Raw genomic sequence first — 57,348 nt, forward strand, 5'->3', positions numbered from 1 at the left:
TGGATGGAATCGGATTGGTCATGACCTCGTCCTGATTTAGGAGTTCAATCTTATGCTCCGTTAGCCGAACAATTGTCTTCTTAAGTCTTTTGCACCAGGTGAAAAGGGTGCAGATCGAATACCGCTTAAGATGGATGGGTTTTTTTTAAGGCATTTTTAAGGGAGCTTGTTCTCTTAGAAACTTTTTATCTCTGTCTTGTGTTTTTTTTGTTTATTAATTTTTTGGTTTTTTTATTAGTCTGTTATTTCTAATTCTATTTAAAATAAGATTGTTTGTAAATGCGGTTGTTTTGCTTAGAGGCTATCTCTGAATTAAACCCTCTGGCTGATTCTCTTGCACATAATCCTTACCATTACCAAGTACATCATCGATAAACTGGTTAACCTCACGAGTTCATCATCCTTGCCTAGCCGCCTGAATTTATCAAACCAGGCAAATGTTCTCTCGACCACCCATCTTTTGCCTCTAGTACAAATCCCTTGGATTCACGACGTTTTATCGTTTCCAAATCAACCCCATATTTCTTCGCTCGGATCGCCATATCCTCACCACAATCTCCTTGATCAGCATATACTTTCTCAGGCAGTTTTTGCCCTTTGGGTCGAAGGTGAAAAAGAGCTCCCAGTCCGGAGGAGGTAGAAAATTGCATAGAGCATTTCCCGTCTAGCGTATTTGCACCTGGTTCCGGCATTTCGATAGGTGTTTGCCTTTAATATGGGTTCAATTTGCTCCCATTCTTTGTCGGATAAATCTTCTGGATGGCTTTTCGAGTCAGAGTTTCTGCTTCGAGAGAGGAGAAAGCTATATGCTAAAAATTTAATTCAGAGACGGTCTCTTAGAACTCGATCACCATCAGGCTGATATCGTCCATGGGCGGGCTGCCCAAAGTGAATTCACTCAGCTCGACGGAGATCCTGTGGACGAAGTTGTCAGGCTCTTCGCTCTTGATCTTTTCGAGTAAAGTGTAAAAACGATCTTGGCCGTACATCTCATCGAGGCTGTTCCTGCACTCCAAGATTCCGTCGGTGTAGAGAACAATTTTATCCTTTTTCTGAAGTTTTTTTCGATGCAGCGGGTAGCGGGCGTCGGCAATTCCGATCGCGAATTCATTGCCTTCCATCACTTCAAACAAATGCTCAGGGCGTAAGATGACAGGTGGAGGATGTCCTCCATTGCAATAGCTCACCTCTGCTGTCTCTGTGTTGATGACCATAAAAAAGAGGGTGAAGAACTCGTTGAAACGCTCGTAGGGGAATTCCTTATTCATCTGTTCCGTGATGACCTGCGGAAGATTCATGATCGAGCCTTGATTCTTGGGAAAGCTACGGATGAATTGCTGGATGAACTGCGAGATGGCGACCGTCACCATCGCCGAGGCTACGCCATGTCCGCTCACATCCAGGATGTAGACTGCCGCATGGGACTCATCTACCGGAACGCTGTTGAAAATATCCCCTCCGATCATCTCACAGGGAAGGCATTTCCAGGCGAATGTCATATGCGCCGATTGGAACTTTTTGTCGGGAAGCAAGCTGCGCTGTATGGAGGCTGCCATTTTAAGATCGTTGTCCAAAAGCCGCTGCTTCTGGATGAGTTCGGCATTTTGTTCCTTGACGGCATTTGTCAGGGCGGCAAGCTTTAGATGTGTTTGAACACGGGCTAAGAGCTCCCCCTTGTCTTCTACTCGGGTCACAAAGTCCACCCCTCCCGACTCAAGCCCGGTGATCTTATCCTTCGGATCATTCAAAGAAGAGAGGAAGATCACAGGGATTTCTTTTGTGGCCGGATTTTTTTTCAGCTCCCTGCAGACCTGGTAGCCGTCGATGCCCGGCATCATCACATCAAGCAAAATGAGATCGGGGGCGTTCAGGGCAGCTTTCTCGATTCCTTGATATCCGTCCGATGCTTCCAGCACTTCAAATGCTCTCGATTTAAGGAAGAGCGAAATCACGTCGCGGACATCGTCGTCATCGTTGATAACCAGCAACTTTTCTTTCATCGGGATGCACCTTGAAAAATTGTCTTTTCCATATTGGATATAAAAAGATTGATTTACACCAATAAAAGCCTTTATTGGTAGGAAAAGATGCCGCAAATCTGAGCTCAGAAATGGATATTTTAGTCTTTGTGATTGACTCGCAGCAATTTGCCCTTGAGTTAGCGGCTGTGCGCAAAGTCATTTCGATGGTTAAGGTCACGCATCAACCTCATCCTAAGAATCATATGATGGGGATAATCAATTTTCACGGCGAAGTTGTCCCCGTGTTTAACTGCCGGTCTCTTCTGGGGTTGAGACAGAAAGAAATAGAATTGACCGACCAGCTCATTATTTGCGTTATTGCCGATCAGTTGAGTGCTTTTTGGGTGGACAGGGTCGAAGAGATCGCTCAAATTCCGAATCAGGAGCTCTCGTCTCTGCAGGAGTCGAAAAGTAAAGAGGATGCGTGGCGTTGGATAGTGAATGATTTGCATCAGGTCACTTTGCTCTTCAATCTGAGCAAATTGCTTGAATCGGATGCTCATAGGTTACCAGCGCGGGAGCAGCTGATGGATGCAAGGATTGCCAAAAGGTGAAAGATTCCATGAGGACAGAGAAAAAGAGCACAATCGTTTCAGAGGATCTTTTGGCGGAGCTCAGTTGCCGTTTATCCAGCCAGATTGGGATTTTTTTTCCTCCCGACCAGCTGCATGTCCTTGAGAAGAAACTGGGGTTGGCTCTTCATGATCTTGGATTTAAAGATCTGCATGAACTGGCGGAGTCGTTTTTTCAGAGAGAGCTCAGCCCCCGGCAAATCGAGGTATTGGCGAAGCATTTGACGATTGGCGAGACCTATTTTTTCCGGGATAAGCAGCTCTTTTCGATGCTGCGGGAGGAGATTTTTCCTGAAATTATCCGCCGGCGGCGGCTTGGCGAAAAAAGGATCCGGGTCTGGAGCGCAGCCTGCGCGACAGGCGAAGAGCCCTACTCGATTGCGATCCTTTTAAATGAGATGGTGCCAAGACATGAGGGGTGGGCGATTGAAATCATCGCTTCGGATATCAATCCTGCTTTTTTAAAAAAAGCGAAGGAGGCCCGCTACAAGTCGTGGTCTTTCCGCTCGATGAGCAAAGAAGTAGTTGAGAGATACTTTCACCAGGAGGGAAACGGCGAGTTTGCTCTCGCTCCTTCGATTGCTTCCTTGGTTGAGTTCCATCAAGTTAACTTGATCGGAGGAGCTTATGGCCCTCTCAATCCTTTTTTCAGCGGCTTCGATCTCATTTTGTGCAATAACGTACTCATCTATTTTTCCAAAGAACAGGTGGATGCAACGATCAAAAGACTGGTCGGTTCTTTGGCCGATGAAGGATGGTTTTCTGTTTCCGCTGTCGAAGTGCCCTTTGTTTCCCATACCCACCTTGCCAGTGTCTCCAGCCATCAGATCACTGTATTTAGAAAGACAGATGGAAAACGGTCGGCATTGCCTCCGGTTCCGCTGAAAAATAAAAAAGGTGCTGAAGTCAAGCGCGAAGTGCCCCTCGGCAAAAGCCGTCCGTCAAGAGAGCCGGCAGCTCTTCCGTGCAAGTGTGAGGCGAATGATCCCAAAGAGTTTTATGAAAGCTGCCGGTCCCTCTACAACCAAGGCCTTTATACGGAAGTGGCACTGCAGCTGGCTAATGCGCTGAAAGTTCATCTTAAAGCAATCAATTCGCTGAAGAGTCATCTAAAAGAGCTGCGTCTTCTCATCCATGCGTTAGCTAATCAAGGAAAGTTGAGGGAGGCGCTTGAGTGGTGTCAGATAGCTCTCCAGGCAGAGAAGATGGATCCTGAGATTCACTACCTGCATGCCACCTTGCTGCAGGAAATGAAAGAAGAGGAAAAAGCGATGCTGGCGCTTCGCAGCGCCCTCTATCTCAACCCGAATATGATCGCAGCGCATTTTTCCATCGGACTGATTCAATTGAAAAATAAAGAGATAAGCTCCGGAAAAAGGCAGCTGAAAAATGCGATACGATTGCTCCAAAAGATGAGCGGCGATGAGCTCGTGCCAGGGATGGAGAATGTGATGGCCAAGGAGTTGATAGCTACGATAGACCGCCTGGAGAAAGAGATAGCGCATCTGTATGAGTCAAGATAAACGAAGCTTAATCTTGGAGGAGCGAGCTGAAAAGCTGGCTAAAAGCCTGGAGGAAAAGAAGCCAGAGAACGTCGCTGACGTTTTGAAGTTTCAACTCCACCAAGAAATTTTTGCCATCGAAATTCGGTATGTCGCTGAAGTGTGCTTTTTAAAAGAGTTCACCCCTCTTCCCTGCACTCCCGCGTTTGTCTATGGTTTGATGAATGTCAGAAGGCAGGTGTTTGCCATCATCGACTTGGCGATCCTGTTCGGCTCTCAAAAGAGCACCTCCCATAAACCGGAGCGGGTCATCATTCTAAAGGGTGGAAACCACTCCTTTGCGGTCTGCACCACGGCAATTTTGGGTGTGGAGTCCATCCCGTTTTCTCTCATCCAGCCTCCGCCTCCGACGATAGCCGAGTCGCAGTCCGTCTACCTCAAAGGAATAACGACTGAAGGCGTAGCCCTTTTGGATGGGGCCAGTCTGATCGACTCAAGACAGCTTATTGTGGATGAGGAAATCGATGGATAAAAAGGAAGCTGAGTTTCAGGCGGCCCTTCTTTCGACTTTTAAAATCGAGGCTGAAGAGCATCTCAAAGCAATATCCGACGGTTTGCTGGAGTTGGAAAGAAACCCGCATGAAGGAGAGGCGAAGGCGTGTGTGGAATCAATTTTTAGGGAAGCGCATAGCCTGAAAGGGGCCGCCCGCTCCGTGAACTTCTCAAGTGTGCAGAGCCTTTGCCAGTCCATGGAGAATGTATTAGCGGCCTGGAAACAGTCTAGGATCGCGGCCACCCAGGAGTTTTTCGACACCCTTCACAAGACTTTGGATCTGATCGGAAAGCTTGTCAAGCTGCCGCAGGGAAGCGGAGGCGAGGCGGAGGACCTTGTCGACTTGCTGCAGCGGCTCGATCAGCTGATCATGGTAAAAAAGGAGATGGCGGCAGCGATCAGACAAGAGCGGAAAGAGGGCATCTCACCTCATAATGAGCCGGAACCTGTCAAAGAGACGGCGCCATTGCGGCAAGTTAAAGAGCCTAGTGCTGTTACCTCAGGCGAGATGGAACAAGAGGCGGTAAGAAAAGCTCAGGCAGAGGAGGCTTTTGTCAAAAATCATAACGGAGCGACAATCCGTGTCTCGTTGGAAAAATTGGATTCCCTTTTTCAACAGGTGGAGGAAATGTTGATGGTCAAGCTGACGTTTAAGCAGCAGCTTGGAAATTTGAAAAATGTAGATCAAGCATTCAGAGCCTGGGAGAAGAAGTGGGGTAAAGCCCAGCATGGAATTTTTTCACTGCGCAAGAGTGCAGAAGACAGCGTTTTTGTAAAAGATCATCAGCATAGCTCTTTAGCCGGCACGATTGAATATATCGATTGGACACATGACTTTATCTCTTCGCTCAAAGACAATCTCAACGCCTTGATCAAAGAGACCTCACAATATCAACAGGTAGCGACGAGCTCTGTCGACTCACTTCTTGATGAGGCGAGGAAAATGCTGATGCAGCCCATATCCACGGTGCTCGATTCATTTCCCCGAATGATCCGCGACATTTCCCTGTCTCAGGGTAAAACCGTCCGATTTGAGACTGCTGGCGCTGATATCGAGGTAGACAGGCGCATTTTGGAAGAGATGAAAGATCCCCTGATCCATCTGATCCGTAACAGCATCGATCATGGTATTGAATTGCCCGCCGTTCGCGAGAGTGCAGGAAAAAAAGCGAGTGGGACCATCTTCGTCAGGGCTACAGAAACGGGCGGCAACTCCATGGAGCTTGTCATCACAGACGACGGACAGGGAATTGACATTGCCAAGGTTAAGGAGTCGGCGATCAGGCAGGGAGTTTTGACCGAAGAGGAAGCGGTCACATTGATTGATCAGGAATGCTTGAAGTTGATTTTTGGATCGGGCGTCTCGACTGCTCCCATCATCACCGACTTGTCGGGCCGGGGGGTGGGTCTGGGAATTGTCGCAGATAAAGTCGATAAGCTCGGCGGTCAGCTGTTTGTGGAGACGAAAAAAAATGAGGGTACAACGTTTAGAATAGTCCTTCCCTTGACATTGGCAACTTTCCGGGGGGTGCATTTCAAGCTTGGCGAGGCGAGTTTTATCGTTCCATCGCACAATGTGAAGCAGGTCATCCGCATCAACCCCAAAGATCTTAAAACAGTAGAGAACAGGCAGATCATCAGTTATGAAGGCAAGGCGATAGCTGTCATCTCCCTTGCTGCGCTCCTTGGCCTCGAGACTAAGCGCTCCTCCACCGGTCACCGCATGCTGAACGCCATCATTGTGAAAGCGATGGACAAGATGATTGCCTTTACGGTCGACGAGATCGTCAGTGAACAGGATGTGCTCGTGAAGGGATTGGGCAAGAACTTGAAGAGAGTACGCAATGTGATGGCGGTGTCCCTGACAGATTCTGGACAGGTGATTCCTATTTTGAACCCGCAGGACTTAATCAAATCAAGTACTTCTGCCACTCATGAGATCGGAGTGGAGGCAAAAGATCAGAGAGAGTCCGCCCGAACGATTCTGATCGCGGAGGACTCGATAACATCAAGGATGTTACTGAAGAATATCTTAGAGTCGGCCGGTTACGTTGTTAAAGTGGCAGTTGACGGACTCGAGGCTCTATCGGCATTTAAAATCCAGGACGTCGATTTAATCATCAGCGATGTGGAAATGCCCAGGATGGATGGATTTACTTTAACCACCAAAGTGAGAAGCTTGGAGAAGGGCCGCCAGATACCCATTATTCTTTGCACTTCGCTAGACAGCCCCAAAGACCGGGAACATGGAATGGAAGTGGGGGCGAGTGCCTATTTGGAAAAGAGCCAGTTTACGCAGGGTAACTTGCTCGATATTATCAGGAATTTGATTTAGAAATCTTCTCTCGCTGCCCTGTAAGTGCCATGCTACAGTGGGCCAGATAAGAAATGACGAACATCAGAAGGTTTTGAAAAGAGGGTTAAACGATGATCACAATCAAGGCGCGACTTATTATTCTGGCCGGTTTCATGTCGGCTACGATCCTTGCTCTCGGTTTTTACGGGTGGTTCAGCCTGCAGCATGCGCTTGCGGGGCAAGAGAGAATTTACCATGGGGGGGTCGATGCCACCGGAGAGCTCTACCAGATTGGCAGCAAGATAAATCACGCACTCTTCGATGCCGTCAAAGTTTATACCAAAACGATGAGCTGGGAAGAGGGAGAGAAATCTCTGAAAAATGTCGATGAGAGCATAAGCTCCTCTGTGGATGCGTATCACAAGCTCAATCTTACGCAAGAGCAAAATAGCGCCTGGGGTCGACTTGCGGCAGGGATTCAGCAGGTTCGGGGAGAGCTTAAGAACCTGCAGGTAATTTACGCCAAGAAAGACTATGAAACCTTGGAAAAATTCCTTCAACAGGCCCCTAGCGTTTTCGATCCCGTGCAAGATCAAAGGATTTTGCTCATCCAGATGCATTTGAATGAGACGGCCAAAGACTTCAAAGAAGAAGTCGATGAGGCCTCCCAAGCTGTTAGGGTCTCATTTTTTTTGATGGCTTTCGGAACGATAGCAGGTCTTCTGTCCGCCGGTTTGTTAATTAAAAATATCACCGATTCGTTGAATTACACAATTAACGCCGTGAACCAGCTTGCCAAGGGAGATACAACGGTCCAAATTGAGACAAAGTCCAAAGATGAGATAGAGAAGCTTTTACTCGCGATGCAGAGGATGATTGCGACGACAAACCTTATCATTGAAGCCCTGAAGGCAGTCTCGTCAGGAGATTTGACAGCGACGGTAGTTCCCCGTTCAGAGAAAGATACCCTGGCCATTGCCGTCAAAGATCTGATTAATAAGCTAAGGCAGATGATCAGCAAGGTTCAGTCGGAAGTTAAAACCGTGGTCGGCTCAAGCCATGAGATCGTGACTTCAGTGACTCAAGTCTCCTCCAACACAGCTGAGACGGCGGCTGCCGTCACGGAAACGACAACCACAACAGAGGAGTTGAAGCAAACAGCTCACGTCGCCTCAGAAAAGGCTCAGGGAGTTTTAGACAATGCAGAAGAGACGCTCAAGATTGTCAGGACAAGCGAGCAGTCCCTAGGGTCGACCATCGCAGACATGCTGCAAATCCAAGAAAAGATGCGCACCATTTCTGAGAGCATAATCAAGCTCAGTGAAAACAGTCAGGCAATCGGAGCTATCATCGACACTGTCAACGATCTTGCCGAACAGTCCAATTTGCTGGCTGGGAAAGCCCTGGCTGTCAATGCCGCCATTGAAGCGGCGAGAGCAGGGGAGCAGGGAAAGAGCTTTGGCGTGGTGGCGCAGGAGATCAGAAATTTAGCCGAGCAATCCAAATCGGCGACAATTCAGGTTAGATCGATTCTTAACGACATCCAGAACGCCACAAGCGCCGCCGTCATGGCCACAGAACAGGGGTCGAAGGCTGTTTCGAAAGGTGTCGAACAGTCGTCTGAGACAGCCGCGGCAATCAAAAACCTCTGTTTCAGCATAGAGACGGTGGCACAGGCGGCAAAGCAAATCGCCCTTTCTAGCCAACAACAGCTTATCGGTATTGATCAGGTGACGGTAGCGATGGCAAATATCAATGAAGCGAGCGGACAGCACGTGGAACATATGCGTCAGATCGAAAGCTCTGTACTTTCATTAAATAGCGTGGGAAGCACTTTGAAAGAGATCGTTGAACAATACAAGATGGTAGTATAGGAATGCAGGAAAACAAATTGATCAAAGTCCTCATTGTAGACGACTCTACGGTCGCGAGCCGCTTTCTTGCGCATGTCATCGAAAGCGATCCAAAGATCAAGGTGATCGGGTTTGCCGCTGACGGGGAAAAGGCTCTGGATATGCTTGCCTATCTCACTCCCGATGTTATCACGATGGATATTTCGATGCCCCGCTTAGACGGTTTTGACACCACTGAGAGGATCATGAGAATCAAGCCCATACCCATCGTGATGGTGAGCGGCCTTTATGCTTCAAATGATCTGGAGGCGGCATTCAAAGCGATGGAGGCGGGAGCTCTCGCGATCTTGTCGAGGCCGGTCAGCATAGAGGATCCCAACTACGAAAAGATGGCCAAGTCGCTGATTGGAACAATAAAGACCGTGGCGGAAGTTAAAGTGGTTACAAGGAATCACGGTAGAGGCTCTTCATCGGCAGGGAAAGCTCCCTTGAAGGCAAAGGAAGAAACAAGCATACAGGCTATCGGTATTGGAGCTTCTCTCGGAGGGCCTCTGGCTCTTGAGAAGATACTCTCAACACTTCCCGCCAACTTTCCTGTGCCCCTCTTCATCGTGCAGCATATCTCGTCCGGCTTTGCCGAAGGATTTGCCAAGTGGCTCCAAAAGAACAGTGCCCTCAAAATCCGCCTGCCGCAAAATGAGGAGACGGCAAAGCCGGGATTTGTCTACGTCGCGCCGGATAATAAACATATGGTGGTAGGCGAGAAAGGCAAGATATTTTTAAAAGAGGGCAAGGAGAAGGAGATCTGTCCCTCTGTGGATAGGCTTTTTCAGTCTCTGTCGACTACCTATAAAAGGGATGTTATGGGAGTGATCCTTACGGGAATGGGACGCGATGGGGCGCAGGGGCTGCTTGAAATGCGTAAAAGCGGCGCTTTAACTGTAAGTCAAAGCGAAGATGACTGTGTTATGTACAGTATGCCGAAGGCTGCAGTGGAGATAGGAGCTTCGCAGTCGAGCATGAATCTCGACGAAATTGCAGCGCTGATACTGAAAGCTGCTCTCGGCAAAGGAAATGGGTAAGAGGAGCCATCATGACTTCACTAAAGGGTACCGTTGACTGTCTGCAAACGAACGCTTGCTATGAGATTTTAGTTGTTGAAGATAGCTCAACGCAAGCAATGCTGCTTAAGAAGACGCTCGAGAAGCACTCTTTTGCTGTGTCTTTGGCAAAAGATGGCCTGGATGCAATGGATAAGATTGCCGAGAGAAGGCCAAATCTGATTATCAGTGATATCGAGATGCCAAAATTGAACGGTTTTGACTTCTGCCGCCGAGTCAAAGAGACGCCTGTTTATGCCGCCATACCGGTTATCATCTTGACAAACCTGTCAGATTCGAGCGACGTCATCGAAGGGATTAAGTCAGGTGCGGACAGTTTTTTGACAAAACCCTATACCGAAGAAATTTTGATCTCCACCATCGAGGATGTGCTTCAAAATAGTCAGGTTAAGTCGGAGGGTTCCGCAAATCATTCTCTTAAGTTCGTGTTCAGAGGAGAGTCCCATCGTTTCAACGCTAATTTGAACCAGATCACCAACTTGCTCCTTTCCACTTATTCAAGCGCTCTTGAAAAGAACAAAGAGCTGGAGCAGGCCTATCAGAAGCTCAACATAGTGCATTCGGAAGTGGAGACGGCGAACAGACAGCTTCAGCACCTTAACGAGCAGAAGAACTTTTTCCTTGGAATGGCCGCTCACGATCTTAGATCGCCGCTGGTTGCCATTCAGGGCTACAGCGAACTGCTGCTTGAGAAGGAGTTGATCAATTCCGATCCCGACATCAATAAGATGCTGAGTCGAATCCAGAGGTCGAGCGAATTCATGCTGCATCTGGTCAATGATCTGCTGGATTTTTCAGCAATCGAGTCTGGCAAGGTCAAACTTCACTTGCAGGATACGGATCTACACACTCTCATCGAGGATTGCATCGCCCTGAGCAGCGGGCAAGCATCTAAAAAAGTAATCAGTATTTATTTCAAATCGGTTCCAAACCTTCCACCCATACGCTCCGATCAGGAGAAACTTGAACAGGTGGTCAATAACTTGATCAGCAACGCCATCAAATATTCCGCGCCGCACACGGAAATTTCAGTCACTCTCTCGAGGACGAGCGATGATGTCCTCATCGCAGTGAAAGATCAGGGTGTGGGCATTGCTCCCGAGGATATCGACAAACTCTTTAATCCCTTCACAAAAACCGATTCTAAGGCGACTCAGGGGGAAAAGAGCACAGGGCTAGGCCTGGCCATCTCAAAAAAGATTATTCTGGAACTGGGCGGAGATATCTGGGCGGAGAGTCAGGCAGGCAAAGGGGCATCATTCTTTGTCCGGCTTCCGCTGACAGGGAATAGGGCTTAAATTGCCTGCTATATTTCTGATGACAGCGATAGCGCGCCTATCTTGGAATTTTCCAAATTGGAAGTTCAAAGGCGCACATCACCTAATGAAGAAATAGGAAGAGACTCGCGCTCTTTCGCATTCCGAGGCCCTCATAAAAGCCCCTATGCTAAATTTTGATTTGTGCCCATGAGCTTTTGAGCTTCCGCAAAATGTCCCTTTTCCATGTACCCTCTGATGAGGGTTGATGAGACGGGCTGCCCGTTGAAGAGGACAGGAGGAAAGAATTCCACCTCAAAACCTTTCAGTTTTGCACTTCTTAAAATATTTTCCCGGTTTTGCTTTTGATCTGATCCGATGGTGGCGTCATGACCAAAAATAAACTTCGCGATTCTGAAGTGCCGCTTAAGTTTGGCGAAAAACTCGTCCACCGTGAGGGTCGCCACCTCTTCTGTAAATTCAAGAATGAAAATATAGTCCGGGTGCAGGGAGTTAAGTTTTTGAATTCTCTCCTCGAAAGAGATAAGAAGGGGCTTTTTTTTCTCGGGGAAAAGAAGCCAGGCTGGGGGAGTGCGAAATGTCAGGATGGCAAGTTTTCCTCTCAGTCGCTTAGCTTCTTCGGAAGCCCGTTGTATCAGGGCTTGATGCCCTAAATGGACTCCGTCGAACGTTCCAATCGTGAAGACAAGAGGGGTATTGATGGGCTCTTTTAGCGACTGATCCAAGTCGAGCTCTGCTATGGGCATTCGCTGATCACCATTTTAAGGACTTTAACGATAGCAAGCCCCACCACACACGATGAAGCTGGCAACACTATAGCCCGGAAGCAGGATAAGAAAAAAGGGGGCGGGGGATGTGCTGCAATTGTCTCAAGATTTTACTTTGGAAAAGCTCCCCATGCCAAATTTTGAGACACTTTCTTTATAAGACATGTCAAATGGAGGGCCAGCCAGTCACTCGCTATGGCGCGGATGAAAGGATTTGAAGTCTGCCGGCGAGATGAGGTGTTGTTCGATGGGGGTGCTGTCCTCTTCTTGGTACAAAAGCCCTCCGTCGATGCAATCACCAATGACAAACTGCCCCGATCTAAGGCGCGTGAGCTCTGTCAAATGCGCCCAGCAGCCCATGAAAGCCCCAATATCGTGGGCAAGGGAGCGTATATACGTTCCTTTACTGCACGCCACTTTGAGGGTAAGCACCGGATAACTATAGGAGACAAATTCGATTGCAACCTTCACAAGACAGGGCTTGCGCTCTATCTCAATGCCCTTCCTGGCCAGATCATATAGCTTCTGGCCACCGATTTTTTTCGCAGAAAACATCGGAGGTGTTTGCAAGATTTCACCTTGGAATTGAGTGAGCGCCCCGAACACCTCTTCCGTGGTTGGAACTTTGTCCGAGGTGTTGACTATGGCACCTTCATGGTCGAAGCTGTCAGTAGAGACTCCCAGCAGCATTTGGGCGAGATATTCCTTATCTTCTGTCAGCAGCTGATCGGAAAGCTTTGTGCAGCTTCTGCCAACCAGCATGACCATCACCCCTGTCGCAAAAGGGTCAAGCGTTCCCGCGTGGCCGATTTTCTTCACACCAAGGCGCTTTCTTAGCTGCCTGACAAGGCTGAATGAGGTTTTGCCTTTCGGCTTATTGACAAGGAGTATGCCCTCGACATTGCCCTGGGGTCTATTCTTTGCTTCCACGCTTTCTTTCGTCTTCATGGATTTGATTCAAAATGTTTTCGATGCGCATATGCTTCTCGACGGAGTCATCAAGGATGAACGTCAGAGAAGGGAAAAAGCGCATTACAACTTCTTTGGAGGCTTGGACGGCGATGAAGCCTTTGGCTTTATCGAGAGCGTCCATAGTTTCCGCTTTTACTTTTTCGTCTCCGATGATGCTGATATAGACTTTCGCGTGATGAAGATCTTTTGTGATCTTGACTTGTGTGACGGTGATCAGCTCGGAAACCACAGGGTTTTTAACTCTGCGGCGAATGATGTCGGAGATGACTTCCTTCAAAAGGGAATTGAGTCTGTCTACTCTATTGATGGGCATGGGTTTTTAGTTCCTGAATATGATGATGATGTAAAAAGGGAAGATATAAAATCTTCCCTTTGGCGTTATCTACTTTTGATGGAGCAGTTGGTGTAAGACCGGCTTTTAGTTTAGCCGCTCCTTATAGCTCCTGCTTCTGATAGGTGACCTCGTAGATTTCAAGTTTATCACCCTCTTTGATGTCGTTTGTCGGCAGCAGTACACCGCACTCGAAGCCTTTGGAAACTTCCTTGACATCGTCTTTGTGTCTCTTAAGAGAGGTGATAGGTCCTCTCCAGATCTCTTTGCCCTCACGCATCAGGCGCACGTGCCAATTACGGTGGACGGAGCCATCGATAACCTGGCAGCCTGCAATCTGGCCATGCTGCGAGGATTTGAAGACAGCTTTCACTTCCACAACGCCTCTGTCAGTTTCAATAGCCAGCTTGTCGAGCAGACCTTCCATCATCAATTTCACCGAATCGATCGCGTGATAGATGATATCGTGCATTGCCACTTTGATGCCCCACTGCTTGATGAGCGGCTCGGCATGGCTCTCGATCAACGTATGGAAACCGATGATCACAGCGTTTGAGGCGTTTGCTAAAAGAACATCCGATTCTGAGATCTCGCCAACACCGGAGAATATGATATTGACGGAAACTTTGGTCGACTCGATCTTCATCAAAGCCGTTTTCAAAGCTTCCAAAGATCCTTGTACGTCCGCTCTTAAGATTACATTCAGTACCTTTTTCTGCATCTTGTTGGATGCGCCTTCAAGCAGCTTCTCTAGTGAAACGGCTTTACGCTGCATTGCGAGCAGTCGTTCATCTTTTGCCCTGATGTCTGCGATGCTCTTGGCTTCTTTCTCGTCTTTGACGACGATAAACTCTTCGCCGGCGTCGGGAAGGCCTGAGAGACCGGTGATTTCAGCGGGCGATGAAGGGCCTGCGGATTTCATATTGTGTCCGCGCTCGTCATGCATTGTCTTGACTCTGCCGAAGTTAGAGCCAAATACGATCGCATCGCCTGGCTTCAGTGTTCCGTTGAGCACTAAAACCGTGGCTTTTGCGCCGAGGCCTTTATGCATTTCAGACTCAAGTACGATGCCACGTGCACGGGCTGTTGGATCCGCTTTCAACTCGAGCACTTCCGATTGAAGTGCAAGCATTTCCAGAAGTTCCTCTACCCCTTGTCCGGTTACCGCAGAGCAGTTGACGGTGATCGTCTGGCCACCCCATGCTTCCGGCACAAGTTCATGCTCTGCAAGCTGGCGGTATACAGTCTCTGGGTTAAATGCGGGCTTGTCGCACTTGTTGATCGCAACTACGATCGTCACACCGGCTGATTTGGCGTGGTTCAGCGCTTCGACCGTCTGCTGCTTCATCCCTTCATCGCCAGCAACAACTAGCACGACGATATCGGTCACATCGGCACCTCGGGCTCTCATTGCTGAGAATGCCTCGTGGCCAGGTGTGTCGAGTACAGTGATGTCGCCAACCTTAGTTTTGCAGCGGAAAGCTCCGATGTGCTGGGTGATAGCTCCTGCTTCTCCGGCAACACGGTTGCTCTTGCGGATGGAGTCGATCAGTGAAGTCTTACCGTGGTCGACGTGGCCCATGAAGGCTACTATAGGCGCTCTGGACTCTAATTTATCAGGGTCTGCTCCCATTACCTCTTCCTTGATCGTTTTGTCGGTTATACGCACGCGCTCTTTTTCGGTATTGTCCAGCGCGATTTCGCAACCGAATTCGTGTCCGAGAAGCTGGATTGTGATCTCATCTTCCAAGACATCGTTCAAAGTGACCATCAGACCTTGCATGAAGAGTTTTTCAATGAGCTGGGAGGCTTTGAGCTTCATTTCGCCAGCCAGATCCTTGATGCTGATAGGGGTTCTGATTTTGATGGAGGTAGGTCTTGAGATGAGGACTTCTTCCTGTTTCTCCTTTCCGTGCCTCGGCCTTCTTTTACGATAGGAACCTTCATCATCATCCCTGAGGCCTTGACGCGCCCTGTAGTCAAATGAGCCGGCGTCGCCACGTTTTGCCGGTTTTATGTCTTTGTATTCTTTGAATTTACCGGGCTTGACGCCTTTTTTCTTACCGGATTTATCGTCGGCGTCTTCTTCGGAAGTTGCTGGAGTATCCGACGATTTTGGCTTAGGTTTAAACCGCTCGTCAGCTTCAGGTTTTCCTTTCTTGTCATCCCTGGCAGCTACCTGCTCTTTGGGTTTTTCACCCGCCTTTTTATCGGGAGAGGGTTTTGCCCAACGGTTAACCAGCAGGTCTTTGACATGGCGTCCAGTCGGTCCCAGTTTTACTGGCGGTGGCGTGACTGGTTTCGGCGGCTGAGCGACCGGTTCTTGTACCGGTGCTTTAACTTCAGGTTCCGCTGGCTTGGGTGCGGCCGTTTTGGCTTCTTCCTCTTTCGCGGTCTCCTCGACGATAGGCTCAGCTTCTATGGAGAGCTCTTCCACAACCGGTGGAGTGGGCTCTTTCTCTTCAGCAAAAGACTCTTCGCGAACCTCTTCGGCGTCTTTGAAAATCTTCGACTCTAAAGAAAGCTCTTCTTCCGGTTCCGCCGGTTCCTCGACTGGAGTCTCCTGCTCGACAGGCTCCTCTTTCTTTTCCGGCTCTGCAAAAACAGAGCGGGATCGCGCCTTGATTTTTGGCGCTTCTTCCTTTTCCGGAAGATCGACATGTTCTTCGGCGGCCCCCTTGCCGGCTTTAGCCTTGTCCGCTTTAGTCTTTGTCGACTTCGGAACGGGCTTTTGCTCGGCAGGTTCTTTTTCTTTTCCGCCCGCTTTTTTCTTGGCCAGCTTATCTTTCAGGCTGTCTAAGTTGAGAGCCTTAGCGATCTGGGTGTTTTTAATATTGAGTTTTAGGTTTTTAGCCAAGGATTACATCCTTTGTTTACGGATTTGGTCTAGTATTCTATCTGCCATTTCGATGCTGATGCCTGGAATCTTTGCCAGTTCTTCTGGAGTTGCCATCAGAAGGTTTCTGGCAGTGTTGTATCCTTCAGCCACAAGGTGCTCGAAAATCAGGCTGTTGATGCCTTCGATTTGCTTCAGCGGTTCATCAAGGGCAGGGTCCTCGGAATCGGCAAGTTCAGTTCTCTGGATTGCCAAGGTCTTCTTGTAGTCGGTCATTTTCTTGACTTCGATTTCGTAGCCAACCAGATCTCCGTTGAGCCTTGCGTTCATTCCCTTTTTGCCGATGACTGTTGCATAGTCATCGTCTTCGACAACGATTGAGATGATGTTATCATCTTCGCTCAAGCTGACTTTTCTGATCTCGATGGGCGACAGCGCGTTTTGTAAAAGCTCTACCGGGTCTTCCGCAGCAGGGATGATATCGATCTTCTCATTGTGTATTTCCCGGACAACGTTTTTAATACGCATTCCGCGCATGCCGACGCAGGCGCCTACAGGATCTACTTTTGGATTGGTTGACTTCACTACCAGCTTCGTGCGGTAGCCAGGCTCTCTCACGATTCTCTCGACAATGACCGTTCCGTCATTGATTTCAGGTACTTCCTGTACGAGCAGATGGCGAATAAACTCTGGGCTGCTTCTGGATAGAATAACCTCTGCGCCTCCACTTTCTGTGTCGACCACCTCTTTTAGAAGAGCGATGACTTTGTCCCCAATGTTATACTTTTCAATTTTGGGGTACTCTCTCATCGGCATGATCGCTTCGACTTTGCCCAAGTCGACAACAAGGTTGCTGCCTCTGATAAAACGTTTCACTGTGCCGGAAACGATGTCGTTGATTCTGTGCCTGTATTCTTCATAGATGACATCGCGCTCTGCACTTTTGAGTTTTCTCGAGATGATCTGCCTGGCTTTTTGCGCTGCGATGCGTCCAAAATCCCTGGGAGTAACGATGATGTCGATAAACTGTCCAATCTGGCAATCAGCATCGATCTTTCTCGCTTCCTCAAGAGAGATTTCCTGAGCAGGAACTTCTACGTGGTCTACGATCTCTTTTTCGCAAAGTACATCGATATTTCCCGATTTAGAATTGATCGAGACCGTAACGTTGGATGCGCCGGAAACGCTTTTGCGCGCCGCTGCGCACAGCGACTCTTCAATGGCGCTGATCACCACTTCGCGCTGGATTCCCTTCTCTCTTTCTAGATATTCGAAGATAGCGATGAGATCTTTATTCATCGATTGCCCCTGTCTTAATTAATCAAAATCTTTCTGCCGCCGAGCTTTGCTCGTTTTCGGCGATTTACCCTTGTGGTCTGGTGTAGCTCTCTTCGCTGACGCATCACTTTTTACCAATAGGCATCCAAAAGGACAAAAAGTGTCTTACGTGCTGTTCAAGCAGCGAATTGTGCACGAACTGGCCGATTTACACAACGCGAATAAAAAAAGCGCCTTAAAAGGTTTGAAGTTGCTTTCTTTAAGAGCGAGTTTGTACACAGACAAAACACCGAGAACCATCTCTCGGGTATACAACGCGGCTTTCTTGCTTGAGTATCTTGAAACTTGTCTCATCCTCAGTTAGCTTCTCGAGGCAGCCTGCCTTCTGGGAAGCTATCCAGGCTATAGAGGAACATGGATTTCAAAAGAACTCATTTAAAAAGTTACTGCTGTGTTAAAAGACGCTTTCCTTTGGCTCGAGAGACACTTTATTGTCCCATTCACCGCAAAGAAGGCTCACGAAGTTTTAACTTAGCAGGAACTCTTTAAGGAAAGAGCGCTCTTCAAAATTGAAGAACTTCAGCGAAAGCGCTCCTTTGAGGAGCGCTTTCGCTGCCTAGTTTAGTCGCAGACCTTATTCGTCATTAGGCTTGCCGGAGCCGACTTCGATGTCGTCTTGGCTGCACTGGTTCTGATCGATCTGGTATTCTTTGATGGAAAGAGCGATCTTCTTGTGCTCGGGATCCAGCTTAATAACCTTTGCTGTTACCTCATCGCCTTTGGAAACCACATCTTCCACTTTGCCGAATGCCTGGTCGGAAAGCTCTGTCACGTGGATCAGCCCTTCGAGGCCGTTTTCGAGTTCAACGAAAGCGCCGAACGCTGTAATCTTTGTGACTTTGCCTTTAACCAGAGTGTTCACCGGCATTGTTTTTTCGATGTCTTCCCATGGGTTGGAAGTCAGCTGCTTAACACCCAGCGTGATTTTCTTGCTCTCTCTGTCGACGGAAAGTACGATGGCGTTGACCATGTCGCCTTTGCTGAGAACTTCGGACGGATGGGACACTTTTTTGATCCAGCTCAGATCGGAGATGTGGATCAGTCCTTCAACGCCCGGCTCAAGTTCAACAAATGCTCCGTAGTTAGTTAAGTTGCGAATTTCAACTTTTACATTCTTTCCAACGGGGTACTTTTGCTCGACATCATCCCAAGGGTTGTGCTCGGTTTGCTTGATGCCCAGGGAGATTTTGCCTTCTTCTTTCTGGATAGAAAGAACGATCGCTTCGATCTCTTCGCCTTTTTTGACCACTTCGGAAGGATCTGTGACATTTTTCACCCACGACATTTCGGAAACGTGGATCAAACCTTCGATGCCTTGCTCGATCTCGATGAACGCGCCGTAGGGCAGCAGGTTGACGATTTTTCCTCTAACGCGTGTTCCTGGAGGATATTTCTTCTCGATCTCGTCCCAGGGGTTCGGTCCTTTTTGCTTAAGGCCGAGGGCTACACGTCCTTTTTCCTTGTCGATGTTCAGGATCATGACATCGAGCTTCTGTCCGAGTAGCACCATTTCGGAAGGATGCTTAATTCTCTTCCATGTCATATCGGTGATGTGCAGCAAGCCGTCGATGCCGTCGAGGTCTAAGAAGACGCCGAAGTCGGTGATGTTTTTCACGATACCTTCACGGACATCGCCGATCTGGATCGTTTCAAGCAGTTCCGCCTTCTTCGAAATGCGCTCAGCTTCGAGGAGCTCTCTTCTGGAAACAACGACGTTTTTCCTTTCGATGTTGATTTTAAGGATTTTGAATTCGTAGGTTTTGCCGATGAACTCGTCAAGGTTCTTAATACGCTTGTTGTCGATCTGTGATCCGGGGAGGAATGCCTCCATGCCGATGTCGACCATCAAGCCGCCTTTGACTTTTCTCAATACTCTGCCTGTGACGATCGAGCCTTCTTCGCAATGCTCCAAGATGAATTCCCACTGGCGCTGCTTTTCGGCTTTCTCTCTGGAGAGAACAATCTGTCCGTGGCTGTCTTCTGCATGCTCCAGCATAACTTCGATTTCGCCGTCCAGCACGAGCGAAGAGGGGTCGGAAAATTCGGAAACGGGAACTAAGCCTTCCGATTTTAAGCCTACGTCAACGACGACATAGTCTTTTGAGATTTCAACAACGGTTCCCTTAAGGATGGCTCCAGGCGTATACTGGGGGGAATCGCTTTCTGCCGCAAGCTTTTCCTCTTTCAAGAGGTTTTCAAATTCTTTCAGGTCATCATCGCGAAACTGGATATCGTCGACGATGCTCTCTTTATCCCAGGTTGAGTGTTTATTTTTTGACATTTAAAGGTTTCTCCTACAGTTTACTTATTAATTCACACAGGTTAGCAGAAGGAAAAGAATAAAAGCAACATCTAAAGGGGTGGTTTTCCTCAGCTAAAATGGTGAGTTTTCAGCTTCGCGTTCCAAGGTTAGAAAAAAATTCAATTTTTTTAGAAAACAAAATTTCTTTTGCCGGAATGGAATCGATTTTTTCTTCTAAGGTTTTTTGCGTTCTCGTTTTTAATTCTGTTAGTGCGGCGTCGGATAGTGTTCGTTTGAGGGGTTTTGCGTTTATGCTCTTGCATGGGTAATGCCTGAGTGTCGTCTCTCCAACGATTTTTACACGAAAGTCTCTCAGGATTTGAGGGTTTTGGCTGACCTTTTTAATTAACGAAGTAGGTTACCTTGCAGCTTTCAGTCTCTTGCAGCGTGACAGAGTGGAGTCCGCGGATCTTCTCTTTGAGTTGGTTGAAGATCCAAAGCGCGATGTATTCAACTGTAGGTGAATCTGTTTCCAAACTGTCATTGAGCCAGCAGTGGTCTAGTTTTTCTTTAATAAGCGGTTTGACTGTAGAGGAGATGTCTTGAAAGTCGATCACCATGTTCCGTTTGGGGCCTTCGGTTTGCAGGTGCGGCGAGCGGACTCGAACTGTAAGAACGTAGGAGTGGCCATGGGGAATTTTACATTTTCCGTCGTGGTGTGCAAGGACGTGGCCGGCTTCAAAGCGGAATGTTTTTTCTAGCTCGAACATGGTATTCACTTGATGTTGACTCAATGTAAGTAATTTAGTAATATTGTATAAAAAACTTTAACCAAGTTTTTTTGGTTCTTTTATCATATAGTTGAATTAAAGAACTTCTTAGAGACTGTTAACGGATTCGGCTTCTGTTGATTTTGGGGTCTTTTGACCTGTTTTTCGATCCTTTTTTAAGGGTCAATATCAGCTCTTGCATATTGCCCCCCAAAAAGGGATCGAAATAATCCTACAAATCGACGGAATCCGGATCTGTTAATAGTCTCTTAAGCTTTTAAGCTCATGTTGCAAAGGCAAGCGATCTCATTAGCAAGGCTCGCTGCGGGCTTTTCTGAGACTTTAAAGTGTTTCGGTTGGGTAGATGGGTGCCTGAGGTGAATTTAAAAGCTGAAGAGAACCAAAACTCTTAGAGAAGATAGGATAGCATGTTAAGGAATTGTATCCAACATGTTATACCGAAAGTGCTTCAAAATCCTGAATTTTGGGCCACTTTCGGCATATTTTTGAGGCGCGGGTCGTTGGCACTCTTCATTCCAGAGGGAACTTATTTCTTTATCCAAAAGTAAATTTTAATTCCCCCTGCAGGCGACGCAGGTGAGCGAAGCAATACGAGAGTGCCTGCCAGATTGAATTATTTCAGTTTACACAGGCGCTACAACGAGAGGACCGCTAAATTGGGGATTTTAGCTTTGAGATAGCCTCGGTATACAATCTTTTAATCTGAGGGAGCTTTCTCTTTGCCAAAAACCTGGTTTTGAGACAGTTTCGGTGTAATGAGAAATGCGTTGTTAGCGAAGCCTTGCCAGCTGCGGCTTTAAATGTACGATTGAGCTGGAATGAGTATAAAAAGAAGCCTATGATCTGACGGTGAGCTGTTATCGGTTTTGGCTGAACGGTCTGCAGGCTCTGTTCTCCGGTGAGGGTATGGAAAAAGTTCTCGTGATGAAATTTGGAGGCGCTTCGGTGGCGGCCCCCGAAAGCTTTGAGCGTGTCGCTGAAATTATCATGGAGAGAAGGACGCAATATCACAATATCGCCGTCGTTGTGTCCGCTATGGGAGATACAACCGATGAGTTGATCTCGCTCGCGAGGAAAGTGAACCCGAATCCGCCCAAACGGGAAATGGATATGCTGATCACCGTCGGAGAGAGGATCAGTATCGCGCTCCTGGCAATGGCTCTTGCCAAAAATGGTGTGGTGGCCAAAAGCTTTACAGGCAGCCAGTCCGGGATTGTCACCAGCCATGAACACACCGGTGCTAAGATAGTGAATGTAAAGCCGCATCGCCTGCACAAAACGTTTGCCGACGGGCATCTGGCGATTGTCGCAGGATTCCAGGGTGTGAGTACTGAAGGAGAGATCACGACGCTGGGCAGAGGGGGCTCGGATACGACGGCTGTCGCTTTGGCTGCCGCGATCGGGGCCCCTTCAGTTGAATTTTATAAAGATGTTGCGGGGATATTTGACGCCGATCCCAAAAGGCATAGCCAGGCGGTTAAATTTTCCTCGATGACCTACGAAGATGCCTATAAACTGGTGAGTCGGGGAGCGGAAGTGCTGCACCCGCGCTGTATTAAGCTTGCTGAGAAAAACGGCGTTATTTTGCAGGTTAAGTCGTTTATTAACGGCGATGATCCCGGAACGGTTATTCAGGGCGACAACAGGGGAGTGCCGGCTGTCCCTGTTTATGAATTAGAGGAAGAGGCTTTGCTCGCCGGGCGTTGATTTCGAGGGGGGCCTCTTCTTCTGCAGGCCACGTTTATGCCAAAAATGTCTCAATATTTAGATTTGTCAGAGCGTTAAAACCAATGTTGAGTCACTTTCGGTATAACCAAATTCAGCGGCAAAGCATACTGATTTGAGTTTGTGGGCAGTTTATAAGGATCAGAAGCAGCAGTAAATATTGAAAAGGTGTATGGCTGACGATTTATTTCCAACAATAGCGACCGTATTTGATCCTCACTCGGAAAGGTCCATTTCCGCATCGTACGTTAACGCCATCAGGATGGGCCTCGAAAAACTGCTGCCGTCCAATTTTTTCAAATTTGAAAGCAGGGACGAAGAGTCTCTCGATGACTTGAAAGAGAAGTTTCATTCGCTCTTGCCGGTGTGCAAAGCCTATCAATCCGAAGAGCATCCGGAAAATTACTCCTTTTTCATGCTGGGAAAATATAGGGCGAATGCCTTTAAGTTTTTTTTCGAAATGGTCAGCATGTGGCTGGTGCCCGGCAAAAGGCTGGATGTAGCGATGATTTTTGCCGCCGACTTCAAAATTTTGGAGTTTGGCGATGCCATTTATACGCTTTGCGAAATTATCATTTCAGTCAAAGACGCCAAGGATTTGGTGGAGATCCAAAGTAATATTCCTATTATCGAGATGGAGGCAAAGCTTGGAGTTGACTCAGCATATCATGCTCGCCGTATTCTCGAAATCAAGGGCCTTTCGACGGAAGAGAAAATATCCAGCATCCAAGATGATATAACGACGTTGCTCAAAAAAGCTCCTCAGCATATCGGAGTTGATATTCTAACCGAAATGCAGCATGTGATGGTGATCACTCAGGACTCATTCCGCAAGCAAAGAAAGAGCAGGCATCTTTGCCGTATGATCGGTATCCATTACCTATTCAGAAAAGCCCTTCTTGAGTCCGTCAAGCAGGGGAGGGAAAAGCGCTTTTTAAAATTGAAGTTATTCAGAAGTGTCTTGAGAACTCCTGAAGGCGGCGATAAACCCGTCCTCTCGATCCTGATCGGTCTCAATTTCCTAAGCGACAATGAGATTTTTGAAAAACAGCACGTCATGACAGCCGTCAAAAGTTACCTCCCCGGAGTGAACCTTGTCGAGGATTCGTTCTACGCCAATAAGAGGGGGGATGAGAAGATCTGCACTGTGTACCTGGAGGTTGAAAAGGAGGATGGATCCGCGTTCACGACAAATGAGATGAAGTTTTTAAGGCAGGAACTCCTTGTGGATTTAAAAGACCGCATCGGACACTTGATGCACCCGGTCTTTATGCCCCGCAACGAAGAGGAAATCATGAGGAATGTCTTCTCTTTGAGCAGTCAGATCAAATACATCGGAGACCTGCCTCAGGTATTTATCTCTTTTGACGAACAGACCTACGATCATCTTTTCTTCACAGTGATTTTAGTGAGGATCTTAAAACCGGGCGACCGCCCCGTTCAGGAGCTTTTTGCGGATACCGAAACTTCTTTAGAGTTCATCCCGGATCGCTGCAAGATGGTGGGAATGATCAGAAAGAAGTATCCGAAAGAGGCAAATGTTTTCAGAGTACGCTTGCCGATGCGCGGTTTCCTGCGCCAGGACCACTCCATTGACCTGACGAAGGCGAGAAGCGGAGTCGTTGAAGAGCTGAACCGGGTCATTGGAGAATTCAGGGACTTCAATGGTGGAATGATATCGAAACAAAACGAGCTTCTCTGCAATTTTAGAGAACTCCTCCAGTCTTCGAACGTCAAATTCAACGATCTTCTTCTAGAGAATTTCTTCTACTCTCTGACGCCTGTCATCATGCGCACTGTTTTGGAGCCTGAATCGCTTAAAACTCTGTTCGTGATGATGATTGAATCGGCAGAGAAAGGGTTCTTTAAGGGATTCCCTTATACCCTTGCAACGATCCAGGATGACCATTTCGCCTACGCCATGATCACATCCCACGACCTTTATATTAAAGATTACCTTAATAAGTCCATCAGCGGATTTCCCCGCCAGGGAGGCACTCTAGCGACCTCGTTTACACAGATGTATGACGTCGCTTGCGTTGGCTATATTCTTCGCTCTGATAATCCGGTTGCAAGGGAGCAGTTCTTCTCTACTATCGAGAAGGTCTTAAAAGCGAAAGAAAAAGAACAGCAGCCCTTGCCCGCTGCGCAGCATTAGAGCCCTCTCCAGACAACGCCACTTCAAATGATTTTTTTACAAAAATACATGCCGCAAGTGTCTGATAGATTCATGGCTTTGTTTTTTTTATTTAGTAAATAATATTGTTGTAATGTATTACTATCTATTGTCATTAAATTGAGGTTAATCCATGAATTTTGTTGATAGTACTAAATTAGTTTCGTTGTTTGATTTTGAGAGGAGTCCAAATTGGAGTCAGAAAATTAGCGCAGACATCAAAATCGGCGTGGCCACTTCTGCCCTTCAAGTTGACGGGGGTGACAATCACACCAATTCTAATTGGCATTTGTTTGAAAAGGGATGTAAAGCGGACGGCAGCCCTAACATCGAACGTGGCGAAACATCAGGAATCGCGCTTGATTTTTGGAACCATCCTGAAGTGCTTATCGAGAAACTCAAGGAATTAGGCCTTAAAAATTACCGCTTCTCCGTCGAATGGAGCTCCATTTGCCCGCGACGAGGGGAATATAGCGAAGAGGCCTTAAAAAAATATGAAGACCTTTGCTCAATGCTCCTTAGAGAAGGTATTGAACCGCTCATTACCCTCCATCATTTTAGCGACCCGATCTGGTTCGAGCAAATGGGCGGATTTGAACACGATCAGAATATTGCGGACTTTGTTGACTTCTCTAAAGTGGTCTATCAGAGACTCTCTCCTTATGTGAAAAATTGGGTTACTTTTAACGAACCGTCCATCTATGCCTTCCAGGGCTGGATTCGAGGTGTTTTCCCTCCTGCCAAAAAAGATGCGGCGCTATGTGGAATCGTGCTTAGAAACTTAATGAAGGCGCACTGTGACGTTTACGATGCTTTGAAGGCGATGGATGGGTATAAAGACAGTAAAATCGGGATTGCGCACCAGGCGCTACGTTTTCGTCCCTACTCGTTTCTGGAAAGCGTTCCATGCGAACTTTTAACTAGAGTTACACACAACGCTGTGATGGATTTTTTCAAGACGGGTAATTTCTGTTTTGAACTTCCGGATTACTTGAATTATGTGGGCGGCATTCTCCAAATCCCCGGATCTGCACATGTAACCTATTCCAGGCCCGATATTCACGAAAAGTTCGACTTCTTCGCAGTGCAGTATTATACGGATCCGTTGATTTCGGCTATCTGGAAAAGCACCTACGACAAAGAGGGGGGAGGAAAGATGACTAATATGCCCTTCCGATTCTATCCCCAGGGTCTTGCGACGCTTCTTGAAGAGTGCCGCGAACTTAAAAAGCCAATATGGATCACAGAAACGGGAGCTGCAGCACCTGAGCCCGATCAAAAGGAATTCATCAAAAAGGCCTTGAAGGTAGCTTCGTATGCGCGTGAAACGGGTGTGCCCGTTGAACGAGTGTACTTATGGACCCTTGCCGATAATTTTGAATGGGACATGGGCTGGATGGAAAAGCCCGAAGGGTTCGGTCTCTATGACTTCAACCCTAACACTCATGAGTATAGACTGAGGCCATCGGGAAAATTTATCCAAAAATTACTTCGAAAGACTTCCAAAAACGAAATCGTCTAATTCGTTTGCGGGATTTTGGCTTTGAGAGGGCCATGGGATGATGAGCCTTCTCTTTGCCAAAATCGACGAAATCCGTATCCGTACCACTCTCTAACTTCAGAGCCGCTCCCCGAAGGATCAAAAAATGAGATACCCGTACTCAGCCAGAAGGGTTGCCAAAAAGATGATCAGCACGAACACTTTCACCGGCTTAAAATCGTATAACTTATAGAAAATATTCAGAAGGCTCAAACCAATCAGAGCCGGGTAACAGGCGGCAAGCGGCGGCGCTAAGAATTTGACAATGCCGGTAAACTGCAGCGTGGAGATGAAATAGGTGGCGGCTAAAGTGATCAAAAGAGAAGGGACGTATCCCAGGCGATGCTGCAGAATGTCCACGTGGAGAAAATGGGCGAAAACGTTGGCTAGCGCAATCGCTGTTGTCAGGCAGGCTAGGGCGACCGCCACCGAGGTGACAACTCCTGCATAGGGGCCCAGGACATTGAGGGAAATTGCACCGAGAATACGGTCTTTGGGAACTCCATCCAAGGACAAGGACATATAGGCTGCAAGGAAGCTGAATCCGACGTAAACTAAAGTTAGAAGGGCGGCTCCGATCATACTGGCTTTGATTGCCATCGAGATCAGATTTTTTACATCTTCCGAAGTCTTCGGGTTATAATCTGCTTTTAGCCCCAGGATAATGACCGAGGAAAAGAAGAAGGCGCCCAGAAGATCCATCGTCTGGTATCCCTCCTTGAAGCCCATTTTGAATACTTCGGCCGGTTCAAGTCCGCTCTCAGGCAGGGATCCTGCCTGATAGAATCCGACGAGGATGATAATACCTAGGGAGATCAGGAGAAAGGGGGTCAGGAAAAAGCCGAGAATGTCTAAGATTTTCGACGGCTTAACGGTAAAAAACAAGATGATCAGGCAAGAGAGGGCTGAGAAAAGAGGTAACTCGATGGCATTCTCAGGTAAAAACATCGCGATGGAAGAGTAGGAGAGGGTGACGCAGCGGGGGATGGCGCCAAAAGGTCCGATGAGCCCCATGATCACCATCGATAGAAGAAACCCGGGCCACTTTCCTATGCGCGCGAAAAACTCTTTATAGTCCCCCTTGAAAAGGATCATGCTGATGAGGCCGGTGAAGGGAACGATGACAGCGCTGATGATCAGCCCCATGATGGCGAAGGGATTCATGTCCTTAGAGAACTGGCCGAGGGCTAGGGGAAAAACGATGTTGCCGGCTCCGAAAAACATGGAGAACATCGCCAGACCGGTAGTCAGGATAGTTGATTTAAGCGCTCCGTTCAATTTATCCAACGATGACTCCTGCGATTTTTTTAATTTCCTTACGACACTTTCGGTATGGCCCTATAGAGCAGCAAAGCATACTGATTTGAGCTTGTGGACAGTCTCTTATCCTATAAAATTGATTCAAATTATACAATTCTAATCAATCCAGATGAGGCGGTTATGAACTCACTTTGGGATAGGGTGATTTAAATCAACTGTATCTGATTAATGCTCAACCGGGGCCATTTGATCTTGTAGAAAATAGTTATCCGGGAATATTCTCTCATCAAATCTCCAAGCTCTCCCTTCGCGACCTCTCATACTTGCTTCTTTGGCTCTTCCGGTCTGCTTGAAAGGGAAATAACCTCACATGATTGAATAGGCTATGTTCCTGATACTCATAAGACAACTCGAGTCCTTCTTTGATTTTCACATGCCTCATGTTTTTGAGTACTATTCCACACGCATTATTCTCTCTGCGATCACTGCACTGATTCTCTCTATCTTTCTGGGGCCTTCGTTTATCAATAAGCTCTATCAGCTGAAGATAGGACAACCCATCAGGAAGGAAGATTGCCCTCTCCTTGGGGATTTGCACCACAAAAAACAAGATACTCCCACCATGGGGGGACTTTTGATCTTGGCATCCATGCTCTTTTCCATGTTTCTCTGGATGGATTTGAAGCATCCTTTTACTTTCATTCTCTTTTTGGCCACTGTGACTTTCGGGTTTCTGGGGGCGTATGACGATTTCCTGAAACTCAAGTGGAAAAACCCTAAAGGGCTGTCCGCTAAAAAAAAGATGGGAATCCAGCTTCTTTTTTCAGTCCTAGTCGCCATCTATCTTTTGGTGCCGGGTGTTTCTGAAAGTGTCAAATTGGGCTCTTGGTTCGATCCTCCCGTCATCAAGGAGCAGGTTGCCTTCAAAAGCTACAAAAGCGCGGAGGTACCCCCTGAAAATGTGGCGCGCACGCTTTCCCTTAACGAGTATGCCAGCAGGCTTTATATTCCCTTCTTCAAAGAGCCGCTGGCCAATTTCCAGGGAGTGGCCGTTTTGCTTCCCGCCCTGCTGATGGTCTTTGTGATTACAGGGGCGTCGAACGCCGTCAACTTAACAGACGGACTGGATGGATTGGCATCGGGGTGTTTGATTATGGTCGCGATGTGTCTTGCGCTCATTGCCTTTGTCTCCAATCACATTGATTTGGCCGGCTATCTGAACATCCTTTATATCGAGGGGAGTGGAGAGATTGCGATCTACATGGCAGGGCTGATCGGAGCTTGTCTTGGCTTTCTTTGGTACAACAGCCATCCTGCCCAAGTTTTTATGGGTGATACAGGATCGCTGGCATTGGGTGGTATCTTAGGGGTCGTCGCAGTGCTTTTAAAAAGAGAGATGCTCCTTGGCTTAATCGGAGGGATTTTTGTTGCCGAAGCGCTGTCGGTCATCTTGCAGGTAACGAGCTTTAAGCTGCGCAACAAGAAGCGGATTTTTCTCTGCGCACCCCTGCACCACCATTTCGAATACAAGGGGTGGCCAGAAACTAAAGTTGTCATCCGATTTTGGATCATCGCTTTCCTGCTGGCCATTGTCGGCCTCGCTTCGCTTAAATTTCAGTAGGCAGAAATATGGAGCGGTTTAAAACGAAAAGAGTATTGATAGCAGGTCTCGGAAAAAGCGGAAAATCGGCTTGTCGCTGGCTCTTAAACAAGGGCGCCTCTCTTTTCTGCTTCGATGATCAGCAAATGAATAAAGAGCATGATCCCGAGGCAAAGGAGCTTATCGGAAAGGGCTTGAAAATGGTCTCCATCAAATCCGCTCTTGAAGACTCTTTTGACATGATGGTGGTCTCTCCCGGTTTCCCAAGGACGCATGCAGTCTATGAGAAGTTTATCCGTGAAAGCAAACCGGTGATCGGCGAGATGGAGCTTGCATTTTGTCAACTAGACAAGAAAGCGGTGGGCGTCACCGGAACCAACGGGAAGACGACAGTCGTCTCAAAAATTGCTCATTGCCTCAAGGATAACGGAATTAAAGGGGAAGCGCTTGGGAATATCGGAACGCCCCTTCTTCAGGCAGTTGAAAGACAGGGCGAAATCGATGTTTTTGTTGTCGAGATCAGCTCGTATCAGCTAGAAACTTTGACGACCGCAAGACTGTCCTCGGGATGTATTCTCAATATCACTCCTGACCACCTCGACCGATACAGTTCGATGGAGGAGTACGCACTGACAAAAGGACTGATGGGGAGAGTGGTTGTTCCTGAAGGCCGCCTCTATGTGGAGGAGAAAACCTTGAAATCATGGGGCAAGTGGATCGACCATCCGGGCACCATGGCTTTTGGGTTCAGCCCCGAGTGCGATGTAGCTTTGGTGAACGGAACTATCAGGCGCTTTGGAGTGACCGAAATTCGGCTGCCTGATGAATTTGGCAGAGCGGCCCCCCACGATCTTGAAAATATGCTTGCATCCTACGCCCTTTTAAGGGATCTGGATCTTTCTGCTGAAGACATACTCCGCTCTTTCAAAGCTTTCAAAAAACCGCCTCACCGGATCGAGTTCATCAGAGAGGTGCAAGGGGTTTCATTTTTTGACGACAGTAAAGGAACTAATGTTGATGCGGTTCTTAAAGCCGTCTCTTCGATGGAAGGTCGCGTCCTTCTGATAGCAGGAGGGGTGGACAAAGGGGCGTCCTATACCCTTTGGATACCCCACTTTCAGGGGAAAGTTGTCAAAATCATTGCAATCGGAGAGGCCAGGGAGAAAATTAAGAATGAGCTTTCCACTATGTTTCCTGTGGAACTCTGTTCATCCTTGCAAGAGGCTGTGGATACAGCCTTTCGTTCAGCTAAGAAGGGCGACTCCGTGTTGCTCTCTCCCGGCTGCTCCAGTTTTGACATGTTCCGCGATTATAAGCATCGGGGAGATGAGTTTAAAAAGATCGTATTGACTCTTTAACAAATGAGGAATTCATGAGCCGAAGAGATATCATCATCATAGCAGTGTTAACCAATATCGGATTGCTTGCCGTTCTGTTCATGATGGCGATCAATACTGAGGACGAAACCAGGGACACCCCTCTTGTCGAAGAGGTGCATGTCGTCCAGCCTGAAGCCGGTATGGAAATTAAGGCAGGCGACAAAGATAAAGTGGTTCTGGCACAGCACAACGAGGCAGATGAAGTAGACACGCTGCTTAAGGATTTTGCTGAATCGAATTCGATCGAGTCTGAAAAAATCAAAGACAGCCTCTTGGTGGAGCCAGAGTTTCTCAATAAAGGTGTTGAGGATGAGGTAATGAGCGATAAGCCAGCGCCAACAAAAACGCAAGGCAACGAGCAGTATATTGAGGTCACTGTCAAAAAAGGTGATGTCTTAAGCAAAATTGCCAAAGCGAATGGCACTACCGTTCAAAAGATAAAAAAGTTGAATAACTTAACATCGGATCAGTTGAAGGTAGGCCAGACGCTGAAGATTCCGCATGAGGGCAAGTCCTCGAGCCTGCCTGTCAGGCAGGATACAAAATCGAGTGATTTGGTTGCAGGCGGCACCAGCGACTACTATGTCATCCAAACCGGGGACAACCCTTGGAAAATCGCGAAGAAATTCAATATCAGCGTCGGCGATTTTTTGAAGATGAACAATATGGATGAAAAGAAAGCGAAAAACCTTAAGGTTGGACAGAGGGTTCGCGTAAAATAACATTAAAAAAGCACTTGTGGGGTCAGCGTCGGCTGCCCCCCAAGCGCCTTAAGAAGGCAATGAATCAGCGCACCTTTCTTCTATTTCTGATCGTTTTTGTGATCTTTCTGATCGGGCTTGTCGTGATCTTCAGCACAACGAGCGCTGAGGTGCTCGATCAGGACTTATCCATCAGCACACATCACGCCCTAGTTAAACAAATGATTTACTTTGCGGCCGGCTGTGTGGCCTCCGGCTTGGTCTTCATGACCGGATATCAGGGATTTGTCCGCAAGAGCCCCTGGATCTTGGGCCTGCTCGTCATTTTTTTGGTGCTCGTTCTTATTCCCGGAATAGGAAAAGAGGTGAACGGCGCCAAGCGCTGGATCGCCTTGATGGGTTTTCAGTTTCAACCGTCAGAATTCGTTAAGATTGCCACTCCTGCGTTTTTTATCTGGGCTGCCGCCAAGCGAGGCTTTGCCGATATCACCTTTAAGCAGTTTTTGCTCATACTCTCTCTTGCCATGATACCGATCGTGTTAATCGCAATTGAGCCAAACAACGGCACTGCCTTCGTCGTCTTTCTCTCGCTCATCGTCCTTTTTTTTCTGATGCGCATTAAAGCCAAGTATTGGGCGTTGCCTCTGATGGTGATCGTGCTGGCGGGAGGAGCCTTTGCATCCCAGCTTCCCTATGTCAAGGGGCGTATCCGCGTTTATATGAATCCTGAAGCGGACTTGCTCGGCAAAGGGCATCAGCCGTATCAGGCAAAAATCGCCACCGGTTCCGGCAAGATAATCGGAAAGGGTCCGGGCAAGAGCCTGCAAAAACTTAGCTATCTCCCGGAAGCGCAGAACGACTATATCGCCGCCATTTTCGGTGAAGAGTTTGGATTTGTTGGCATCAGCGTGTTGATTTTGCTCTACAGCACACTCATCTATCTCGGCTTTTCAATCGCTGCCCTCGCGGCCGATAAGACAGGCTTTTTACTCGGGGGGGTGCTTACTTTCCTGATCGGTTTTCAGGCATTTTTAAATCTAGGCGTTGTGTCGGGACTCCTTCCCTCAACCGGTTTGAACCTGCCCTTGTTCAGTCAAGGGGGTACTTCTTTGATAGCGAATTTGACGGAAATTGGGCTCCTGGCCAGTATATCTAGTAATTTTTCAGTTAAGGACAGAGTATGAATCAAGACGCAAAAGCAAAAGAGACTGCAGGCCCCAACTTAAAGAGTGGTACAATTCTTCTTTGGACAAGCATAGGTCCAATCCTGCTGCTGCTGGCAGCGCTTATCGGTTCTTTGCAGCAGTCTGCTTTTATCCCATGGCTTGGTGGTATAGCTGCCTTATCTGCATTGATCGTGTTTTTTCTCGGTTTTAGAGGAACGCTTCTTGCAGCGCTTCTTTTCGGATCCGCTCTCTCGTATCAGTGGGCAACTCATGGGTTTTCCGAGGGGCCCTTCCCCTTCCTGCTGGCCATTTCCTATTTTTTGGGAGTGTTAGTCTTCTCTCTCGGGCTTTCAGAGTCGCGTGCGCTTTTTGACGAGATGGAAAAAGAATCCAAAAGCCGTCTTTCAGCCCTTTGGAAGCTTGAAGAGAAAACGAGGAACGAAGAGAAACGCTTTGGACAAGAGCTTGCCAAGCAGCAAAAAAATCCCGTAGACGCTAAAGATCAGGAGAAGGAGCTGCAGCTGAAAAAACTGCAGAAGGAACTGGAAGATGAAAGACGTGAAAAGGAGAGCGGTTTAAAGCAGCTTGAAGAGCTGAAGGCAAGGTTGGAGAGTGCCTCACGTGACAGGCAGCAGGAAGAGGAGAGGGATCTTAGGGTACAACAAGAGCACGAAAAAGCGCTTGCCGCACTCAAGAGCGAATTGGCTGAAGCCAACCGACAGCTTCAGGATCATGAGAGTGAGGAAATCCGCCAGCGCACGATCCAAAAAGAGATGTCTTCCATGATCGAGCGGTTAACGGAAGAGCAGGAGGTTCTGACAGATGCCTTGGTGAAAGGAGAGGAAACCGCTCAGAGTCAGTTGGAAAAAAGCGCCGCATTGCAAAAGGCAATGGAGGAGTTGGAGGAGAAGCTTCTTGAAAAAGAGGAGAAGTTCAACACGCTTTCCCAAGAATTGCAGCAGATAGGGCATGGGTATAAAGAGAAAGAGTTTGTCTTAAGAGGCATCTTGCAAGAGGCGAATGCACGAAACGCGCAGCTCGAGAGGGAATTGAAGGATTTGCGCTCAAAATCTTCTGTCCAATCCGCTTCGCAGGAGAGCCTCGACGCTAAAGAACAAGAGATTAGAGAACTCAAAGAAAGGCAAGCGGAAATCACGAGAGAGCTTGCTGAGCGCAAAGTTGAAATTGAGCAGGCTGAGACGCTTAAAGAGAGGATCAAAGCCCTTGAAGAAGAAAGAGAACTCCTTTCCGCTGAACGCGAGAGCGTCATCGCCGCGAAAGAGGCCGAGGTGGAGTCTGTAAAAGGTCAGCTGAAGTCACTGCAAGAAGAGCTTGAAAGGCAGGCTGAGGAAAGAAGAGCTGCTGACGAAGAGAGAATCAAAGCCCTTGAAGAGGAAAAAGAACTCCTTTCTGCTGAACGCGAAAGCGTCATCGCCGCGAAAGAGGCCGAGGTGCAGTCTGTAAAAGATCAGCTGAAGTCACTGCAAGAAGAGCTTGAAAGGCAGGCTGAGGAAAGAAGAGCTGCTGACGAAGAGAGAATCAAAGCCCTTGAAGAGGAAAAAGAACTCCTTTCTGCTGAACGCGAAAGCGTCATCGCCGCGAAAGAGGCCGAGGTGCAGTCTGTAACAGATCAGCTGAAGTCACTCAAGGAAGAGCTTGAAAGGCAGGCTGAGGAAAGAAGAGCTGCTGACGAAGAGAGAATCAAAGCCCTTGAAGAGGAAAAAGAACTCCTTTCTGCTGAACGCGAAAGTGTCATCGCCGCGAAAGAGGCCGAGGTGGAGTCTGTAAAAGATCAGCTGAAGTCACTGCAGGAAGAGCTTGAAAGGCAGGCTGAGGAAAGAAGGGCTGCTGACGAACAAATGCTGGATGTTCTGAAAGCGGAAAATGAGCAGTATTTGCAAAAGCACGAAAGCTTGAAACTTTCTCTGGAAGAGAAGCAAGCAGAGGTCTCTTCGTTGCGCACTGAATTGGAGCGGCAGATAGAGAGAGCTGCAGCGGCAGAAGTCGTGGTAGAAGGCAGTCCTAAAGAAATGAAGAAGAAGATGGACGCTGCGATTAAAGAGAGAGACAAGTTCAAAGAAATTTTGGGTGAGCTTAAAACTTTACGTAAAGAGGATACAAAGAAACTCAAGGAAGTGCAAGCTCAGCTCAAGCAGCTGAAGCAACAGTTCGCAGATAAATCGGAAGCACTTGATGATTCCAGGAAGTCCCTTTTCCACATGCAGGAGAAGCTCCTCATTCTACAGAGGGAAGCCGAGGAGAGACCCGACAGTGACCGTTCTGAGGTGGAGCGCCTTTTGGAGCGGCAGATCGGCAAGATGGAACGGGAGAGAAAAGAGTTGCTTATCGAGCATCAGGAAGAGGTGACGGCCCTGCAGGAGATCATCGATGCTCTCTCGAGCCGCCAACCTCAGGACGCTTTGACGAGCTGAACGTGCGCCTAACGTGTCTCGAAATTTAGGGTTTTAGCTTGATGAAAGCCCCAAATTTCGAGACACGTTTGGTATAGAGCCTAAAGGGCGCTGCAGCCCTTCAAAAGACTCTTAGATGAAGCGCTCCGCTTCGGATTTGTAGTCGAGATGCCACGGAGTCAGAATTTCGCAGCCGGTTTCGGTGACAAGAATCATATGCTCCCACTGAGCGCTCGGCTTCCCATCTACAGTCCTTGCAGTCCAGCCATCGCGGATGTCGATCACAGCTCCTTTCTTTCCGGCATTGATCATCGGTTCGATGGTGAAGATCATTCCTGGAACGAGGGGGGTTGTGTTCTTGTTTCTGTGGTGGCAAACCTGGGGTCCTTCATGGAATTCGATGCCTACACCGTGCCCCACGAACTGGTTGACGACAGAGCATCCGTGCTTCGCTGCGAAATCTTCGATGATGTCTCCGATTTTATTGAGGGGCAGTCCGGGCTTGACGGCCTCGACAGCGCGCATCAGGCAATGATAGGATACAAACGAGACCAATTTTTTTTCTGGAGTCGTTTCGCCGATGATGACCATTTTGCTGCAATCGCCGTAATATCCGTCTAAAATACATGTGACGTCGATATTGAGGATGTCGCCGTCCTTCAGTTTTTCGTTCCCGGGGATGCCGTGACAGATCACTTCATTCAGCGAGGTGCAGATGCTTTTGGGGAAGGGAGGGTCCCCATACCCCAACGGAGCGGGGGTTGCCCCTGCTTCTTTGTGCAGCTTCACGGCAAAGTCGTCGAGCTCTTTTGTCGTCACGCCGGCTTTGGCGATCTTGCAGGTTTCGTCCAGAATGCGGGCTGCGAGATGCCCTGCCTGTCTGATTTTGGCGATCTCCTCTTCTGTCTTGATCAGGATATGCTGCTTCCGATAGAGGTCGGATAATCCGGAGGGCTTTGTTTTCTCTAGAGGTGAAAGAGAGGGGTAGTGGCATTTCTTCCATTTTTTTCCGCTTCCGCACCAGCATGGGTCGTTTCTTCCAGTCATTTTAGTTCTCTTGTCTTACAGTGGATTAAATTTATGTATCCCAATATACCGGAAGCGCCTCAAAATTTGGCGTGGGGCTTTCTCTTTGCCAAAAAACCAATGGTGAGACACTCCCGGTAAGTAGCCAAACTCAGAAGCAAAGTATATTGATTTGAGTTTGTGGTTTGTCTCCTAAAATGCAGGGATTATAGCTCCCTTGTACTTATTTAAAATAAATTCCCGCATTTTTTCGGACGTCATAGCGGCCTTTAAGGCTTTAATTTCCGGCCTGTTTTCATCTCCGGCCCGGATGGCGATGATATTGGCGAAAGGGGAGTCCTTGCTTTCAAGAGCCAAAGCATCTTCCAGGGGGGAAAGCTTAGCTTCCAAGGCGTAATTGGTGTTGATGGCAGCTGCATCTACATCTTCCAGTGAGCGGGGAAGCATGGCCGCATCCACTTCAATAAACTTGATGTGTTTGGGGTTGTGGGTAATGTTTAGAATCGTCGCTTGCAGATTGGCTGGATTGTCAAGCTGAATAATCCCTTGCTCATGGAGCAGGTTTAAAGCTCTCGCCTCATTCGTGGGGTCATTAGGAACGGCGACTATCGCGTTGTCTTTTAGTTCTGACAAGGAACGGATTTTTTTAGAATAAATTCCCATCGGTTCAAGTTCGATTTTGGCCAAGCTCACTATGGGATACTGAAATTGTTTTACTTGTTCTTCCATGAAAGGGAGGTGCTGGAAGAAATTGGCAGCCACTTCATTGTTTGCAAGCGCACGGTTGGGTAAGTTGTAGTCGTCGGTGATGACAATGATCAGATCGATCCCTTGCGCCTTAAGTTCGGGTTTTACGAAGTCGAGCATTTGCGCATGCGGCTGAGGTGTTGCAGCTACCTTAAAGCCATTTTCAGGGCTGGAGCAGCCTGAAAGCAGGAGCAGCAGGTTTACGGCAAATGCCAAGCGGCGTTTATTCATAGATAAGTTTTCCTCGTTTTTTCAGGATTGACTTGACCACTCTGTTTCCAACCCACTGCACGCCTTGTACAAGCAAGATCAGCAAGATCACGGTGGTAACCATAATGAAGGTGTTGAAACGATTGTAGCCGTATTGGATAGCCACTTGCCCAAGCCCGCCGCCGCCGATGAGCCCCGCCATGGCGCTATAGCCGATAAGATTGACGATTGTCAGCGTGATGCCGGAGAGGATGGAGGGCAGCGCCTCTTGGAGCAGGACTTTTGTGATGATTTGCCAGGTGTTGGATCCCATGATGATGGCAGCCTCCAGGATGTGGTGATCCACTTCTTTGAGGCTGGCCTCAATGAGCCTTGCCACAAAGGGAGCGGCCGCAACAGTTAAAGGTACAATCGCTGCAGTTGTTCCCAAACTCGTTCCGACAAGCCATCTAGTGAAGGGTATCAAGGCAACCATCAGGATCGCGAAGGGAAAAGATCTTCCGATATTTACAACTGTCTCTAAAACTTTGTAGAGGCCGACGTGTTCTTTAATGTGCCCCTTGTCCGTTATCGTTAAGATGACGCCGACAGGCAACCCTATCAATACGGCAAAGAAAGCAGCGACGGCAACCATGTAGATGGTATTCCACAGCTGTAGGGGAAGAAGCTGAAGCGCAAGGTCAATGTCAGGGTTCATGTTGCTGTAATACCTCATGGTGGACAGTGTTTTCAGCAAGATAGTTCAGGGCACCGGAAATTCCCTCGGCAGGTCCTATCAATTCAATGACCAAAGTACCTACAGTCGTTGTTTGCAGTCGATCGATCCAGCCGAGCAAAATGTTGGCATCGACATGGAATTTTTTTACGATCTGGGAAATGAGCGGGTCGTTCGCAGCTGATCCTTTGAATCTCAGTCGCAGCAATACCCGATTAGGCGACGTTGTTTTATAAAACTCTTCCGGAATTTCATGAGAAGAGCCCTGTATAAATTGCTTGGTAGTGGGATGTTGCGGCTCTGCAAATACTTCGGAGACGGGGCCTTCTTCTACAATTCTTCCGGCTTCGATGACGGCCACTTTATTGCAGGCTCTTTTGATCACTTCCATGTCGTGAGTGATCAAGACGACCGTGACGCCCAAATTTTTGTTGATGGTTTTTAGAAGATCTAAAATTTCTTGGGTTGTTCTTGGATCTAACGCTGAGGTTGCCTCGTCGCAGAACAACACTTCCGGATGATTGGCAAGAGCGCGTGCGATCCCGACTCTCTGTTTTTCACCGCCGCTGAGCGATGCGGGATAAACATCTTTTTTGGAGGTGAGCCCAACTAATCTTAAAAGCTCATCGACACGCTTTTCTTGCTCCGCTTTTGAAACACCGGCTATCTCGAGGGGATAGGTAACATTTCCGGCAACCGTGCGTGAGCTCAGAAGGTTGAAGTGCTGAAAAATCATCCCGATTTTTTGGCGGAAGGCGCGTAGATTAGCGCCCTTTAGCTCACGGATGTCGCTGCCATTAAATAAAATTTTTCCTGTAGAAGGGGTGATGAGTCCGGCCAGGCAACGAATCAATGTGGATTTGCCTGCGCCACTCAATCCGATGATGCCGTAGATGTCTTGCTTGGCAACGAAGAGTGACACGTCACGCAGTGCGTGGGTGATCTTATCTTTGTGCGTATAAGTTTTTGAAATCAATGAGACTTCAATTATCGGTTTTGGAGCTGCTGGCTTACCCTCGTTCATTATTCTCTCATAGAACCAGTTTTATTAAGTTTAGATCATATTAAATACATGGGATAAAATCCAGTGCCCAAACTTATTAATTTTACAGATTTGCAAAATGCCAAAGCTCCTTAGCTTCCTTGCTTTATACCGAAAGTGTCTCAATATTTGGGATTTTGGGGGCTAAAAAGATAGCAATCCTTCGATTCCGGGGCTTTCTCAAAGAAAAAATCCTAGATGGTGAGACACTTTCGGTATAAACCCATAGGATTCATGGGAAAAGGTCTTCGGTTCACTTGGCTGTCAGCGAGAGGTAAAGAAGTGATTTGTCGAAGAATGGATGAGTCGCTTATAAGAGGTTGTCATACCGAAATTGTGGAAAGTCTCTTAACTAAAGGGTGGGCTCATGGAAAGGAATAAAATGGAAGAAGAGGAAGTTGCTTTCGATGAAATGGCATCGGTTCAGCGTCTTCATGAGTTGAAGCTGATAGCACCCGACATGACGGAACAGGGGATTTTTTCAGAGGAGAGGATTAAAAATCACGTGGCGCGGGGAGCTGGCATCACGTTGCTTTATGCGCCGGAGAGGGTGGATGAAACGATCCTCGGCGAGTTGGAGACCCTTGCTAAAGAGGCAGGTGTGCTATCGAAAATGCAGAGGATGCAGTCGGGTGAGGTGATGAATTGCATCAAAGGGCACCAGAGCGAAAACCGGGCTGTTCTGCACACTGCCGTGAGGGATTTTTTCGGAGAGGAAAACAACTCAGGGCCCGCCAAAGAGGCAGCCGCCATGGCCAAGATCGAATGCGATAAGCTGAAGCAGTTTCTCTCCTCCATCGGCGATGAGTTCAGCGAGCTTTTTATGATTGGCATCGGAGGATCGGATCTCGGCCCCTCGGCCATCTATTATGCGCTCGAACATCTTCTCATCAAGGGGAGAAAAGTCCATTTCATCAACAATATCGACCCTGATTCATTGGCCCTCGCTGTTAAAGGGGCAGATTTGAAGCGTTCGCTTGCCGTGGTGGTCTCTAAATCGGGATCCACCATCGAAACTAAAACGAATGAAGAGTTTTTAAGGTCGAAATTCAAAGCCGCCGGTTTAGATCCCGGACGCCACTTCATTGCAGTGACGGGGGAGGGAAGTGAAATGGATGATGCCAGGCGCTATCTTAAGGTCTTCTATATCTGGGACTGGATCGGGGGGCGCTACTCGTCGACTTCCATGGTGGGAGGGGTATTACTCGGGTTTGCCCTCGGATTTGACACTTTTTGGGAATTTTTGAAAGGCGCCCATGCTATGGACCAGGTTGCCTTAAGGGAAGATATTCGTTCCAACTTGCCGCTGATGGGAGCGTTGCTTTCTGTCTGGAACAGAAACTTCCTCGGCATGGCAACACTTGCCATCATTCCCTATGCCCAGGGGATGAGTCGTTTCCCGGCCCATATCCAGCAGCTTTCCATGGAGTCGAACGGCAAACATATCGACAGAAGGGGTAACACCGTCTCTCATAGAACAGGAATGGTGATCTGGGGAGAACCCGGAACTAATGCGCAACACTCCTTTTTCCAGCTCATTCACCAGGGAACCGATACCATCCCGCTCGAGTTTATCGGATTTAAAGAGAGCCGGTTTGGCGATGATTATACCTTCGAGAAGACAACGAGCCAGGAAAAATTGATCGCTAATTTGATTGCTCAGGCGATCGCTCTTGCCATCGGGCAGAAAAGCAACAATCCCAATAGAGAATTTTTGGGCAACAGGCCCTCCCATCTTTTGATTGCCAAACGGCAAGACCCCTTCACCATAGGAGCTCTTCTTGCCTACTTCGAGCACAAGGTGGCTTTCGAGGGGTTCATCTGGAATATCAACTCCTTTGATCAAGAAGGGGTTCAACTGGGAAAGGTGTTGGCTAATAAGGTTTTAAACCGCATGCCTTCCATGAAGAGCGCTTCCGATCCGTTCCCGGTTGCCGATGCATTCATTAAACATTTTGGAGATGTTTGATGAAATTCCCAAGAGAGTGCTAATATGCTGGCTTTGGAACAAGTCCCGTAAGAGACTGTTCACAAACCCAAGTCAGTATGCTTTGCTGCCGAATTTAGTTTGAAGATGGTCTCTGGAACAATTCAGTCTCTTTTTAATTGCCTTTCAGCTGTTTTTTATCGAAATGCGGCTCGGGCAATTCCTGATTTTCGGAGAGATTTTCCGGATAGGTTTTTGGTCTACACGATTTAGTATCTCTTAAGAAGAGGCATCCATGGTCAAGCGGGTAATGATATGCACAGGAGGAACGGGGGGGCACGTTTTTCCGGCTCTAGCCCTTGCCCGACAGCTTAAAGAGGAGATGCCATCCCTCTACATCTGCTTTGCGGGCGGCGGTCTTTCACAAAACCGGTTTTTTGACAAGGAAGCCTACCCATTCAAAGAAGTCCTCTGCGGCTACTTTCCCCTCAAGAACCCTCTCAAATGCGTTGCATCAGCAGGTAAAGTGATGGCAGGAGTCATCCAGAGCGGACGGATCTTAGACGAGGTTAAGCCTGATCTGGTGATCGGTTTTGGCAGTTATCACACGCTGCCTCTTCTGATTGCCACTAAGCTGAGAGGTGTTCCCTATATTCTCCATGCAGCAGACAGCATACCGGGCAAGGTTATCAGATTGATGTCCGGAAGCGCCCTTGCGACAGGGATCACGTTTCCGATGGCAAGAAAGTATTTAAGAGGTCCGGTCGTGGATGTAGGGTCGCCCTTGCGCGAAGACCTGAGGCAAGGCAGGCCTGAAAAAGAGGAGGCCCTTGCCCGCTATGGGCTTAAAGCGGGTAAAAAGACGGTTCTTATCTTTGGAGGGTCTCAAGGGGCGGCATTCATTAACGAGATGATGGAAACGGCATCCAAGTCACTGCACTCTTTAAACGGCGCTGTCCAGTTTATCCATCTGACAGGGTTGAAAGGGGATACTTCTGGTCTTGTCAAAGCGTACCGGGAAAAGCAATTCGACGCCTGTGTCAAGCCCTTTGAGGATAAAATGCAGTATGCGTGGACGGCGGCAGACCTTGTAATATCAAGGGCCGGAGCCGGAACGATCGCCGAACAGATTGCGTTTGAAGTCCCGGGAATATTGATTCCCTATCCCTATGCTTCGGAGAACCATCAGGAGATGAATGCCGAGTTTATGGCCGGGGAAGTGGGCGGTGCAAGGGTCATGACAGAAGCGGGCTATTCCTCCGCGGGCTTCGATCTTCTCATGAAGCAGCTCATCACAAACGAGGACGAACTTTTTACGAAAATGCAAGAAGCGATACGGAACTTTAAAGAAAGAGCGCCAGCAGAAGATATGTGTTCGCTTGTGAAAAAATTGATGCCGACAACGACAGGGGAAAGCTAATGAAGAGCACTCATTTTATTGGAATCGGAGGCATCGGTATGAGCGCCCTTGCCAAAATTCTTCTGATGCAAAAGATTCCCGTGAGCGGAAGCGATATTGCTTCTTCCTACGTTACCGAGGAGCTTAAATCCCTTGGGGCAAAAGTGCATATCGGGCACGATGCCGGCAATGTTCCTCAAGATGCCATTGTAGTCTACAGCACCGACATATCCAAAGACAATCCGGAGTTTCTCTTCGCGATCAAAAATCATATGGAAGTGATGCACAGATCCGATCTTCTGCAGAAGATGATGAAAGGGAAGAAGACAGTCGCCATCGCGGGAACTCATGGCAAAACCACCACCACTTCTCTGATGGCAACGGTATTTACCGAGTGCGGCATGGCTCCGACGTTTGCTGTCGGCGGGTTTGTTAAAAATTATGGAACCAACGCACTGTGGGGCGCTGGCGAACATTTCATCGCCGAAGCAGATGAAAGCGACGGTACATTCCTTAAGTATACACCCTTTGGAGCCATCGTCACAAATATCGGAATGGACCATATGAGCTATTTCGGCACTAAAGAGCGTCTGAAGGAAGCTTTCCTTAAGTTCCTTTTCAAAGTGCAGTCGCACGAGCACCTTTTCTTTTGCAAAGACAACAAAGACCTCAATGAAATGTGCCATCATGGGGTCGGCTACGGATTTGCAGAAGACTCGGAGCTGCGGGGCAGCAATTTTGTGCAGGAGGGTTGGAAGCTCTCTCTCGACATCCGTTTCCATAGCAAGTTCTACAAGAAAGTAGAGGCTCCTCTTGTCGGATTCCACAATGCCCTTAACGTCCTCGCCGTGTTCGGCTACGCCGTGTCCAGCGGAATTCGGGAAGAGGCGATTCGTGCTGCGCTGCTTAAATTCGAGGGTGTCAAGAGAAGGTCGGATGTGATCGCCAAAAAGGAGGGGGTCGTTTTTGTCGACGACTATGCTCACCATCCTACCGAAATCGCGTCGACGCTGCGCGGTCTTAAGTCGGTCTTTCCGGCCAACCGACTTGTGGTTGTTTACCAGCCCCATCGCTATAGCCGGGTCAAAGATTGCAAAGGAGCATTCGGAAAAATATTTGATGATGCCGACGAGCTCATTGTCACTGACATCTATCCAGCCGGTGAGGCGCCTGTCAAGGGAGTGGATGCCATGAATATTGTCGAAGAGGTACTTGATTCTTCCGACGTGTCGACGGTGTTTGTTTCCAAAGACAAGCTTCATGACCATCTGAAGGGCTTTTTGAAGAAGGGCGATGCGGTTGTCTTCATGGGCGCCGGAGACATCTCCTCTTTCGGAAGGCAGTTTGCTTCCCAGTATCAGGCCAGCTGTTCGACGGAATCCATCTCGATTTGTTCATGAGCTGATAAGAGATGGATCCAAGGGTAGAACGAGTCTCTTTCTTGACGGGAGTGGCCATAGTCTTGGGTTCTCTTTGCTTCACGTTCGTCACGGCTTTTATTTCTTACCAGTACTATCAACAGTGGCTGGAAGAGAGGAAGCTTGATCCCAAATATCGTGTGACGGGGGTTGTCCAGACAGGAGCGGTGAAAGAGCCTCTGCCTACGCTGGCGCTGATCGAACTGATGGGGCTTTCTTTGGACAAGCCTTTAAATCTTTACGCCGCGTCCGAAAGAAGGCTGGAGAACCAGCTGATGAAAACGCCCTTTTTCAATCGGGTTAAAGTCAGCAAAGTCTATCCGAATATTCTCTACCTTGACTACGAAGCCAGAAAACCGTTTGCCTATCTGAAAGACTACACCAACATCCTGATTGCCGAAGACGGCACCCTATTGCCTTTTAAACCCTTCTTTCCGCCAAAAAACTTTCCTGTCATTAGCCTGGGGCCTTCGATGATCGGTGTTAGCGACCAAGAGAGTGTTGTCGGCTATGTAATTCCTCAAAAGACTCTGGAGCTAATCAAAAATTTTACGAAAAGTGTCGAGCGTTACTTTGAGGAAAGAGGGTTTCGCGTCGTGTTTATCGATTTTCAGAATGCGGGGGCAGGAAGCGGAGAGCTGTCCGAAATTGTGGTTTTGACGGAAGGCAGAAGGAGGCTTAAGAGCGGCAAAGATATCGATTTGCAGGTTTTGATTCGCTATGCGCTCGATAGCTACAGCGAGACGATTGAGGTGTTTGACCGCATTATACAAAAGGAGTCGCAGCGTATCGATCGGGCGATAGGCAAGAGTGAGGCAGTGACGTCTTGGCACCTGTTGATCGACCTGAGGACTAAGGGAATAGCGCTGGTCTCTCCCTGAATTTCAATTGGGCTCTTGATGTTTCATGACACCCTCAAATGTTGTGATGAATATTGCCTTCGGTATATACCGAAAGTGTCTGAAAATTTGAGGTTTTGCTTTTGGAGAAGTCTCTTCATGAAAGGTTCCGGAGGGCTTTGCTGACGCGGAAAATCAAGTTTTGAGGTGCTTTCGACATAAATCACTAAGCAAGAATTGTTAAAAAGGAAGGTGGGGATGACGCAATACATTGAAATACATTGGACGACGGCTACTATCGACGAGGCGAGGCGTGTTTGTCGCTTCCTCGTCCAGGAAAGGCTTGTCGCCTGTGCACAAATCACGCCTTGGATAGAGTCCATCTACATGTGGAATAACCAGCTGGAAACAACACAGGAGAGCAAGGTCGTATTCAAGGCTCTGCTGGAAAATTTCGATGAGATCAGAGGTGTCATCGAGAAAAATACTTCCTATGAAGTGCCCGAAATCACCTACCGCTTCATCGATGGCGGCAACACCTCCTATCTTGAATGGGTCAAAGAATCGGTCCAAATTGATAAGGCAAGCTCTCAAAAATGAGGCGAAAAAATGGAAGTTATGCGATCCTTGCGCCCTTTGACGCCTTATACCGAAATGCACACCATTTCACCAACAAAGAGAATCAAGCATGAAAGAGTTTATTGAGTACATTGTAAAGAATCTTGTAGACGAGCCGGATCAGGTAACTGTCCATTGCGACCAAGGAGAAAAGGGGCTTGTCGTTGAAATTCGCGTCGGGCAAAAAGACATCGGCAAAGTAGTTGGGCGCAAAGGAACTACGATCAATGCGTTGAGAACCATTGCCATGACGGCGTGCGCAAGGCTGGGCCACAAGGTGCGCGTTGAACTGGTAGAGTAATTATAGGTTGAAGCCATGAAAAAAGAGGGATCCGCTCTTCACTTCGTAAGGTTAGGGAAGGGGGGCATCCCCCTTGTCATGATTCATGGTTTTGGTAATACACTGGAGAATCTACGACCTCTCGCAGAGCTTTTATCGGATACAAGAGAGGTCATCCTGATCGATCTTCCCGGTTTTGGAAATTCCCCTCCGCTAGACTCCGCTGTCTCCGCTGAGGATTTTGCTGCGTTGCTGAAAGACTTCTTGGATAAAGAGGCGATAGCAAAGATCGATATCGCTGGACATTCTTTTGGCGGCAAGGTCGGAATGATGTTTTCCTCCCTATATCCCGACAGGATAAGAAAGCTGGTGCTGATCGCTACTTCAGGACTCAGGAGAAAGCGGACGCTTACTCAGTCTCTCAGGTTTCATTCAGTTAAAACGCTTGGCAAAGCGGTTAAGCTGTTTGATAAACTCTCTGGCAAGCACCTCTTCAAAAGCTGGTTCGCTCCCCAATTTGGTTCGAGTGATTACAATCTTTTCCCCCATGTGAGAAATATTCTCGTTCGCTCGGTCAATGAAAACGTTGACGATAAGATTTTCAAAATCAAGACTCCCACCTTAATCTTGTTTGGAGGGAGGGATCAGGAGACTCCACCGGAAATGGGGCATCGCCTGAACCGTATGATAAGACAGTCTCAGCTTGTAATCTATCCGACGCTCGATCATAGGCCGTTTGAAGATGTCGGAAGGCATCTGATGCAAAAGCATATTCATCAATTTTTGGAAGATTTCTCCCTGGTGCGCAAATGATCTCTCTTCTATCTCTGCTCGCGGCATTTTCTTTTTTTATCTACCGCAGGATGAAGAGGCTTTTACGCTACCTGCAGCAAGACGATTATATTCCTTCGAGATTCGTTCGATGGTTTGTTGAGAAAAAAGCTTTTGATATGAGGGGATCGGCCGTCGCTCTTTGCGGAGGGGCGATATCCCTTTTGGGCTGGGAAGCCACCCCCTGGATGGCTTTAGGCTATCTGGTCATTGGACTCATGGAGAATAACCCAGAGAAATCAGGGAAGATGCCGCTTAAAATGACAGCGAGGGCAAAGCGTATTTTATGGGTTGCCTCGGCCATGCCCGCCCTCTGTTTTGCGATGCTTCTTCTACTCTTTTATCGCTTCTTTCCTGCCTGGCCCGCAGCTCTTCTGATCAGCCAGGCGGTGCCTCTTTACCTTCTTGCAGCCGTGGCAGTTTTGAGCATTGACGAGACGAGGCGGCAGAGACGTTTTATGGAGGAGGCAAAGAAAAGGCTTCTTGACGTCAACCCCCTCGTGATCGGGATCACGGGAAGTTACGGTAAAACGACGACAAAACATTTTCTATCCAAGCTGATGCAGCAATCTCTGGGTCCTACGTTTTTTCCCGGAAAAGGCGTCAACACCCCCATGGGAATAACACGTGAGATCCGCGAGCGCCTGAAAGACCGCACTCCTTATGCGGTGGTGGAAATGGCGGCGTACGGGAAGGGATCTATCCATCGTTTAACCAAACTGACTCCGCCCAGAGGGGCAATCTTAACAATTATCGGTAAAGCCCACCTGGAGAGGTTTGGCAGTCAGGAGATGATCCGCAAGACAAAGGCGGAGCTGGCAGAGGCAGTTCCGGAAGATGGCTTTTTGGTATTGAACGGTGACGATCCACTCTGCAGAAAAATTGGCTTGGAGAACCCTAAAAAGGCTGTCTTGTACTATGGTTACAGTGAAGATCTCGGGCCTCTCGATTTAAAAATGACACTTCTAAAAAGCGGTGCCGCTGGCACGGAAGTGGAATTTCTTTGGAGGGGAAAACCCTATACGGCAACGGTTTCACTGCATGGCAAGCCCATCATCGCCAATCTCGGATCGGCCTTTTTGACTGTTTGCCACCTCGGTGCCGATCCTGCTTTTGTCACTGCACTGCTTCCTCATCTTGAAGCGTACGATAACAGACTGCAGGTGCGCCGCGAGGGCGACATCACGGTCTTGCACGACGCTTACAACTCCAACCCGAGCGGCTTTAAAGCTGCTGTCGATGTGCTCGCTTCCGTTGACGGGAAGCGGCGTATTCTGATGACTCCGGGAATGATCGAACTGGCTGAAGAGCAGGAGAAAGAGAACGAAGAGGTTGCTTTTGCCTCCGCCAAAGTAGCTGATTTAGCGCTGATTGTCGGAGAGACAAACCGAGAGGCCCTCAAGAGAGGTCTTTTAAAAGGGGGCATGAGCCCGGAAAACATCCTCTTTTTTAAAGGGCGAGACGAAGCATTTCACTATCTGAAAGACAATAGGAAGGAGGGAGATGTTCTCTTAATCGAGAACGATCTTCTTGACCTTCATGAAGCTAAAGAAGCTTTTTAACGACCGGGTGCACCATGGCTAAACGTAAATGCATCGCCGTAATGTATGGCGGCAGATCTTCCGAGCATGAGATATCCATTATCACCGCGCTCCAATCGATGCAGGCTATCGACCCCCTATCCTACGAGGTAATTCCTGTGTATCTTGCCTTGGATGGTAAGTGGTATACCGGAGAGGGGCTTTACGATAAAAAAACCTACACCCGGTTCGATGCGGAGAAGAAAAAGCTGAGGGAGATCCTGCTTCCGGCAGATCCCTCCATTCGCGGATTTGTTCCTGTCGAGGGGGGAGTCGTTTCCTTGACCAAACCGTTTCGGCCTGACGCCTGCCTGTTGGCGTTCCACGGGCAATATGGCGAAGACGGCTGCGTTCAAGGGCTGCTTGAGCTAGCTTCCATTCCCTATACCGGCTGCCAGGTCATGGCCTCTTCCGTGGCGATGAATAAGACAGTGTGCAAAAAGGTGGCGCAGGCAGAGGGAATTCCAACTCTTCCCTATGTGGAAGTCAAACGGCAGGCGGCGGTAAAGGATATTTGCAAGCTTGCTAAGGAGGTCGAGGACCGCTTGGGGAAAGATTCCTATCCCTACTTTGTGAAACCTGTGCATTTAGGTTCTTCGATCGGCATATCCAAAGCCGGCCATCTGGAGGCTTTAAAGGTCTCTCTGGCCAAAGCGCTTCAGTATGATGAAAAGGCTCTGGTGGAGCCTTGCGTTACCAACATCATGGAAATCAACGTAGCTGTGCTGGACACAAACCCCATCCGCACTTCGGTGGTGGAGATCCCTTTGTCATCGGGCGGGGCCTTGAGCTATGAGGATAAGTATATGCGGGGGGGATCGAAAACATCGGCGGCAAGTCAGGGGATGGCCTCGTTGCAGAGAGTGATCGACCCGGTTGACCTCTCATGCGAGATCAAACGCCGCGCACAAGATTTTGCCGCCCGGTTTTATGAATCAATCGGAGCCAAAGGGATCGCCCGGCTCGACTTTATCTTGGATTTAAACAGCGACACTCTCTACTTCAACGAGATCAACCCGATTCCCGGCTCTCTCTCGTTTTATCTTTGGGAGAAGTCAGAGCCCAGAATGCTCTATCCGGACCTGATCCACCACCTGATCGAATCGGCGCTCTCGGGCGCTGCTGCCAAAGATTGCCTGGTTCCGCTAGTTGGTTTCAAAGCGCTTAAGTATACCGAAACAAATTGAAGAATTGGTCTTTGGCTTCGTCGGGTTTACTTAAGAATTTTCGTTCTCACTCGCGCCTTGCCTCTCGGCAATGGTCGCTCGCTCTGGACAAAAATTCTTAAGGCCCTCCTGGCCAAATTTCCAATTCTTCAAGTTGTTGCGGTATAGCTTTTCGCTTTTCCCGAAAGAGGCCGGAGGTGACGCCCTCCGGCCCTGTCATCCAAAGAATTGGCTCTATACTCTCTCTCTTGTGAACTGATCGAAAGCAAGCAAAGCATCGGCGGCATACATCAGAGAAGGGCCTCCTCCCATATAGATGGCCATGCCGAGCACCTCTGCTACTTCTTCCCGTGACGCGCCGAGACGCGCGAGAGCTTTGGCGTGATAGCCCAGACACCCATCGCATCGTGCAGCGACGCCGAGCGCAAGCGCGATCATCTCTTTAGTTTTTTCATCGAGCACCTTGGTCGTCGTCGCTGATCTTGCCATAGTGGTGAAACCGGCCATGGTGTCGGGTATCAGTTTGTGCAGCTCTTTGCTGTAGGCGCTGATATCTCCTATAATCGACTTATAATCTTTGGTCATCTTAGTCTCCTTGTACAGGCTTGATGTTACAGAATCACTGAGTAGTCTAAGCTTTCATGGCTTTTATACCGGAAGTATCTCAAAACTTGGGATTTTGGCTTTGAGAAAGCCTCGGGATTGAATGATCGTAAGTCACCTCATATTTCTAATATTAGGTGGCTTACGATCATTCAATCGCGAGAGCTTTCTCTTTGCCAAAAACCAAATTTTGAGAGACTTTCGGTATAGTCTATGTTCAGCACTTGTTACAAAAATATGTCGATCAACATGAAAATGGCGAGAGAGGCTGTCACTGAAGCAAATAGGACCCGGGTGATTTGATCCGGCAGCCTGTTAATCACAGAGGTGCCGATTAGGAGGCCGAGGGCGCCACCGAGAATAAATGGGATCAGTGCTCCAATATCCAGCGTTGCACTTTCGATCAGATGCCCGGCCAAAGAGGTCAGAGAGATCATTGCGATACTGGCCAGGGATGTACCGACCGCGGTGGCGTAGGGCATGGCGAAGATTAAGTTTAAGAAGGGGACGATAATAAAACCGCCGCCGACGCCAAAAAAACCTGCCATAATGCCGGAAATGGCGCCGCCGATGTTGATTAACAGCAGAGTTGAAAGCCTCGTGCGTTTACCGGGAGGTTTAGTTGTGAGAAAAGAAGCGGGCCGAAGCATTGACCAGGCAGCTACCAGCATGAGCAAGGCAAACAATCCCACTCGGAAAGTTTCGTTGACCTCTGATGTCAATCCCACGGTTATCGGCGACACGATCATACCTGCCAGAGAAAACTGAAACGCCGCGACCCAGTTTACCTTTTGATCCAGGGTCTGTCTAATCGCTCCGAAGGCCGCTATGCAGGCAACGACTAACAAGGAAATGACAAGCGCTTGCTGCACGGGCATTTTGGCGCCATAAACGAGGAGCGGGATGGCCAAAATAGACCCGCCGCTCCCCGTCAGTCCAAGTGAGAGGCCGATTAAAGCGCCATACCCGACTAGCGATAGATCAAAGCCCATGCTTGTTTCCTATTTTCGTCTGTTTGAAATTTGGCAGCTATCTCCTTTTAAGGGGGCTCCCTCCGGGGCATGACAGGTGCTTTTCACCGGAAAAGAACAGCAAGAAGGCCCCTCTGTTTGCTTTTCTTTCCTGTTCCAGGGCGCTTTGGCAAGGAGCAGACCCATGCCGCAACTATCTGTCAATCCTGCAAAAACCAGTCCGCCTCCGACAAAAAGAGGGATGAGGGTAAAGAGCGGGTTAATCAGCAACCCCAGAGCGGAACCCGTCAGGGTGAGTAGACCCGCTGCAATGCGCACTTGGCGCTCCAGAGATATCGGGCGCTTATAGGAGGAAATTTTGTTTCCGTAGCCTTTGATGGGATGCCCAAATTCTTCGCAGGCGATAATCCCACCCTCAATGACCTTCACATTGCTGTATCCGGAGGCAACAAACGCCTGTGCCGCTTGGCTGGCGCGTTTGCCGCTGCGGCAGAGAATGTAGACAGCGGCATCGTGGGCAAGTCCGTGTCTTTTCATGAAATCACTTGGGTTTAATTCGTCTACCGGGACGAGCACGTGCTCGAAGCCTATGTGCTTTTCATCATGCTCCACTCGGGTGCGTACGTCCAGGATGATTTCGTTTTTGAAGTCTACGGGATGGAGGCTTTCGGGGCCGACGGTTGAAAAACTTTCCATAAAATCTCCCTTGGGTTTGCTTAGTAGTTCTTGATGTTATAATATCATTATATTATAATAATGTAATATAGTCAAGGAGGGGGATTATGGAGAGCAAAAAAGAGAAGCTGGACGGGCTGCTCAAGCAGCTTGCGCACCCGGTCCGGTTATCAATTTTGTGCAATTTAGCGCGGAAAGGCGAGATGAGCGTCTCGGAAATCGTCGAAGCAGAGGGTGGCGCAGCGAGTCAGTCGCAGGTGTCGCAGTTCCTTGGCAGGATGCGCAGTGAAGGTTTGGTTAAAACGCACAAGGAGGGGCAAACGGTCAATTATAGTATTGATTCGCCTAAAGCTAAAAAGGTGGTGGAAGCTCTGTACGCGATATACTGCGGAACGAATTGACGGCCGCTCAGCTGATTTTGGCGATCTAACTGATGCGGTTTCTGGCAGAGACTCAAATCGAACACTTTGTCTCCAAAAAAAAAGCCCGGCTCTAAAGCCGGGCTTTTGACATTTAGGCGCTCGCCTGCGGCAGCGTTGCCTTGCGGCTTAGCTTAACTTGGCCGCGGTCATTGATTTCCAACACCTTCACATGGACGGTGTCTCCTTCTTTCACGACATCCGTCATGTTCTTAATGCGGAAGTTGTCAAATTCAGAGATGTGGCAGAGGCCTTCTTTACCGGGAAGGATCTCGACGAAAGCGCCGAAAGCGACCACAGAAGTGACTTTGCCTTCATAGACCTTGCCGACTTCTGCTTCGGACGTAATGCCCAAGATGATCGCTTTGGCTTTTTCGATCTGTTCGAAGTTGGGCGAGGTGATGGAGATGATGCCATCATCGTTGATATCGATTTCAACGCCTGTCTGCTCAATGATCGCACGGATCTGTTTGCCGCCGGGACCGATGACCTCGCCGATCTTGCTCTGCTTAATCTTGAGCGTTTCGATACGAGGCGCATGCTTGGACATCTGCTTTGGAGCAGGGGATGCTTGCATCATCTTCTCCAGGATGTGGAGTCGGCCTTCCTTGGCTTGGTTCAGCGCGTGCTTCATGATATCGATGGTGATACCTTCGACTTTGATATCCATCTGGAAGGCAGAGATACCCTCTTTGTCACCGGTGATTTTAAAATCCATGTCGCCGAGCGCATCTTCGATTCCTAAGATGTCGGAGAGGATGGTGAACTTGCCTTCCTCTAAAATGAGGCCCATTGCGATCCCGGACACCGGACGGGTGACAGGAACGCCGGCATCCATCATCGACAGGCAGCCGCCGCCGACGGAAGCCATGGACGAGGAGCCGTTGGATTCGGTGATGTTCGATTCCAGGCGGATGACGTAGGGGAATTTTTCCTTCTCGGGGAGTATTGCCCTTAGAGCTCTTTCCGCCAGCTTGCCGTGGCCGACTTCACGTCGTCCCGGTGGGCCGACGCGGCCGACCTCTCCAACGGAGAAGGGGGGGAAGAAGTAGTGTAAGTAGAACCTGTCGGCATCTTCGCCCTCAAGGCTCTCGGTACGCTGAGCCATTGTTTCGCCGCCGAGTGTGCAGACAGCGACGGACTGGGTTTCGCCGCGTGTGAAGACGGCGCTGCCGTGCGTTCTTGGAAGGTAGGACATCGCGATATCGATCGCTCTGATGTCTTTGACGCCTCTTCCATCGCTGCGGACGCCTTCTTCGAGAATCATCTTACGCATGATCGTGGATTCAAGCTCTTTCAAGGCTTTCTCTACCATGGAGGGGTCGTGAGCGGGTTTATCCTCTCCTTCCGGACAGAGCGTTTCCATGACTTGCTTTTTGATAGCTCCCTGAGCCTCTTCGCGCTCTTGCTTTTTGATGATGCGGAGAGCGGAAAGCAGCTTTTCTTTGGCGATCTTTTCAACAGCCTGGTGGGTCGCTTCCGGGATGACAAGCAGGATATCTTCTTTCATCTTGGGCTTGCCGATCTTGACTTGCCAGTCATGGATGGCGTGGCACTGTATGCGGATGGCTTCATGGCCGAGCTCGATGGCTTTCAACACTTCTTCTTCAGTCAGGAAGTCTGCGTAGCCTTCGATCATCAAGACAGCGTCTTCAGTACCGGCAAGCATCAGGTCGAGACGGGACTCTTGCATTTCCTGGATGGTCGGGTTGACAACGAATTCGCCTTTGATAAGACCTACCCTGGCGCCGGCAACCGGCTTGACGAGAGGGATGTCGGAGATGGCGAGTGCTGCGGATGCGGCTGTGATGGCGAGGGGATCGGGTGCTGTTACGCCATCGTAGGACCAGACGTAGCAGAGCAGCTGCACTTCATTGTAGAAGCCTTCCGGAAACATCGGTCTAATGGGTCTGTCGATCAGTCGGCTGATCAGGATCTCTCTTTGCGAGAGTTTGCCTTGACGCTTGATGAATCCGCCCAGGGTTTTGCCTGCGGATGAGAAGTTTTCCTGATAGTCTACTCTGAGTGGTAAAAAGTCGGCGGAAGCCGCTTTCCCTGTAGCGCAAGCGGAACAAAATAGCAGGGTTTCGCCCGAGCGGACGACGACAGAGCCGTTGGCTTGTCTGGCGATCATCCCGGTTTCGAAGCTGATCTTCTTTCCTGCGACTTCGATTTCCATCTGTTGTTTTTGAAACATGAGTTATCCTTTGTTTAGCAATTTCAGTTGTGTGCAGGGAAGCTTACAAGACTGTCTGCAAACTGTAATCTAACGCTTTGTATGCTGATTTCAGTTAAGGCTTGTTTAGCCTTTATGAGAGGGAGAGTGGAGAATAGAATTCAGAAAGCAAGCCTCGATCATCCTGTCCAAGCCGGGTTTCTGATTTCTATTGACTCCGCAGTCGGCTTTGATCGCCTTCCGCTTTGTTTCCCGCTCGCTTTCCCTACAAGTTTAAAAACGGATTGTAACCCGTTTAGTGTGCGGCAACTATCAGCAAAATCCAGGGGATCCTGTGTTTTGTCGCTGACCGTTAGCCTCTTAAATAACAAAGGCAGCTATGCAGCTGCCTTTTTCTTTCGCTTTCGCCTCTTAATATCAGCGACGCAGCTTCAGTTTGGTAATCAGCGACTGATAACGCACCGTATCTGTCGAGTTGAGGTAGTCTAAAAGACGTCGTCTCTGGCCGACAAGCTTCAAAAGTGCGAGCCTTGACGCGTGGTCTTTTGGCGAGCGCTTCAGGTGCTCTGTCAATTCAGCGATGCGTTCGGTCAGAATGGCGATTTGCACATCAGCAGATCCAGTATCTTTTTCGTGAAGCTGGAACTTTTTTGTGATCTCTTCTTTTGTTCCTTTATCTAGAGACATTCAGCGAATCCCCCTTCCTGAGATTTTGGACAATTTTTAGACAAATTGTCTTGGTTTGTATTGTTTTTATAAGGATTTTATTAAGATTATAGCACATGGCCATTTATTCGGCAAGGAAAGGAGCTGTAGAGAGCGCCTGTATGCGCCTTGGTCAGAGTTTAGTGTCCAGGATCACTTCTATATAGGGGGCTTGTCTTGCCATCGGATCTTTGCGCAGCACGACTTTAAAGGGAATTGAGATCGTTCCTTTGTCTTTAAGATCCTGGAGCTCTTCGTAAATTTCCTTTTTCAACTGGTCGTCGGCTTGTTTTCCCTTGTGCTTGGAGAGTATCTTTTCGATTTGGGCGTGCTCTCTCTCTCTTAGGATCTCATAACCGTAAAAAGGATGTTCTTCTTCTGTCATGCGAACTCCGCTCGATAAGGATAGGAAAAGTCAAAGCACTCCGGGAGCTTCAGAGATGGATTTGGCTGAATCGTTCCGCGGACTTTTTCAAGAGGGGATTTGCAAAATCTTCCGAAGAAATGGGGGCCGCTCCAGGCTGCTTGAGCGCTGAAATCGACCGATCGGATTTTCTGCACATCCTCCAAGCTTGCGTGCTTGATTTTTCTTTCATAATCATGGTAGATTCAAAGCCATTTATCACACAAGCCAAAGTGTACATGCCGGTAGAACCTAAAAATGGATTGTAAACGGGGTATTTTCCTTGAGAGGAAAAGCGCCCTTTCCAAAGCCTTCGGTGTAGCTATTTGTGTCACAACGACTTGTATAACCCCAAGGGATGCCCATGCTGAAAGATACGACCTACCAGGAAAAATTTGTTATTTTGAACGACTGGATTCCTGTGATCATCGATGAAGTGAAAAAAGACTTAAGACAGGATCATTTGAAGAGAGACATCGGGTTTGCCCGTCAGTTTTTTCCATCGAAAAATCCCAGCAAGCTGACAATTGATGAGTTGGTGAGCGGCTACGACAAAGCGCTGGCCAAGCCGGAAATCGCCGAGGAACTCGGTGAATTCATCTCTAACCGCTGGCTGCTTAAAAATACCGATCTCTACTACTTTTTTGAAGAGAATCTTAAAAAGGTGACGACTGACTTTCAAGATCTTAAAGAGTTGGAAAGACCTTTTGCCGATAAATTGGCAGAAGAGGCCAGCCGTCTTTTCGGATCCGGCAAGGTTTACCTGTTTTCCATTTTGAACTCCGTTGTATTCCCCAAAGAAGTTTTAGAGACCTTGAGAAAGGATGCAGAGGCAGAGCGCGCCAAGAAAATTGCTAAGGACAGCGAAGATCTTGAGATGAAGACTTGGCAAGATAGAGAGAAAACCTACCAGCTGCAGATCGCCCGTCTCGAAGATCGTTATGAAAAGAAAATCTTAGGACTGCAGAAAAAATACCAAATCGACATCGAGACGCTGAAAAAGCAGATCGCCAACTTGCAGAGAAAGGTTGTAGAGTCCAAGGGAGAGCATGAAGCCGCTGCCGTTTCAGATAAGCCCGCAAAACGCTGACGAAATTTTTATGCTGGAAGCCCTTAAGGAAGCCTGGAAAGGCTTCCAAAAGGGCGAGGTACCCGTAGGAGCTGTCGTCGTCAAAAACGGCAAAGTGATTGCGAGGTCGCATAACCAAGTCGAAATGCTGAAAGACGCGACGGCGCATGCCGAGATGCTGTGCATTACAGTCGCTGAAGCGCATGAAGAGAACTGGCGTCTGAAAGGCGCCACTCTCTACGCGACGCTTGAGCCATGCAGCATGTGCGCCGGTGCCCTTCTTCTTTCCCGGGTTGATCGTCTTGTCTACGGGGCGCCCGACATCCGTCATGGTGCGTGCGGAAGCTGGGTCGATCTCTTTGAGAAGCCGCATCCCACTCATTCCATCGAAATTGTCAGAGGAATTCTTCAGGAAGAGAGCGCTACTCTGATGCGCGATTTTTTTAAAAAACGAAGGCTCGAAAACGAAGGTGCGATCAATGGGTCTGAACCAGCCTGACGATAAAATCAGTTGGCGTCTTGTCGAAAAAACGATTCAGGAAGTTATTCAGGATCAGGAGAATAAACTCTTCGCTGCCGGGAAGCGCTTTGTGCCCCATCTGACGAAAGAGGATCTTCTGCAGCCCAATGATTTTGAAGAGCTCGAAACCAACCCCTATTTCCGCTACGAAGAGGGGGTTTTATGCGGTCTTTTGACGATCCAGATGGCGATGCAGGCTCTTCGGCAGGAGAGATTGCACAGGAAGAGCGCTGAATATTCCGTCTCGCCGTCTTCTTCCTCCGATGCATGACCCGATAAAGGCATTGGCCTTTGTACCGAAAGTGTTTCCAAAATTGGGTTTTTGACTGTCGCTAGATTCGGGGGGATATCCCGGATTCAAAAAATTGAAGCGCTTTTTTCAAGCTGGTGTGGAATTCATAGAGCGCCTGATTGAACAGTTTTTCTTTCTCTTCTGCGCGAAGAGTTGCCGACTGATAGATGCGTTCAAGGAGAAGCAGGGTGTCTTCCTGCCTGTCCTCTATAGTCTCAATCACATCTTCCAAAAGAAATTTCCATGAAGTCTTAGCATCGTCGATTTCGGCGTGCTCAATGGCTCTTTGATAACGAAGGTAGAATACTTTACGCATGTAGAGGCGCTTGGCTCTGTGCTTGGCATTTTTTGCAAAGCCAAGGGCGATCTCGCGGTGAGGCTGCATTTTGGCAGCGAAGAAAAATGCTAAAGTCGCCAAAGTGGCCGAAAGTCCGGCAATGAAGATTTTGGTTCCTAAGGTAGCGGCTATCAGGTGGTCGGCGATAAAATTGTAAGAGGTCGAGCAGATGTATATGCCGAGAAAGCTGATGAGGATTCCCAGAATAAAAAAGATCGTTTTATAGAGGACAACGATTCCTTTTTTCAGCGTGTAAGGATGGTGGCTGAAAGAGGTACGGTTAGCCTCCAAAAGTTGCTTGAAAAGTTGGAGATCGTGGCTCAATTGCTTCTGCTCATGGGCTTTGAAATTCTCCAACTCCTCGAAAGCTGCTGTAGGAGAATCAAATGGTTTGACTTTTACTTTCATACACATTTAATTGTTTGTTTTGTAAATATCTTAAACTTTGTATTAATTAAAGTCAATCAATCTTAACCAATAATTAAAAATCGCTGTAAGTAATTAATATAAATTTAGAGGGTGCAGGCTGGGATTTAGCCACGAGAGCACAAGCGCTTCAGCAAGCCTAAAGTGCGGGGAGTTGATACGACGTATGGTGGAATTGGGGAGTTTGGCGGTGCGAAATCTCCTAAGATTGCAAGTCGCCTCATGGTTTTAAAATTGGGCGACTCACAATTTTTTGAAAACCGGATTTTGAGACACCTTCGGTGTCATTCGGCTTTTTTTAGCGAGGCTGGTTTTTTTGCCTGGAAATTCTTTGCATCCGTTTTCGCTCCCGGGCGGTGAGGGACCCCTCGCCGAATTTGGAAATCTTTTCGAGCATATCATCCATGAACTCCTCATCGGTATCTTCCCTAAAGGAGCGGATGTCGATGATTTTGGAGCCGCTCTTTTTGCGGAAATAGAGCTTTGCTCTGGCTAAAAAGATCAGGAGGTTATCTTCGGCCGAT

General features: G+C 48.4%; 52 protein-coding genes (1 of these 52 only partly in view). 29 read left to right on the top strand and 23 right to left on the bottom strand.

The window, feature by feature from the left end; genetic code table 11:
- Window positions 1-407: 407 nt before the first annotated feature.
- From ELAC_RS11805 to ELAC_RS10070, 3 genes are read right to left on the bottom strand one after another with little or no spacing between them, the layout of a single operon-like run.
- On the bottom strand, window positions 408-650 hold the full coding sequence (locus ELAC_RS11805) for a hypothetical protein (protein WP_143406497.1): 243 nt from the start codon (window positions 648-650) through the stop codon (window positions 408-410).
- Entirely contained in the window at window positions 580-822 is a 243-nt protein-coding gene (locus ELAC_RS12090; protein WP_098039217.1) for a transposase, read from the bottom strand. The genes ELAC_RS11805 and ELAC_RS12090 overlap by 71 nt, the downstream gene beginning before the upstream one ends.
- Window positions 823-836: 14 nt before the next feature.
- The gene (locus tag ELAC_RS10070) at window positions 837-2,000 is read right to left on the bottom strand and encodes a SpoIIE family protein phosphatase (protein WP_098039163.1); all 1,164 of its coding nucleotides are present in this window, start codon (window positions 1,998-2,000) and stop codon (window positions 837-839) included.
- 110 nt (window positions 2,001-2,110) lie between these two features.
- On the opposite strand from ELAC_RS10070, the gene ELAC_RS10075 reads away from it, so the two are divergent.
- The 7 genes from ELAC_RS10075 (at window position 2,111) to ELAC_RS10105 (ending at window position 11,216) form a co-directional block, all read left to right on the top strand.
- Window positions 2,111-2,575 carry a chemotaxis protein CheW gene (locus ELAC_RS10075; RefSeq protein ID WP_143406498.1) on the top strand — a complete coding sequence of 155 codons (465 nt, stop codon included), beginning with the start codon at window positions 2,111-2,113 and terminating at the stop codon, window positions 2,573-2,575.
- A gap of 8 nt (window positions 2,576-2,583) precedes the next feature.
- Window positions 2,584-4,116 (top strand): CheR family methyltransferase, encoded by a 1,533-nt coding sequence (locus ELAC_RS10080; RefSeq protein WP_143406499.1) that lies wholly within the window; start codon window positions 2,584-2,586, stop codon window positions 4,114-4,116.
- The gene (locus ELAC_RS10085; protein WP_098039166.1) at window positions 4,103-4,627 is read left to right on the top strand and encodes a chemotaxis protein CheW; all 525 of its coding nucleotides are present in this window, start codon (window positions 4,103-4,105) and stop codon (window positions 4,625-4,627) included. The genes ELAC_RS10080 and ELAC_RS10085 overlap by 14 nt, the downstream gene beginning before the upstream one ends.
- Window positions 4,620-6,983 (top strand): hybrid sensor histidine kinase/response regulator, encoded by a 2,364-nt coding sequence (locus ELAC_RS10090; RefSeq protein WP_158227869.1) that lies wholly within the window; start codon window positions 4,620-4,622, stop codon window positions 6,981-6,983. Before ELAC_RS10085 ends, ELAC_RS10090 begins: the two co-directional genes overlap by 8 nt.
- A 92-nt stretch (window positions 6,984-7,075) precedes the next feature.
- Window positions 7,076-8,818, top strand: a complete 1,743-nt coding sequence (locus ELAC_RS10095) for a methyl-accepting chemotaxis protein (RefSeq protein WP_098039168.1) — start codon at window positions 7,076-7,078, stop codon at window positions 8,816-8,818.
- A 2-nt stretch (window positions 8,819-8,820) separates the two neighbouring features.
- A complete protein-coding gene (cheB, locus tag ELAC_RS10100) occupies window positions 8,821-9,879 on the top strand; it encodes a chemotaxis-specific protein-glutamate methyltransferase CheB (RefSeq protein WP_098039169.1) in 1,059 nt (352 codons plus the stop codon).
- A gap of 11 nt (window positions 9,880-9,890) precedes the next feature.
- Complete coding sequence (locus ELAC_RS10105) at window positions 9,891-11,216, top strand: hybrid sensor histidine kinase/response regulator (RefSeq protein WP_098039170.1); 1,326 nt, start codon at window positions 9,891-9,893, stop codon at window positions 11,214-11,216.
- Window positions 11,217-11,359: 143 nt separating this feature from the next.
- Here ELAC_RS10105 and ELAC_RS10110 read toward each other — a convergent pair whose 3' ends face one another.
- The 7 genes from ELAC_RS10110 to queD form a co-directional block, all read right to left on the bottom strand.
- Window positions 11,360-11,941 carry an FAD synthetase family protein gene (locus tag ELAC_RS10110; protein ID WP_098039171.1) on the bottom strand — a complete coding sequence of 194 codons (582 nt, stop codon included), beginning with the start codon at window positions 11,939-11,941 and terminating at the stop codon, window positions 11,360-11,362.
- Between the two features lie 207 nt (window positions 11,942-12,148).
- A complete protein-coding gene (truB, locus tag ELAC_RS10115; protein ID WP_098039172.1) occupies window positions 12,149-12,910 on the bottom strand; it encodes a tRNA pseudouridine(55) synthase TruB in 762 nt (253 codons plus the stop codon).
- A complete protein-coding gene (rbfA, locus tag ELAC_RS10120) occupies window positions 12,876-13,247 on the bottom strand; it encodes a 30S ribosome-binding factor RbfA (RefSeq protein ID WP_098039173.1) in 372 nt (123 codons plus the stop codon). The genes truB and rbfA overlap by 35 nt, the downstream gene beginning before the upstream one ends.
- A 121-nt stretch (window positions 13,248-13,368) precedes the next feature.
- Entirely contained in the window at window positions 13,369-16,122 is a 2,754-nt protein-coding gene (infB, locus tag ELAC_RS10125; RefSeq protein WP_098039174.1) for a translation initiation factor IF-2, read from the bottom strand.
- Window positions 16,123-16,125: 3 nt separating this feature from the next.
- Complete coding sequence (gene nusA / locus ELAC_RS10130; protein WP_098039175.1) at window positions 16,126-17,400, bottom strand: transcription termination factor NusA; 1,275 nt, start codon at window positions 17,398-17,400, stop codon at window positions 16,126-16,128.
- A 613-nt stretch (window positions 17,401-18,013) separates the two neighbouring features.
- Window positions 18,014-19,720: a 30S ribosomal protein S1 gene (rpsA, locus tag ELAC_RS10140; RefSeq protein ID WP_098039177.1), complete on the bottom strand. Its 1,707-nt coding sequence runs from the start codon at window positions 19,718-19,720 to the stop codon at window positions 18,014-18,016.
- A gap of 362 nt (window positions 19,721-20,082) precedes the next feature.
- Window positions 20,083-20,451 (bottom strand): 6-carboxytetrahydropterin synthase QueD, encoded by a 369-nt coding sequence (gene queD, locus ELAC_RS10145; protein ID WP_098039178.1) that lies wholly within the window; start codon window positions 20,449-20,451, stop codon window positions 20,083-20,085.
- Window positions 20,452-21,378: 927 nt separating this feature from the next.
- Here queD and ELAC_RS10150 point away from each other — a divergent pair.
- From ELAC_RS10150 to ELAC_RS10160, 3 genes are all read left to right on the top strand, one after another.
- A complete protein-coding gene (locus ELAC_RS10150; RefSeq protein WP_098039179.1) occupies window positions 21,379-22,179 on the top strand; it encodes an aspartate kinase in 801 nt (266 codons plus the stop codon).
- A 190-nt stretch (window positions 22,180-22,369) separates the two neighbouring features.
- On the top strand, window positions 22,370-24,355 hold the full coding sequence (locus ELAC_RS10155; protein ID WP_098039180.1) for a hypothetical protein: 1,986 nt from the start codon (window positions 22,370-22,372) through the stop codon (window positions 24,353-24,355).
- Window positions 24,356-24,506: 151 nt separating this feature from the next.
- On the top strand, window positions 24,507-25,895 hold the full coding sequence (locus ELAC_RS10160) for a family 1 glycosylhydrolase (protein ID WP_098039181.1): 1,389 nt from the start codon (window positions 24,507-24,509) through the stop codon (window positions 25,893-25,895).
- A gap of 117 nt (window positions 25,896-26,012) precedes the next feature.
- Here ELAC_RS10160 and ELAC_RS10165 read toward each other — a convergent pair whose 3' ends face one another.
- Complete coding sequence (locus tag ELAC_RS10165) at window positions 26,013-27,200, bottom strand: branched-chain amino acid transport system II carrier protein (protein WP_239414512.1); 1,188 nt, start codon at window positions 27,198-27,200, stop codon at window positions 26,013-26,015.
- A gap of 358 nt (window positions 27,201-27,558) precedes the next feature.
- On the opposite strand from ELAC_RS10165, the gene mraY reads away from it, so the two are divergent.
- From mraY to ELAC_RS10190, 5 genes are read left to right on the top strand one after another with little or no spacing between them, the layout of a single operon-like run.
- Window positions 27,559-28,794 (top strand): phospho-N-acetylmuramoyl-pentapeptide-transferase, encoded by a 1,236-nt coding sequence (gene mraY, locus ELAC_RS10170; RefSeq protein ID WP_098039182.1) that lies wholly within the window; start codon window positions 27,559-27,561, stop codon window positions 28,792-28,794.
- 8 nt (window positions 28,795-28,802) lie between these two features.
- Complete coding sequence (gene murD / locus ELAC_RS10175; protein WP_098039183.1) at window positions 28,803-30,131, top strand: UDP-N-acetylmuramoyl-L-alanine--D-glutamate ligase; 1,329 nt, start codon at window positions 28,803-28,805, stop codon at window positions 30,129-30,131.
- Window positions 30,132-30,145: 14 nt separating this feature from the next.
- On the top strand, window positions 30,146-30,874 hold the full coding sequence (locus ELAC_RS10180) for a muramidase family protein (RefSeq protein WP_098039184.1): 729 nt from the start codon (window positions 30,146-30,148) through the stop codon (window positions 30,872-30,874).
- A gap of 59 nt (window positions 30,875-30,933) precedes the next feature.
- Window positions 30,934-32,037 carry an FtsW/RodA/SpoVE family cell cycle protein gene (locus ELAC_RS10185; protein ID WP_098039185.1) on the top strand — a complete coding sequence of 368 codons (1,104 nt, stop codon included), beginning with the start codon at window positions 30,934-30,936 and terminating at the stop codon, window positions 32,035-32,037.
- Window positions 32,034-34,451: a hypothetical protein gene (locus ELAC_RS10190; protein WP_098039186.1), complete on the top strand. Its 2,418-nt coding sequence runs from the start codon at window positions 32,034-32,036 to the stop codon at window positions 34,449-34,451. The genes ELAC_RS10185 and ELAC_RS10190 overlap by 4 nt, the downstream gene beginning before the upstream one ends.
- 111 nt (window positions 34,452-34,562) lie before the next feature.
- Here ELAC_RS10190 and ELAC_RS10195 read toward each other — a convergent pair whose 3' ends face one another.
- From ELAC_RS10195 to ELAC_RS10210, 4 genes are all read right to left on the bottom strand, one after another.
- Entirely contained in the window at window positions 34,563-35,477 is a 915-nt protein-coding gene (locus tag ELAC_RS10195) for a methionyl aminopeptidase (protein WP_098039187.1), read from the bottom strand.
- Between the two features lie 171 nt (window positions 35,478-35,648).
- Window positions 35,649-36,434 (bottom strand): MetQ/NlpA family ABC transporter substrate-binding protein, encoded by a 786-nt coding sequence (locus ELAC_RS10200; protein ID WP_098039188.1) that lies wholly within the window; start codon window positions 36,432-36,434, stop codon window positions 35,649-35,651.
- Entirely contained in the window at window positions 36,427-37,110 is a 684-nt protein-coding gene (locus tag ELAC_RS10205; protein ID WP_098039189.1) for a methionine ABC transporter permease, read from the bottom strand. Before ELAC_RS10205 ends, ELAC_RS10200 begins: the two co-directional genes overlap by 8 nt.
- Window positions 37,100-38,152: a methionine ABC transporter ATP-binding protein gene (locus ELAC_RS10210; RefSeq protein ID WP_098039190.1), complete on the bottom strand. Its 1,053-nt coding sequence runs from the start codon at window positions 38,150-38,152 to the stop codon at window positions 37,100-37,102. The genes ELAC_RS10205 and ELAC_RS10210 overlap by 11 nt, the downstream gene beginning before the upstream one ends.
- Before the next feature lie 385 nt (window positions 38,153-38,537).
- Here ELAC_RS10210 and ELAC_RS10215 point away from each other — a divergent pair, with 385 nt between their 5' ends.
- The 9 genes from ELAC_RS10215 (at window position 38,538) to ELAC_RS10255 (ending at window position 48,249) form a co-directional block, all read left to right on the top strand.
- A complete protein-coding gene (locus ELAC_RS10215) occupies window positions 38,538-40,139 on the top strand; it encodes a glucose-6-phosphate isomerase (RefSeq protein ID WP_098039191.1) in 1,602 nt (533 codons plus the stop codon).
- A gap of 253 nt (window positions 40,140-40,392) precedes the next feature.
- Window positions 40,393-41,517, top strand: coding sequence for a UDP-N-acetylglucosamine--N-acetylmuramyl-(pentapeptide) pyrophosphoryl-undecaprenol N-acetylglucosamine transferase (locus tag ELAC_RS10220; protein WP_098039192.1), 1,125 nt, complete (start codon window positions 40,393-40,395; stop codon window positions 41,515-41,517).
- Complete coding sequence (gene murC / locus ELAC_RS10225) at window positions 41,517-42,896, top strand: UDP-N-acetylmuramate--L-alanine ligase (RefSeq protein WP_098039193.1); 1,380 nt, start codon at window positions 41,517-41,519, stop codon at window positions 42,894-42,896. The genes ELAC_RS10220 and murC overlap by 1 nt, the downstream gene beginning before the upstream one ends.
- 11 nt (window positions 42,897-42,907) lie before the next feature.
- Window positions 42,908-43,795: a cell division protein FtsQ/DivIB gene (locus ELAC_RS10230; protein ID WP_098039194.1), complete on the top strand. Its 888-nt coding sequence runs from the start codon at window positions 42,908-42,910 to the stop codon at window positions 43,793-43,795.
- Window positions 43,796-44,011: 216 nt separating this feature from the next.
- Window positions 44,012-44,353: a divalent-cation tolerance protein CutA gene (gene cutA / locus ELAC_RS10235; protein WP_098039195.1), complete on the top strand. Its 342-nt coding sequence runs from the start codon at window positions 44,012-44,014 to the stop codon at window positions 44,351-44,353.
- Between the two features lie 88 nt (window positions 44,354-44,441).
- Window positions 44,442-44,672: a KH domain-containing protein gene (locus tag ELAC_RS10240; protein ID WP_098039196.1), complete on the top strand. Its 231-nt coding sequence runs from the start codon at window positions 44,442-44,444 to the stop codon at window positions 44,670-44,672.
- Between the two features lie 15 nt (window positions 44,673-44,687).
- A complete protein-coding gene (locus tag ELAC_RS10245) occupies window positions 44,688-45,464 on the top strand; it encodes an alpha/beta fold hydrolase (RefSeq protein ID WP_098039197.1) in 777 nt (258 codons plus the stop codon).
- Window positions 45,461-47,044 carry a Mur ligase family protein gene (locus ELAC_RS10250; RefSeq protein WP_098039198.1) on the top strand — a complete coding sequence of 528 codons (1,584 nt, stop codon included), beginning with the start codon at window positions 45,461-45,463 and terminating at the stop codon, window positions 47,042-47,044. The genes ELAC_RS10245 and ELAC_RS10250 overlap by 4 nt, the downstream gene beginning before the upstream one ends.
- Before the next feature lie 41 nt (window positions 47,045-47,085).
- Window positions 47,086-48,249, top strand: coding sequence for a D-alanine--D-alanine ligase family protein (locus tag ELAC_RS10255; protein WP_420810335.1), 1,164 nt, complete (start codon window positions 47,086-47,088; stop codon window positions 48,247-48,249).
- Window positions 48,250-48,462: 213 nt separating this feature from the next.
- Here ELAC_RS10255 and ELAC_RS10260 read toward each other — a convergent pair whose 3' ends face one another.
- The 3 genes from ELAC_RS10260 to ELAC_RS10270 all read right to left on the bottom strand — a co-directional run bounded on the left by ELAC_RS10260 (window position 48,463) and on the right by ELAC_RS10270 (window position 50,498).
- Window positions 48,463-48,813: a carboxymuconolactone decarboxylase family protein gene (locus ELAC_RS10260; protein ID WP_098039200.1), complete on the bottom strand. Its 351-nt coding sequence runs from the start codon at window positions 48,811-48,813 to the stop codon at window positions 48,463-48,465.
- Window positions 48,814-49,058: 245 nt separating this feature from the next.
- Window positions 49,059-49,823, bottom strand: a complete 765-nt coding sequence (locus tag ELAC_RS10265; RefSeq protein WP_098039201.1) for a sulfite exporter TauE/SafE family protein — start codon at window positions 49,821-49,823, stop codon at window positions 49,059-49,061.
- A 9-nt stretch (window positions 49,824-49,832) separates the two neighbouring features.
- Complete coding sequence (locus ELAC_RS10270) at window positions 49,833-50,498, bottom strand: rhodanese-like domain-containing protein (protein WP_098039202.1); 666 nt, start codon at window positions 50,496-50,498, stop codon at window positions 49,833-49,835.
- Window positions 50,499-50,584: 86 nt separating this feature from the next.
- Between ELAC_RS10270 and ELAC_RS10275 the strand changes: the two genes are divergently transcribed.
- Window positions 50,585-50,878, top strand: a complete 294-nt coding sequence (locus tag ELAC_RS10275; protein ID WP_098039203.1) for an ArsR/SmtB family transcription factor — start codon at window positions 50,585-50,587, stop codon at window positions 50,876-50,878.
- A 112-nt stretch (window positions 50,879-50,990) separates the two neighbouring features.
- Here ELAC_RS10275 and pnp read toward each other — a convergent pair whose 3' ends face one another.
- The 3 genes from pnp to ELAC_RS10290 form a co-directional block, all read right to left on the bottom strand.
- On the bottom strand, window positions 50,991-53,093 hold the full coding sequence (gene pnp / locus ELAC_RS10280) for a polyribonucleotide nucleotidyltransferase (protein WP_098039204.1): 2,103 nt from the start codon (window positions 53,091-53,093) through the stop codon (window positions 50,991-50,993).
- Between the two features lie 396 nt (window positions 53,094-53,489).
- Window positions 53,490-53,759 (bottom strand): 30S ribosomal protein S15, encoded by a 270-nt coding sequence (gene rpsO, locus ELAC_RS10285; RefSeq protein ID WP_041016844.1) that lies wholly within the window; start codon window positions 53,757-53,759, stop codon window positions 53,490-53,492.
- Window positions 53,760-53,910: 151 nt separating this feature from the next.
- Complete coding sequence (locus ELAC_RS10290; RefSeq protein ID WP_098039205.1) at window positions 53,911-54,162, bottom strand: hypothetical protein; 252 nt, start codon at window positions 54,160-54,162, stop codon at window positions 53,911-53,913.
- Here ELAC_RS10290 and ELAC_RS11790 point away from each other — a divergent pair.
- From ELAC_RS11790 to ELAC_RS10310, 4 genes are all read left to right on the top strand, one after another.
- Window positions 54,161-54,313, top strand: a complete 153-nt coding sequence (locus ELAC_RS11790) for a hypothetical protein (protein WP_158227870.1) — start codon at window positions 54,161-54,163, stop codon at window positions 54,311-54,313. The genes ELAC_RS10290 and ELAC_RS11790 overlap by 2 nt on opposite strands.
- A gap of 231 nt (window positions 54,314-54,544) precedes the next feature.
- Window positions 54,545-55,270 carry a hypothetical protein gene (locus ELAC_RS10300; RefSeq protein ID WP_098039207.1) on the top strand — a complete coding sequence of 242 codons (726 nt, stop codon included), beginning with the start codon at window positions 54,545-54,547 and terminating at the stop codon, window positions 55,268-55,270.
- A complete protein-coding gene (tadA, locus tag ELAC_RS10305; protein WP_098039208.1) occupies window positions 55,230-55,748 on the top strand; it encodes a tRNA adenosine(34) deaminase TadA in 519 nt (172 codons plus the stop codon). The genes ELAC_RS10300 and tadA overlap by 41 nt, the downstream gene beginning before the upstream one ends.
- On the top strand, window positions 55,729-56,040 hold the full coding sequence (locus ELAC_RS10310) for a hypothetical protein (RefSeq protein ID WP_098039209.1): 312 nt from the start codon (window positions 55,729-55,731) through the stop codon (window positions 56,038-56,040). The genes tadA and ELAC_RS10310 overlap by 20 nt, the downstream gene beginning before the upstream one ends.
- A gap of 61 nt (window positions 56,041-56,101) precedes the next feature.
- Here the strand turns inward: ELAC_RS10310 and ELAC_RS10315 are convergent, their stop codons facing one another.
- Both ELAC_RS10315 and ELAC_RS10320 read right to left on the bottom strand, forming a co-directional pair.
- Window positions 56,102-56,806: a hypothetical protein gene (locus tag ELAC_RS10315; RefSeq protein WP_098039210.1), complete on the bottom strand. Its 705-nt coding sequence runs from the start codon at window positions 56,804-56,806 to the stop codon at window positions 56,102-56,104.
- A gap of 316 nt (window positions 56,807-57,122) precedes the next feature.
- Window positions 57,123-57,348: the end of a rhomboid family intramembrane serine protease gene (locus ELAC_RS10320; RefSeq protein WP_098039211.1), read on the bottom strand. Its footprint extends 671 nt past the window's final position; 226 of the gene's 897 nt are visible here — the last part of the coding sequence; the start codon falls outside the window, past its right edge — the gene reads right to left on this strand; its stop codon occupies window positions 57,123-57,125.

Source organism: Estrella lausannensis (genome assembly GCF_900000175.1).
GTDB lineage: Bacteria > Chlamydiota > Chlamydiia > Chlamydiales > Criblamydiaceae > Estrella > Estrella lausannensis.

Excerpts from the sequence above, each read along its gene's own strand:
- ELAC_RS11805 (WP_143406497.1), bottom strand. The coding sequence starts at position 650 with ATGCAATTTTCTACCTCCTCCGGACTGGGAGCTCTTTTTCACCTTCGA.
- ELAC_RS10070 (WP_098039163.1), bottom strand. The coding sequence starts at position 2,000 with ATGAAAGAAAAGTTGCTGGTTATCAACGATGACGACGATGTCCGCGAC.
- ELAC_RS10075 (WP_143406498.1), top strand. The coding sequence starts at position 2,111 with ATGGATATTTTAGTCTTTGTGATTGACTCGCAGCAATTTGCCCTTGAG.
- ELAC_RS10080 (WP_143406499.1), top strand. The coding sequence starts at position 2,584 with ATGAGGACAGAGAAAAAGAGCACAATCGTTTCAGAGGATCTTTTGGCG.
- ELAC_RS10085 (WP_098039166.1), top strand. The coding sequence starts at position 4,103 with ATGAGTCAAGATAAACGAAGCTTAATCTTGGAGGAGCGAGCTGAAAAG.
- ELAC_RS10090 (WP_158227869.1), top strand. The coding sequence starts at position 4,620 with ATGGATAAAAAGGAAGCTGAGTTTCAGGCGGCCCTTCTTTCGACTTTT.
- ELAC_RS10095 (WP_098039168.1), top strand. The coding sequence starts at position 7,076 with ATGATCACAATCAAGGCGCGACTTATTATTCTGGCCGGTTTCATGTCG.
- cheB (WP_098039169.1), top strand. The coding sequence starts at position 8,821 with ATGCAGGAAAACAAATTGATCAAAGTCCTCATTGTAGACGACTCTACG.
- ELAC_RS10105 (WP_098039170.1), top strand. The coding sequence starts at position 9,891 with ATGACTTCACTAAAGGGTACCGTTGACTGTCTGCAAACGAACGCTTGC.
- ELAC_RS10110 (WP_098039171.1), bottom strand. The coding sequence starts at position 11,941 with ATGCCCATAGCAGAGCTCGACTTGGATCAGTCGCTAAAAGAGCCCATC.
- truB (WP_098039172.1), bottom strand. The coding sequence starts at position 12,910 with ATGAAGACGAAAGAAAGCGTGGAAGCAAAGAATAGACCCCAGGGCAAT.
- rbfA (WP_098039173.1), bottom strand. The coding sequence starts at position 13,247 with ATGCCCATCAATAGAGTAGACAGACTCAATTCCCTTTTGAAGGAAGTC.
- nusA (WP_098039175.1), bottom strand. The coding sequence starts at position 17,400 with ATGAATAAAGATCTCATCGCTATCTTCGAATATCTAGAAAGAGAGAAG.
- rpsA (WP_098039177.1), bottom strand. The coding sequence starts at position 19,720 with ATGTCAAAAAATAAACACTCAACCTGGGATAAAGAGAGCATCGTCGAC.
- queD (WP_098039178.1), bottom strand. The coding sequence starts at position 20,451 with ATGTTCGAGCTAGAAAAAACATTCCGCTTTGAAGCCGGCCACGTCCTT.
- ELAC_RS10150 (WP_098039179.1), top strand. The coding sequence starts at position 21,379 with ATGGAAAAAGTTCTCGTGATGAAATTTGGAGGCGCTTCGGTGGCGGCC.
- ELAC_RS10155 (WP_098039180.1), top strand. The coding sequence starts at position 22,370 with ATGGCTGACGATTTATTTCCAACAATAGCGACCGTATTTGATCCTCAC.
- ELAC_RS10160 (WP_098039181.1), top strand. The coding sequence starts at position 24,507 with ATGAATTTTGTTGATAGTACTAAATTAGTTTCGTTGTTTGATTTTGAG.
- mraY (WP_098039182.1), top strand. The coding sequence starts at position 27,559 with ATGTTCCTGATACTCATAAGACAACTCGAGTCCTTCTTTGATTTTCAC.
- murD (WP_098039183.1), top strand. The coding sequence starts at position 28,803 with ATGGAGCGGTTTAAAACGAAAAGAGTATTGATAGCAGGTCTCGGAAAA.
- ELAC_RS10180 (WP_098039184.1), top strand. The coding sequence starts at position 30,146 with ATGAGCCGAAGAGATATCATCATCATAGCAGTGTTAACCAATATCGGA.
- ELAC_RS10185 (WP_098039185.1), top strand. The coding sequence starts at position 30,934 with ATGAATCAGCGCACCTTTCTTCTATTTCTGATCGTTTTTGTGATCTTT.
- ELAC_RS10190 (WP_098039186.1), top strand. The coding sequence starts at position 32,034 with ATGAATCAAGACGCAAAAGCAAAAGAGACTGCAGGCCCCAACTTAAAG.
- ELAC_RS10195 (WP_098039187.1), bottom strand. The coding sequence starts at position 35,477 with ATGACTGGAAGAAACGACCCATGCTGGTGCGGAAGCGGAAAAAAATGG.
- ELAC_RS10200 (WP_098039188.1), bottom strand. The coding sequence starts at position 36,434 with ATGAATAAACGCCGCTTGGCATTTGCCGTAAACCTGCTGCTCCTGCTT.
- ELAC_RS10205 (WP_098039189.1), bottom strand. The coding sequence starts at position 37,110 with ATGAACCCTGACATTGACCTTGCGCTTCAGCTTCTTCCCCTACAGCTG.
- ELAC_RS10210 (WP_098039190.1), bottom strand. The coding sequence starts at position 38,152 with ATGAACGAGGGTAAGCCAGCAGCTCCAAAACCGATAATTGAAGTCTCA.
- ELAC_RS10215 (WP_098039191.1), top strand. The coding sequence starts at position 38,538 with ATGGAAAGGAATAAAATGGAAGAAGAGGAAGTTGCTTTCGATGAAATG.
- ELAC_RS10220 (WP_098039192.1), top strand. The coding sequence starts at position 40,393 with ATGGTCAAGCGGGTAATGATATGCACAGGAGGAACGGGGGGGCACGTT.
- murC (WP_098039193.1), top strand. The coding sequence starts at position 41,517 with ATGAAGAGCACTCATTTTATTGGAATCGGAGGCATCGGTATGAGCGCC.
- ELAC_RS10230 (WP_098039194.1), top strand. The coding sequence starts at position 42,908 with ATGGATCCAAGGGTAGAACGAGTCTCTTTCTTGACGGGAGTGGCCATA.
- cutA (WP_098039195.1), top strand. The coding sequence starts at position 44,012 with ATGACGCAATACATTGAAATACATTGGACGACGGCTACTATCGACGAG.
- ELAC_RS10240 (WP_098039196.1), top strand. The coding sequence starts at position 44,442 with ATGAAAGAGTTTATTGAGTACATTGTAAAGAATCTTGTAGACGAGCCG.
- ELAC_RS10245 (WP_098039197.1), top strand. The coding sequence starts at position 44,688 with ATGAAAAAAGAGGGATCCGCTCTTCACTTCGTAAGGTTAGGGAAGGGG.
- ELAC_RS10250 (WP_098039198.1), top strand. The coding sequence starts at position 45,461 with ATGATCTCTCTTCTATCTCTGCTCGCGGCATTTTCTTTTTTTATCTAC.
- ELAC_RS10255 (WP_420810335.1), top strand. The coding sequence starts at position 47,086 with ATGTATGGCGGCAGATCTTCCGAGCATGAGATATCCATTATCACCGCG.
- ELAC_RS10260 (WP_098039200.1), bottom strand. The coding sequence starts at position 48,813 with ATGACCAAAGATTATAAGTCGATTATAGGAGATATCAGCGCCTACAGC.
- ELAC_RS10265 (WP_098039201.1), bottom strand. The coding sequence starts at position 49,823 with ATGGGCTTTGATCTATCGCTAGTCGGGTATGGCGCTTTAATCGGCCTC.
- ELAC_RS10270 (WP_098039202.1), bottom strand. The coding sequence starts at position 50,498 with ATGGAAAGTTTTTCAACCGTCGGCCCCGAAAGCCTCCATCCCGTAGAC.
- ELAC_RS10275 (WP_098039203.1), top strand. The coding sequence starts at position 50,585 with ATGGAGAGCAAAAAAGAGAAGCTGGACGGGCTGCTCAAGCAGCTTGCG.
- pnp (WP_098039204.1), bottom strand. The coding sequence starts at position 53,093 with ATGTTTCAAAAACAACAGATGGAAATCGAAGTCGCAGGAAAGAAGATC.
- rpsO (WP_041016844.1), bottom strand. The coding sequence starts at position 53,759 with ATGTCTCTAGATAAAGGAACAAAAGAAGAGATCACAAAAAAGTTCCAG.
- ELAC_RS11790 (WP_158227870.1), top strand. The coding sequence starts at position 54,161 with ATGCGAACTCCGCTCGATAAGGATAGGAAAAGTCAAAGCACTCCGGGA.
- ELAC_RS10290 (WP_098039205.1), bottom strand. The coding sequence starts at position 54,162 with ATGACAGAAGAAGAACATCCTTTTTACGGTTATGAGATCCTAAGAGAG.
- ELAC_RS10300 (WP_098039207.1), top strand. The coding sequence starts at position 54,545 with ATGCTGAAAGATACGACCTACCAGGAAAAATTTGTTATTTTGAACGAC.
- tadA (WP_098039208.1), top strand. The coding sequence starts at position 55,230 with ATGAAGCCGCTGCCGTTTCAGATAAGCCCGCAAAACGCTGACGAAATT.
- ELAC_RS10310 (WP_098039209.1), top strand. The coding sequence starts at position 55,729 with ATGGGTCTGAACCAGCCTGACGATAAAATCAGTTGGCGTCTTGTCGAA.
- ELAC_RS10315 (WP_098039210.1), bottom strand. The coding sequence starts at position 56,806 with ATGAAAGTAAAAGTCAAACCATTTGATTCTCCTACAGCAGCTTTCGAG.